This window comes from Flavobacterium ajazii (assembly GCF_010614725.1).
GTDB classification, from domain to species: Bacteria; Bacteroidota; Bacteroidia; order Flavobacteriales; family Flavobacteriaceae; genus Flavobacterium; species Flavobacterium ajazii.
In genome coordinates this window covers 634,383-692,053 of record NZ_JAAEHL010000001.1, presented here as the reverse complement: position 1 = coordinate 692,053, position 57,671 = coordinate 634,383, and the positions used below count along the sequence as shown (strand labels likewise).

The window sequence follows — 57,671 nt, the reverse complement described above, 5'->3', positions numbered from 1 at the left end:
TTCTAATTTAATCGAGTCTGGTTTACTATCTTATATGGGAAGGGTAACTTATGGTTATGATAATAAGTATTTGTTAACTGCATCCGGGCGTTATGATGGAGCATCGCAATTGGCAGATGGAAAAAAATGGGACTTCTTTCCAAGTGCTTCATTGGCGTGGAATATGAATCAGGAAAGTTTTTTAAGTGATGTTTCCTGGATAGATCAGTTGAAGCTTAGAATAGGTTTTGGTGTTACCGGTAATGCTGCCGTTGATCCTTATTCTACACAGCCGCCATTGGCTGGTGTTGTTTATCCTAACGGTTCCGGTATAGTAAATAATGCAACTTTAGGAAATCCAGATTTAGGATGGGAAAAAACGAAACAAATTAACTATGGTGTTGACTTTTCTTTTGTGAATAGCAGAATATCAGGAACCTTAGAGTACTATACTAGTGATACAACGGATTTACTGTTAAAAAGAAGTGTTCCTACACCTACAGGGTATAGAGATACTTATGAAAATGTTGGTGAAACTGAAGGAGAAGGTGTCGAGTTGACATTAAATACTATAAATGTAAAAGCCAAAGATTTTGAATGGAGTTCAAATTTAAGTGCTTCATATCAGCAAAGCAGAATTGTGACCTTAGCGAATGGTAAATTCGATGATATCAATAATAATTTATTTATAGGGCAACCACAAAATGTTATTTACGGATATGCGTCAAACGGAATCTGGAAACCGGAAGATGCAACAGAAATGGCTAAATTTAATGCTAATGGCGCCGGGTTTTCATTTGGTAATGCAAGACCAGTTGATCAAAATGGCGATTATAAAATTGACGCAAATAATGACCGTGTTATAATTGGTAGTGCTGATCCTAAATATATTGCAGGTTTGACCAATACATTTAGATATAAAAATGTAGAATTATCATTCTTTATTTATGGTCGCCTGGGGTATCTTTATAATACACTTGGTGAAAATGAAGGTGCAAAAGGCAGTCAGAGATCTATTGATTATTATACGGATAACAACATTAATGCTGAATATCAAAAACCAATTTATTCAGCAGGTACAGGGGATTCTTTTTTCCCAATTTTAGGTTATCGAGATGGGGCATTTTTAAAAATGCGAAATATATCTTTAGGGTATAATTTTACAAATGAAATGGCTGAAAAAGCTGGGGTTTCAAAGTTGAGACTTTATATTCAGGTTATGAACCCGGGGATGATTTATAATAAAGTAAAATGGATGGATTTGGATACGCAGACAACCGCTTCTAACAGAGGATTTACTTTAGGTTTGAATGTTGAACTTTAAAATTAAAATTTAATAATGAAAATTATGAAAAAATATAAAACATTATATATCAATTTGATGTTAATTGCAGCATTAGGCCTTGGAAGTTCCTGTAGTGATGACTTCCTGGACGAAAAGCTAACCACAGGGTATACTAAAGATTATTACAAAACCGAAGCAGGTATTCAGGCTTTAGCAGTAGGGACTTATTATCAGTCTTTTGCTTTAGAGTTTGCATTAGAAGTACCACTTACAGCTACTCAGTCTGGTACTGATGAGTTTCATGCAGGAGGAGATCCTTCAAATCATATTTGGAATTCATATGCATCAGGATTAAACTCTTTTGTAACAGTTTCTAATGCAAATACTGTTGCTGCCAATACCAATTGGGATAACTTGTACGTTGCCATAGGAAACGCAAATACCTTGATTGAATCGGCTACAGCAATTGTCTCAACTAATGCTGCGATTAAAAAAAGAGCTTTAGGCGAAGGTTATTTTTTAAGAGCTTTCAATTATCTAAAATTAGTAAGTCAGTATGGAGGTGTACCAATAAAATTAGATTTGAGTACTACTGTTGAAGTTGAGTTTTCAAGAGCTACTGCTGAACAAGTATTTACTCAAATTATAGATGATTTTACAAAAGCTTATGATTTACTTGACAATGCCGGAGGTTCAGCAAAAATAACAAAGGATGCAGTTGCGCATTATTTGGCAAAAGCTTATTTGTCTCGTGCGAGTGAAATAAACGATACTTGGAATTCAGCTACAAAAACAGCTGATTTACAAAAAGTAGTTACTCTTGCAGATGAAGTTATATCTCATCACCCTTTAGCACCTAACTATGTTGATTTATGGAATTTCACAGCTCCAGATGGCGCTAATGAAAAATTGTCAGAAATAATATTAGCAGGTCAATTTAATGCAAGTCAGTTAAATACTGGGTCGAATTGGCAACATTTATATTTCCTTTCAACTTATGATCAATTGCCTCAAATGAGGAGAAATCTGGCAGGAGGAAGACCATTTAGCCGTTTGGCTCCGACATATTATACTTATGATGTATATGATAAAATAAATGATTCCCGTTTTTGGAAAAGCTTTCAAACAAAGAGTATCGTTAATAATCAGTCCGGAACTACTTATGTAAATGGTGATTTAGGTATTGTTTACATAATGAATGCTTCAACGGATAATCGTTTTGCTAAAACTAAAAATACAGATTTTCTTATTCCGGGAGCTGCAAAAAAAGTGCCTAGTGTTTATGTACAATATGCAGCAGATAATGTAGGGCTTATGGCCGATGTAAGATTTCCGTCTTTAAGCAAATATATGGATGGATCAAGAATCGATTTAACAAGTCAAAGAGGATCTAGGGATATTATTTTAGCACGTTCTGCAGATACGTATTTAATAGCTGCTGAAGCAAAAGTACGTTTAGCTAAACAGGGTGCCGCTTCATTCGCTGACGCTTTGCCGTACATTAATGCAGTCAGAAATCGTGGAGCATATAAGGTTGGTGAAGACCGTTCAGCTTATGTAGATGGATCTGCTGCATGGACAGTTGCAGGTCAGGCTGGTATCCCAATTTCTTATACTCCTAAAAATTCGTATTATGAGTCTAATAATATTGTAGCTACAACGGCTGCAACCAGTCTGAATATTACCAGTACCAGTACTTTACCTGCTGAAGATGTTGCTGTAATTACAAAATTAGGATATACAAGTGATTATGACCGAATGCTATGTTTAGTGCTAAATGAACGTACAAGAGAACTTTGTGGAGAATTCCATCGTTGGCAGGATTTAAGCAGAACTAAAACTTTGGTTGCAAGAGCTAAAGCTTATAATATAGAAGCTGCACCAAACATTCAGGATTATCACAACTTGCGCCCTATTCCTCAAACTTTCCTTGATGGAATATATGCAAACGGTAAACCGCTAACTGCAGCAGAAAAAGATGCAATGCAGAATCCGGGTTATTAAAAATTAGTTTATTTGACTGTTTAGTTTTTAGAATACTGATTTAGTATTAAATAGAATTTTAAAATTGGATAGTTTAGTTTAAAAAGAAGGGACAGTAACTTAGTTATTGTCCCTTTTTTGTTTATACTGGATGCAGGGAAGCACAGGATGGCTATATCGTTTTAGTCGTTTATTTTTAGGTTTCTAAATAGTAAATTTTGAACCTATGAATTTCATAAGAAATCTGTTTTTATTTTTAATTTTTTTAAATGTATCATTTTCTTCAAAAGCGCAGGTCAAATTGCCGGCTTTGGTTAGTGATAATATGGTTTTACAGCAGAATGCAAAAGTTAATTTGTGGGGCTGGGCATCTCCTAACGAAAAGATAAACATTCAGTTAGGCTGGCAAAATAGTCCTGTAGAAGTCACTGCAAATGTAACGGGAGATTGGAAAGTAGCAGTAGATACCCCTCAGGGAAGTGAAAAAGCATACTCAATAGCCGTTAATGCTTCAAATAAAATTGTACTTAATAATGTTCTTATTGGCGAAGTCTGGATTTGTTCCGGTCAATCGAATATGTATTTTCCGGTTGGAAAAGAAGAAGGTACTTGGAAAACAGGGGTTAAAAACTATGAGCAGGAAATCGTAAATGCTAATTTTCCTGATATCAGACTATTTACGGTCTTAACGAATGCTTCTCCAAAACCACTTGATGATGTAACAGGAAGATGGGCAGCCTGTTCGCCGGAAACAATTAAAACGTTTTCTGCAGTAGCCTATTTTTACGGAAGGGATTTATATCAGAAACTGAAAATCCCTATTGGTCTGATTTCAACGTCATGGGGTGGCACAAAAGCAGAAGCCTGGACCTCTCAGAATGTCCTGGAAGAAAATCCGGATTTTTTAACTATTCTGGAAGAAGATGCTAAAAACGAAAAAGCATATCAGGAAAAACTGGAAACGTATTATCTGAATTTAAGAAATGAAAAGCAGGTTAATAATACATCTAAAACAGAAATTAAAAAGCCTAAAAAAGAAGCGAATAAAACATCTTATGTACTTTATAATGCTATGTTACACCCACTAATCAATTACACAATGAAAGGTGTCATCTGGTATCAGGGCGAAAGTAATTCGGGTAAGGCTAAATTATATCAAACTTTATTTCCTGCCATGGTAAAAAACTGGCGGGATGACTGGAAACAAGGTGATTTTCCTTTTTATTATGTGCAAATTACGCCTCATAAAGGACAAACCCCAGAAATCAGAGAAGCGCAGTTATTTTCATTAAAAAAAATAGGCAATAGTGGTATGGCAGTTACAACTGATGTTGGAGATACCAATAACATTCACCCGATAGACAAGCAAACTGTTGGACACAGACTGGCACTAATTTCTTTAGCTAAAACATATAAAGATGATAAACTGGTTTATTCGGGACCAATTTATAATCATTTGAAAATTAAAAAAGATAAAATTCAGTTATTTTTTGATTATGCTGATTCAGGATTCAGAAAAACAACTGAAAATTTAAAGGAATTTGAAATTGCCGGTGAGGATAAAATCTTTTATCCGGCAGTTGCTAAAATTGACGGAAAGACAATTGTAGTTTCTTCTGAAAAAGTTAAAAATCCGGTAGCAGTTCGTTTTGCATGGAAAGCAGTTCCGGAACCTAATTTATTTAATGTCGAAAATTTACCGGCATCTCCTTTTCGTACAGATAACTGGTAAGCGAAAAGTATAATCAGAGTTTAGTTTAGTTAGTTTATAATGTTCCCTGTTCATTTTTGAGTTTAAAATGAACAGGGATTTTTTTATGAATTAAATTATGCTATTTTTTTATTATTTGATTAAAAATTAAGAATTTAAAAAGTGAATATTGATTTTTATAACAAAATATATGTGTATTTTTTAACAGGGTGGTTAGGTTGTTTAATTTATTGATTTCTAGTAAATTAAAATTTTGTTTACACTGTTTTAAAGTGTAAAAAACTAATTTTCAGAAAATTAGCAGGGTAGGGCAGGACGGTATTAAATATTTATCCCGATAATTTTAATATCACTAACCTTTTAACCAACGATTTATGAAAAAACAAGTACTTTTTGAATTTAAACCAATTCATTTTAGGAAGCGATTCCTTGAAATTATTTTTGTTGCATTTTTTAGTTTTTTGAATGCTCATGACTCATTTGCACAAAACTGGAATATTTTAGGAAATGAATCTCAGGTCTCTGCTGTTGCATCAAGCTATACTTCTATTGCTGTTTTAAATGACGTTCCTTATGTAGTATTCAGAGAAGGAACCGGACCTGTTGTCAAAGTTAAAAAGAGAAACACTGCCACAGGAAATTGGGAACAAGTAGGTAATGATATTGGAGCGAATCTTAATTTTTCCAGAATCATTTTAGATAAAACCAACCGCTTTTATGTTACTTATGTGGATGCTGCAAATGGTAATAAACTGGCAGTGAAAATTTACAATACGGCTACAGATACATGGGAACCATTAAATAACGAGATTAATAACCTTTATGTTTCGACCGGTTCAGTTACCAGTAGTGTTTCGCAATATGGTTCAACACCACGTTGTTCATTGACTTTTGACTCGGATAACAATCCTTACATTGCTTTTGGAGAAGGTGCTTCACTAACTCCAACTGTAAAAAAATTTGATGGAACTTCGTGGGTAGCTGTTGGGGGTGCTTCAGTAAATGCTGCTTCAATAGCTATTGGAGTAAGTTTAGTATTGGATGAGGCAGATGTACCTTGGTTGGCATTTTGTAGTTTAGCCACTGCAACGACCACTACAGGTACAATGAAATTGTATAAATGCGCTGGAGGAATTTGGTCTGAAGCTTCTGTTTCTCCTGTTACTGGAGGCATTAGGCATACGAGTATGGTTCTTAATTCTGTAAACAATCTGGTAATTGTATATTTTGATGCGACTACTTCTCCAGCCGGTAATAATAGAGCAACAGTAATCGAATACAGTAAAAATGCTGCAACTCCTGCCTGGAGTGCTGTCACACGATTAGGTACAAGAGATTCTCCCAGCTTAAGTCTAATTAAGGATATTTCGGGTAATCTCTATTGTTCTTTTATTGATAATGTAACGAGTAGTAGCCCGCCATATGCAGCCCGTGTATTTAAACAAACTGCGGGGGCAACTGCATGGACAGAAATGAAAGATCCAACTGTAATCAGAGGTATTGATGAACCGGCTGGGAATTTAACAATTGCTGCCGGAAGTTCATACCCTTTTGTTGTTTATACAAAAGCAAATACAGGAGGTATTGTAACGCCAATTGTTAGAAATTATGTTCCTGCTCCACCACCGGCAGTTTTAACCACAAATGCCGTCACTAATATTACTTCTGTAACGGCAGAATCAGGAGGAGATATCACTTCAGATGGAGGAACAGCAATTACAGAAAGAGGTATTGTTTATAGCACCAGCATTAATCCAACGGTAGCTAATACTAAAATTGTAGCTGCTACTGCTGGCACAGGAAGTTTCTCAGTAAGCATTCCGGGACTTACACCTGTTACACTTTATTATGTAAGAGCCTATGCAATCAATGGCGGAGGTACGAGCACTACCTACGGCGATAACGTTAGGCTAAACACATTAGCATTGCCTGACGCAATAGTGAATACGCCAAAACAGGTAGAATTTTTAAACAGAGGTGTTGTTGCTTTACGTAAGTCAGCTAATGAGGTTTTCATTAGCTGGAGATTGTTAGGTAATGATCCTTCAACTATTGCTTTTAATGTTTACAGAGATAATGTAAAAATTAATTCGACCCCTATTACAACTTCGACAAACTATATCGATAATATTGCAACAAATGGAAGCTACACAATAAAAACAGTTGTTAGTGGTACAGAAGGTGCTGCATCGACTCCTGTTTCGGTTTGGGTAAATAATCAATTGTCGATTCCATTGCAAATTCCGCCGGGAGGTACAATTCCGGACGGAACAGCATACACCTATACCGCAAACGATGCCAGCGTAGGAGATGTTGATGGAGACGGCGAATATGAAATTTTCTTAAAATGGGATCCTACTTTATTAAATCATAATAGTGGAGGCTTTTCGGGAGAACAAATTTTCGATTGCTATAAAATGAACGGTACTTTGCTTTGGCGTATCAATTTAGGTAAAAACGTAAATGCCGGTCCGCACTTCAATCAGTTTATGGTGTATGATTTTGATGGAGACGGAAAAGCTGAAATAATTTTAAAAACAGCTGACGGAACTATTGATGGGACTGGAGTAGTGATTGGTAATGCTACTGTTGATCATCGAAATTCAGGGGGATGGGTACAGGCTGGACCTGAATTCCTGACTGTTTTTAATGGTTTGACAGGTGCTGCTATGTCAACAGTTGCTTATCAGCCGGCAAGAGCAAATACTGCAGACTGGGGTGATACTTACGGAAACCGTCAGGATCGTTTTGTATCAGCTGTGGCTTACTTAGATGGCGCTCGTCCAAGTTTGATCGTAGGCCGTGGATATTATGATAAATTAATGCGTGCTGCTTATGACTGGCGTGATGGACAGTTAACCCTTCGATGGATTTTTGACAGTAAAGATTCTAGTGATCCGGCTAATAATGCATTTTCAAGCCAGGGGAATCATCAGATGACTATTGGTGATGTAGATGGTGACGGAAAAGATGAAATCATCAATGGATCAAGTGCTATAAATGACGATGGAAAACGTCTTTGGACTTATGGTCAGGGACATGGAGATGCTCTTCATATGTCGGATATGGATCCCGATCGACCAGGTCAGGAAATATGGCAATGTCTTGAGTCTGAAGGGCAATATAGTCCATACGGAATCAGGCTTAATGATGCTAAAACAGGAAAAATGATCTTTGGAGCCATTACCACAGGTGATGTTGGCCGTGCTTTGGCAGCAGATATAGATCCAAATCACAGAGGGTATGAAATGTGGAGTTCTTCCGGTAATCTTTATAATGTACAGGATGGTCAGATCGGAACAAGTAAACCAACCAACGGAAGCCAGTCTGTAAATGCTGCTGTATGGTGGGATGGTGATTTAGGCCGTGAATTACTTGACGGAACAATTATGGATAAGTGGAATTATAATACACAATCATTAAATCGCTTATTTACGATATATCAGGCAGCTCCGGTTTCTTCAAATAACGATTCAAAAAAGAATCCGGCTCTTACAGGAGATATCTTGGGTGACTGGAGAGAGGAGATTATTCTACGTCGAACAGACAATACTGCTCTCATTCTTTTCACTACTAATATTGTTACAGATTACCGAATTCCTACTTTGATGCACGATCCTCAATACCGTACAGCAATTGCATGGCAAAATTCAGCTTACAATCAGCCTCCTCATCCAAGTTATTTTTTAGGGTATGATATGGCTCCGGTTCCGGCATCGAATATTGTTATAAAAGACATTTCGAATCTAGGAGTTAAAAAAACGGCTTCTGTAACCGCAGAAGTACAGGTGTATCCAAATCCTTCTTCGGGACAGTTTAATATTAGATTTAATGGTTATAAATCATCTAAGGCAACCGTTATAATTTCAGATATCACAGGTCAGGTTTTAGTGAAAAAAGATGTTGAACTTACCGGAAATGATCAAAGTGCTGCATTTAATATTCCTAATTGCAATCATGGTGTTTACCTTCTAAAAGTAATTAGCGAAGAAGGAACCAAAACACTTAAAATTCTGATTGAAAAATAATATTGTAAGTGCTAAGTGAAGAGTGATTAGTGAAGAGTGATTAGTGAAGATAGCTAAAAGAAAAGCTAATCATTAATGACTAAGTACTAATCACTCTTTTTATGCTTTAAAAAGGACAGTATAGCACAGGACAGTATTCGAACAATAAATAAATATATTTGAAATTATCACTTATTAGATTCCATGAAATTCTCCTTAATAAACTTTCAAAAAATATTTTTTTTATACTTCATATTTTGTCTTTCTGCTTTTGGTCAGGAAATAAAAAATGAAACTGCAGATAAACCTTTATATCGTGATCCTGTTTTTGACGGTGCAGCTGATCCGACTATTATCTGGAGCAAAAAAGATGAAAAATGGCTGATGTTTTATACCAATCGAAGAGCAAACATTGATGGAAATGGGGTGAGTTGGGTACATGGAACTCCCATTGGCATTGCTGAATCAGATGATGGGGCACACTGGAAATATAAAACCAACTGCAATATTGGCTATACGATTAAGGATGTTACGTACTGGGCTCCGGAAGTCATTAAACATAAAAATAAATACCATATGTACCTGACAATTGTTCCGGGTATTTTTGAAGATTGGAAACATCCTCGATATATTGTGCATTTGACCAGTAAAAATTTAATTGACTGGAAATTTGAATCACAACTAAAACTGGCTTCTGAACGTTGCATTGATGCTTCTGTTTTTCAACTACCCGATGGAAACTGGCGTATGTATTACAACAATGAAAATGATGGCAAATCCATTTATTATGCGGATAGCAAAGATTTGTACCATTGGACAGACAGTGGAAAAAAAGTAGTAAAAGACAGGGGAGAAGGTCCTAAAATTTTTAGCTGGAAAGGAAAAAACTGGATGATTACAGATCCATGGAAGGGTCTGGCTGTTTTTTCTTCTGATGATTTTATAAACTGGAAAAGACAGGAGAAAAACATTCTTCAAATTCCGGGAACGGGTGAAGATGACAAAGTAATTGGTGGACATGCTGATGTTATCGTAAATAATGATAAAGCGTATGTGTTTTATTTTACACACCCGGGAAGAATACCTGAAAATAAAGGAATTGATAATTTTGAAACAAGGAGAAGTTCGATACAGGTAGCTGAATTAGAATATAATAATGGAGAACTATTCTGTGATAGAGATAAACCAGTTAATATTAATTTAAAACATTAATTAAATTATTTTAAAATATTGAAAATTTGATTTTTACATAAAAATAAAATGAACAGAAGAAAATTCATAATTGGTAATTCGCTTGCTCTTATTGGGCTGTGTTTGCCGTTTCCACTCAGGAGTAATAATTTTCAATCTGATCCGATACTTTCTGATTTCGAGAAAAGACTTAAACCGGTAGGTCGTGCACTTGAATTTGAAGACTTCTATGTATGGTGTAACAGCCCTATTGAAGGACCTGATGGAAAAATTCATGTTTTTTTTTCCCGCTGGCCAAAAGCCAAATCAATGAGCGGCTGGATTAACGGTTCAGAAATAGCTCATGCCGTTGCCGATAAACCGGAAGGACCTTATACGTATGTAAGTACTGTTCTGGCTCCACGCGGTGAAGGATTTTGGGATGCAACAACTTGTCATAACCCAAGTATTCATTATGTTGATGGAAAATATGCGTTATTTTTTATGGGAAATTCAAATGGTAAAATGAATACCAAACGTATCGGATTGGCAATTTCAGATTCTCTTTATGGCCCGTGGAAAAGACCTGACAAACCTTTGTTGCTTCCTGGAAATGAAGGTTCATGGGATGATCTTTTGACTACAAATCCTTCTTTTTTAAAACATCCCAATGGAGAATACTGGCTGTACTATAAATCATTGGATACGGAAAATTATGAGCATCCAAAATTTCCAGTTAAAGGCAACAGAAAATATGGATTGGCTGTTGCTAAATCTTTGGAAGGACCTTACAAAAAATATGAAGGTAATCCCGTTGTTGATTTTTCAAAATTAGGAGATAATAAACAATGCGAAGATGCTTTTGTATGGTATGAAGATAAAAAGTTCAAAATGCTGGCTAGGGATTTAGGTGTTTTTGGACAGGATTACGGGCTTTATATGGATTCCGAAGATGGAATTCACTGGTCTGATCCTTTAATTTCCTATCAGCCGCTGAATAAATATATCAGTCAGCCCATAGCACTAAAACATCTTAATAGATATGGGCGTGCAGAACGCCCTCAGCTCTTATTTCAAAACGGAAAAGCGACTTATTTGTTTACTGCTTCACAAGGCGGAAAATTTGAAACAGCTTCTTCGTTTATTTTCAAAATAATATAAATATCTTTAGAGAAAACTCTTAAAAACTTAAAAATTATGGTAAGAAATGCTTTTAAAATGAAATTAAAACCGGGATTTGAGGCTGAATACAAAAAGCGACACGACGAAATCTGGCCAGAACTGTCAAACCTGCTTTCTGAAACGGGAATACAGGATTACAGTATTTTTTTGGATGAAGAAACTTTAATTCTTTTTGCAGTTCAAAAAATAAGTACTGATTTTGATTTTAATTTATTACCAAATCATCCGATTGTGAAAAAATGGTGGGCTTACATGGGCGATATTATGGAAACCAATCCTGATAATTCTCCTGTTGCTATTGGTCTGAAGGAAGTTTTCCATTTGGATTAATTATTTTGTGATTCACACAAAAACGGGATAGCTCAAATTTGTTTATTAATTATATTTTAAATTGTTTGCATCTAATTTTTGAGAGTAATGAAATAGAATTTAGTGTAATCATAAATTATTAGAAATATTTAAAAAAAGAACTAACAGGAATGAATAAATCTCTTTTTCATACGTTTTTGATATTTCTGGTTTTAATGAACACAGGGATTCAGTCTTTAGTTGCACAAAGCAAGACTGTCATTGATATTACTAAATACGGTGCCAAAGGAGATGGAAAAACACTTGATACAAAAGCAATTCAAAATGCGATTGACAAAGCGGCGAAATTAGGAAACGGAACCAAAGTTTTAGTTCCAAAGAATCGTCAATATTTAATTAGTACCCTTGTTTTAAAAAGCAATATAGAATTTCATTTAGAGGGCAACGCCCAGCTTTTAGTCAGTACAAAAAATGATGATTATGCAGTTGAGGGATCTATAATTGCTAATGATGCCGAGAATTTAAAAATATCAGGAACAGGGAACATTAATGGAAGAGCGTTGGAATTTATGACGCATTATGATACGATTAAGGAGATTTGGATGCCAATGAAATGGAGACCAAAATTATTTATCCTGACCAAATGTAAAAACTTAAAAATAATCGATATAACTATTGAAAAGGCACCGTCATGGAGTCTTCACATGCTAGGCTGTGAGAATGTGCTAATTGATGGTATTAAAATCAAAAACAACCTTGATGTACCTAATTGTGACGGAATAGATCCTGATCATTGCCGAAATGTAGAAATTCGTAATTGTAAAATAAGCTGCGGAGATGATGCAATAGTAATAAAAGTGACTCAGCAGGAAACCGATTATGGTCCGTCATCGAATATCTGGGTTCATGATTGTGAGCTGGAAACTCAGGACTCAGGTGTGAAAATCGGAACAGAAACAACTCAGGATATCTGCAATGTAGTTTTTGAACGCTGTGAAATTAAAACCAGCTGTCGTGGATTAACTATTCAGCTTCGGGATGAAGGTAATGTTCATGATATTCTTTTTAAAGACATTAATTTTATGTCACGATATCATTCGAATCCTTGGTGGGGAAGAGGTGAGGCAATTTCTCTAACAGCTATACCCAGAAATCCAGAAACTAAAATTGGAAAAATTTATAAGGTAAAAATTGAAAATGTAAAGGGATTAGCTGAAAACAGTATTCGTGTAAACGGTACAAAGGAAAGCCGGATTTCAGACATCCGATTTAAAAATGTAGCTGTTACATTAAACAGATGGACAAAATATCCGGGAAACGTATTTGATAACAAACCTACAAAAGCCTATGAATCAATTGAAAAACATGACACGCCTGGAATCTCAATTCGGTTTACAGACGACATAGTGCTGGAAAATTGCAGTATAAGGTGGGGAAATAATATTCCGGATTATTTTACGAATGCTGTCCAGGCAGTTGAATCTACGGGGATTGAATTGATTAATTTTAAAGGAGAATCTGCCAATCCATTAAAATATAAAGCTATTGATATTTCAAAGTTGTAGCAGAAAATGATTTTAACCAAAAGAATTGTCTTAAATGAAGCCTAACAAAAATAGAGTAGCAGTCTTAATTTTATTTTTCTTTTTGAGTTTTTATAGCTGGTCACAAGACACCAGAACTTTTAAAGTTTTTCAGTTTCCAGCCAATAAAATTCCAACCATAGACGGAAAAGCTGATGACTGGAAAATGGTTCCTGAAAGTTATATTGTCGGAATGGATCAGTTATGGGAAGACAGTGGAAAACATGCCAAAGCAAATCCTAAAAATTTAGATGTAAGTGTTAAGGTTGCCTGGGTTAAAGGGTTGAATCGTTTGTATTTTTTATATGAGGCTTATGATGATTATTGGGATTTTTCGTTGCCGGGTCTTCACAATGATACTTTTGAAGTTATTGTTGATGCAGATCAGTCCGGCGGGCCGTTTATAGACAGGTTTCATCCTAATCCTGCATTGACAAATACGATGGATGCCTATTTTTCTTATCATGGGGTTCATGCTCAGAATTATCATATTTTTACGCCTGCAGAAGGAAAAGACTGGACACTGGTTTGGGGAAGTCAGCCCTGGATTAAGGAACTTCCGTATGCTAATGCAGCTTCAAATTATAATTTTAAAGCAGGAGAATCAGGAAAACTGACTTTAGAATTCTGGATTACTCCTTTTGATTATGCAGGAAATGATCCGTCAAGAGCAGTAGAATCTGTTTTAGAAGAAAACAAAAACATAGGTCTCTGTTGGGCAATTATAGATTATGATGATGTAAATAACGACAAAAACAACGGTTTTTGGAATCTTTCAAAAGAACATAAAATGTATGGAAATGCATCTTACAGTCTTTCGTTTAAATTAATGCCTTTAGAAAAACAATTTCAAAAGGAAATCAGTGCAAAATGGACTTTCAATGTCATTGATAAAAATAACAGAACAGTAGCTTTTATCGACCAGTCTCTAGGCGAAATAGAATCATACAAATGGGATTTTGGTGATGGAAATACTTCTTTAGAAAAAAATCCGGTTCATGAATATAAGGATGCCGGAAAATATGTTGTAGTTTTAGACATTTCAGGGCCAAAAGGAAAATCTAGATTGTCAAAAATCTGGGATGTTGCGGTCAAATAAGTTAGTAAAATAAAAACAAGAATAATGAAATCGAAACTCAGTCTTTCAATAGCTTTATCGGCTATGATTTTTTTAAGTTGTAAAGCGCAAAAATCACAATCAGCTAAAATTGTTTTAACTAATAATTCGGATTTGGAATTGCCTCAAAAAGCAGTTTCAATAAAAAGAAGCACGTTAAAAGTAAAGGGAACCGAAAAATCTTTTCCGATAGTATTGCAAAATTCAGATACCATTCCGGCTCAGATAAACGATCTGAATGGTGACGGAAAATGGGATGAGTTGTTTTTTGTAGCTGATTTTTCTCCAAAAGAAAAGAAAATTATTGAACTGAAATGGTCCGATACAATTCCTAAATATATAGTAAAAACCAGTGCAAGATTCGGAAAGAGAGAAGCTGAAAATTTACCTGTGCAGCCGGCAACTGAAGAAGTTTTATTAGCGAATCAGGTGTATAAAAAATTAGGTTTTCAAAAATACCAGACTGACGGCCCAACCTGGGAAAATGATAAAGTGGGTTTCAGACATTATCTGGACGGAAGAAATTGTAAAGATGTTTTCGGAAAAAAGACTCCCGGAATTACACCTGAAAATGTTGGTATCAGTAGCACAGGAGCCGTAGAAGATAATTACCATCAGATGCACGACTGGGGAAGGGATATTTTTCCTGTAGGAACTTCAGCCGGATTAGGTGGTTACGGATTGCTTGTGGGGGATGAAATCAACAGACTTGGTATTCTAATCAATGATACTATAAATAACGTTGAAAAAACGACTTTCAAAATTGTAAGTGAAGGTCCGGTAAATTCTGTTTTGAGTTATAAATATCAAAATTGGCAGGCTTCAGGAAATAAATATCAGGTACAGGAAACCGCGTCAATCTGGCCGGGAATGTATGGCTATAAAAACACTGTTTCCTTAAACGGATTGAAAGGCAATGAAACGTTGGTTATTGCGCTCTCGAATATCAATAATCAAAATCCGCTGCAGGTAATTGATTCCGGAGATTATGTTTGTTTTATTCAGCATGATAAACTGACTTATGAGCGTCAATGGATTTTAGGAACAGCTGTTATTATTCCGAAGGCGAATTATAAAGGATATACTGAAGCTCCAAAGACAGGTAAATTGACCAATTCCTATTTGATAAAAGTGGATACAAAAAACAATCAGCCAATTAGTTATTACCCAATCGCAGGATGGGAACTGAGTGCTGATGAAAACTTTAAAGATTCCGTTTATTTCAGCAATTATGTAACCACTCTGGCAAAACAACTTTCTGCCAGAATAACCGTTGAAATAAAGAAATAATAAATTTTACTAACTAAAAAACATCTAACCATGAACTATAAACCAACTAAGATTATCACCTTATTAGTTTTTGGAGCCTGCAGTTTTGCAAATGCCCAGAAGAATGATGCTACGGCACCATTACATTTAATGCAACCGGATTATCCAACGCCTTATGTTATTCCGCAAAAAGAAGATATAAAAGTGGTTTTGGACAGAGTTTATAATTTTTTAGATAAAAATTCGGCTTCAAAAATTGTAAGTGCAGTAACAAAAGCAGAAATTACTGATTATAAAAAAAATAAAGAAGACATTATTTTCGAACCAGGAGCTTTTAGACTAACCAGTTACGAATGGGGCGTTACCTATGCAGGAATGCTTTTGGCTTCTAAGGCTACAGGAGAAAAATACTTTGCCGATTATTCAAATAAAAGAATACAATTAATCGCTGATGTTGCAGCAAATATTCAGGAAAAAAACATCAAGGATAAAGACATGCTCAAAACGCTTCATCCGGAAGCGCTGGATTTTGCAGGAGCGCTTTGTGCTGCCTTCATTAAAGCCAAAAAAGACGGTTTAAAAACCAACATCGATCCTTTGGTTAATAATTATATCCACTTCATCAGCAGTGAGCAGTTTAGGTTAAAAGACGGAACTTTAGCCAGAAACAGACCTCAGGACAATACACTCTGGCTTGATGATATGTTTATGAGTGTACCGGCTTTAGCGCAAATGGGAGCTTATACGGGTGATTCAAAATATTTTGATGATGCCGTAAAACAGGTAAATCAGTTTTCTAAAAGAATGTTTAATGAGCAGAAAGGAATTTACATGCACGGCTGGGTTGAGTCTATGGAAGTACATCCACAGTTTCACTGGGCAAGGGCAAATGGCTGGGCTGTAATGACTATGGTTGAATTACTTGAAGTTTTACCTAAAAGTCATCCGGGATATCCACAAGTGTTATCACAATTACAAAAGCACATTGCAGGATTAGTACAATATCAGCACGGAACCGGTTTTTGGCATCAGTTATTAGACAGAAACGATTCATATTTAGAAACTTCTGCCACTGCTATCTATACGTATTCAATCGCCAGAGCGATTAATCGTGGTTATGTTGATAAAATGACATATGGGCCAGCCGTTTTATTGGGTTGGAATGCAGTTGCCTCAAAAGTAAACGATAAGGGTCAGGTAGAAGGAACCTGTGTAGGAACAGGAATGGGTTTTGATCCTGCGTTTTACTATTATCGTCCGATAAATGTTTTTGCTGCTCATGGTTATGGCCCTGTTTTATTGGCAGGAGCCGAAGTGATTTTGTTGCTAAAAGATACTCAGTTTCAGATAAACGATAGCGCTATACAATTAAAAGTTGAAGGTAAAAACAATCTGCACAAATAGAGAGGTTAAGTCTTTAAATTTTTAGTCATAATTAAGATTAAAATATTTTTTCGAAAGTTAAAAACAAAAGCTTTGTTAAGATTGAATTGCCTCCAGCTAAGGCTGGAGGTTAAAAATTTTTATGAATTATCGGCTTTAGCCAAATTATAATACTTCAAATAAAAACTCTGTGTCTTTGCGCCTTTGCGAGATTAATTGAGGCAGTACTAAAAGAAATTTTTATACTGACCTGTCAATTCCTAAAATTGAAACCAAGATGAAATTAAAATCAGCAATACATATATTTTCCTTATTCGTTACCCTAACAGCTTTTAGCCAGATTGGTACCAGGTTTCCATCAGAAAAAAAGATAATTAAGGATCCTGTCACGGGTCAGGAACTGATTTTTTTAACTACAAAATCTGCCGGAGATTCTAAAACGTATCCTACGCATCCTCAGTGGACAGCAGATGGAGAATGGCTAATCTTCAGGACGAAAAGAGCAAATGGAGAAGTTGTTGCAGTCAACGAAAAATCAGGAGTAATGGTTCAGGTAACAGAGGGTGGTTATACAGGAACGCTTTGCATGGCTCAAAAATCGATGAAACTGTATTTTATGCGCCAGGGAGAAGGAGATAAAATGCAGATTATGGAAGTGAATCTGGAAGCTGTTTTTGAAGACAGTCAGGCCGGAAAAATGAAACCCGTTTCAGCTTACGAACGAATTTGCGGAATAACAAATCCCGAAATGGGTGCTTCGGGCGATATGGCTCTGGATGCTGATGAGGAACGAATTTATTTTAGAATCGGCAAAGAAGAAGCTGCCAGATATTTAGATCCGAATGTTAAAATTGAAAAAAGTATTGGTCCCAGAAATATGGGAGCAGGACCGGGCGGAATTGGCAGTCTGAATTTAAGAACGGGTGAATTTAAACATGTTGTTTCGGTGCCATTTCAGGTGGGACATATCCAGTCTAATATATGGAATCCCGGAGAGCTTGTTTTCTGTTGGGAAACAGGAGGGAAGTCACCTCAACGAACATGGACTGTTATGGCAGACGGAACAGGTTTGCGCCCATTGTATCCCGAATCTGATTATGAATGGGTAACGCATGAAGCCGTAATTTCTAAAGATGAAGTGGCGATGGCAATTATGGGGCATCGAAAAATTGATATTCAAAAAGAAATACCAGTTGAAACTGCGAAAAACGGAGAAATCAGAAATCCTGAAAACCCAGGGCAGGAAAGTAATTGGGGAAATACAGGAACCCGTGAAAAACCAACAGGTTTAGCAATTGTAAATCTGAGAACCCGTGAAATGATTATCGCCGGACAAACCAAAAGCGGCAGTGGATTATGGCATGTGCATGGCTCTGCTGATGGAAGATGGGCAGTTGGTGACGACTTTTCAAGAAGTTTGTATTTGATTGACCGAAAGACAAACGAAATGATAATGCTTACTACAGGACATAAACAAACAGCTGCTGATCATATTCATCCAACTTTTAACAGGGACGGAACAAAAATCCAAATTCAGTCAGCGATGCTCTCCGAGGATAATCGCACGATGAATATCTGTATTGTCAATGTTCCGAAAGAATGGCTGAAACGTAAATAAGTGATTTAAAAAGAAATGCAGTATAGAACAGGATACTGATGACTTATGGAAAAACTAAATTTGGTTTTACTGTAATTTTATATAAAAAAATGTTCAGAAATAATCGTTTTATTTTCAGTGGCTTAACCAGAGAAATCATTTGTGCTATTTTACTAATGAGCACTGTTATTTCATTAGGACAGCAATCTGGAAAAAGGGATGCGATTTATTCCGGAACCCCCTGGTTCGACCAAAACGGAAATGTTGTAAGTGCTCATGGTGCCAATATTATTAAAGAGAAAGATACATTTTATCTTTTTGGTGAAGCTCATACCGATGCGAGTAATGCTTTTACAGGATTTAATTGTTATTCTTCCAAAGATTTGTATAACTGGAAATTTGAAAGTATCGCACTTCCTCAGCAAAAATCGGGTAAACTGGGTACGAACCGAGTAGGTGAAAGACCAAAAGTGATGAAATGTCCTAAAACAGGAGAATTTATCATGTTCATGCATGCAGATACTTTAACGTACAAAGATCAGTTTGTAGGATATGCTGTTTCTAAAAAAATCAAAGGTCCGTATCAGTTTAAAGGTCCGCTTTTGTTTCAGGGCAAACCAATAAAAAAATGGGATATGGGGACTTTTCAGGATACTGATGGTTCCGGTTATATTTTGGTTCACGGAGGTGAAATTTATAAACTGAATGACGATTTTAAATCGGTTACGGAGAAAGTAAACGAAAATATCACCTCCGGATTTGAATCTCCGACTATGCTTAAAAAAGACGGGCTATATTATTTTATTGGTTCACATCTAACAAGCTGGGAGAAAAACGACAATTATTATTACACCTCAAACTCACTGAAAGGTCCGTGGCAATCACAGGGATTAATAGCTCCTGAAGGTACTCTGACATGGAATTCACAATCAACTTTTGTATTGCCAATTCAGGGTACAAAAGATACAACGTATATGTTTATGGGGGACAGATGGTCCTTTCCTAAGCAGGCTTCTTCGGCAACTTATGTATGGCAGCCACTTGTAATTTCGGGAACATCAATTTCGATTCCTGAGTATAAGGATTCCTGGGAAATCAATACAATTACAGGGCTTACATCTGTGGCTGATAATAATGATATAATTATTAAAAATACTGATACACAAATCCAATATAAAGGTAATTGGAAAGAAACGGCATCTGAAAGCAGATCTGATGAAAAAGATGCTTCGTTTACAGTTCGTTTTGCCGGTGAGCAAATTGCATTGTATAGTACAGTTGGTTCCGAAAATGGTTATGCAGAAGTGGTTTTAACCAATGAAAAAGGCAAGGTAATTGTATCGGCATTTGTTGATATGTACAGCAAATTTTCGACATTGACTCAAGTATTTAGATCTCCGCTGCTTAAAAAAGGCAATTATAATTTAACCGTTTCTGTTACCGGAGAAAGACCAAACTGGTCAGATAAAAGAAAGGCAAATTACGGAAGTACAGGATATTATATTTCTATCAACCAAATTAAAATAAAACCTCATAAAATTTAAAAACCAAAAAAGATAATGAAAAGATTATTGACACTTGCAATCTGCATTTTGGGAATTTCCCAGTCTGCATTTTCTCAAAACTATAAAAACGACACCTTTCCAGATGGAAGCACCATTACACCATGGTTTAAGGATTACACTAAACTTCAATTGAAAGATTTAGGAAAACAATATACTATTACAGATTTTGGAGTTACAAAAGATAGTACCAAAATCCAAACCATTGCGATTCAAAAGGTAATTGATAAAGCAGCCAAAAGCGGTGGAGGTGTAATTGTAATTCCAAAAGGAGTTTTCCTGAGCGGCGCTTTGTTTTTTAAACCTAAAACAAGTTTATATGTTGCTGAAGGAGGAACTCTAAAAGGTTCTGATGATATTGCCAATTATCCAATTATGCCTTCAAGGATGGAAGGTCAGAACCTGGATTATTTTCCGGCTTTGGTAAATGCATATGGAGTAGATAATTTTTCTATTTCAGGAAAAGGAACAATTAACGGAAACGGTTATAAATACTATGAAGCTTTTTGGGAGAGACGTAAAATCAATCCAAAATGTACAAATTTAGAGGTTTCAAGACCAAGACTGGTTTTTGTATGGAACTCTAATAATGTACAATTTCAGGATGTAAAACTGATCAATTCAGGGTTCTGGACGAATCATTTTTACAAATGCAACAATGTGAAATTGCTGGATGTGTATATTTTTTCTCCCCATTTAGAAGTAAAAGCCCCAAGTACAGATGCTATCGATGTTGATATCTGTACCAATGTTTTGATAAAAGGCTGTTATATGTCTGTAAATGATGATGCTGTAGCTTTAAAAGGCGGAAAAGGTCCTTATGCAGATCAGGATAAAAATAACGGAGGAAATGCGAATATCATAATCGAAGATTGTATATATGGATTTTGCCATTCGGCTTTAACCAACGGAAGTGAAGCCATTCACAACAGAAACGTTATCATGCGTAATTGTACAATTGAAGGTGCAACCAGAATGTTATGGCTAAAAATGAGACCAGATACTCCTCAAAGATATGAGTATATCAGGGTTGAAGACATTAAAGGAACAGCAAAAAACTGTTTGGTTGTTTTGGCTTGGAAACAATTTTTTGACTTAAAAGGACGTCCTGATATTCCATTGTCTTATGGTGATCACGTAACTTTGAAAAATATCGAAATGAAATCGGATACGTTTTTTAATGTAGAAAAAGATCCAAATGTTCGTATATCTAATTTTACATTTGAAAACCTGAATATCGAAGCAACAAAACCGGCTATTGATAAAAGTATTGTAGACGGAATTACTTTAAAAAATGTGCGTATAAACAAGCAGTTAGTTGAGTAATTTTTTCTAATAATATAAAGGAACAGGAGTTCAAAGTTGTGACGTAATGGGTTGTAAACTTTGAACTTTTGTTTTTTATAGCAAAATAAATTTTAATATGAATAAAAAGATATTTGCAGGGTTTCTGTTGTTCCTTAATTTTTTAAGTGTCAACATCTACAGCCAGGATAAAAATTTAGTCGATTTTTTAATAGCAGATTCAAATCAGTCAGTTTCAATTTGTATTGATAAAAACACGGATCCACTGGTTTTATGGGCTGTAAATGAATTAGCTGATGATGTAAAAGAGATAACCGGAAAAAGACCCGAAATTGTTTCAACGCAAACTATTTCGAAAAAAGGAATTTATATAGGACAGGTTTCTTCCGGTCTGTTTAATTCTAAATCAAATCAGAAGGAATTATCAAATCAATGGGAGAAATTTTCCATAAAAAAAGAGAAGGACAATCTTTGGGTAGTTGGAAGTGATGTAAGAGGAACGGTCTATGCCATTTTCGAAATTACAGAACGTCTGGGGATTTCTCCATGGAAATGGTGGGCAGATGTCAATCCGATAAAAAAAGAAAAACTAGCGTTAAAGCTTCCTCAAAAAGGGATTATTTCATCGCCATCAGTTCAATACAGAGGGATTTTTCTAAATGATGAAGACTGGGGATTAGAACCCTGGGCAGAAAAAACATTCGAACCGGAAGTTGGAAACATTGGACCCAAAACCTACGAAAAGATATTTCAGTTGTTACTACGCTTAAAAGCCAATACGATCTGGCCGGCGATGCATCCGTCTACAAAAGGTTTTTTTACCCTTTCGGGGAATAAAGAAATGGCACAGAAATACCACATGATTATTGGTTCTTCACATGCTGAACCGATGCTTCGGAATAATGTTGATGAATGGAAAACCAAAATTCACGGAGATTATAATTATTTCACCAATAAAACTCAGGTTGACAAATATTGGCAGGATCGATTGGATGAATTAAAATCGGCACAAAATGAAACCATTATGACCTTGGGCATGCGTGGTGTTCACGATAGCAAAATGGAAGGTGCCAAAGATTTGAAAGAATCTATCGGTATGGTCGAAAAAATCATTCTGAATCAGCGTGAAATGCTTTCGAATACTTTTGAAAAACCGTTAAAAGAGATTCCGCAGGCATTTGTTCCGTACAAAGAGGTATTAGAATTATACGATAATGGATTAAAAGTTCCGGACGATATTACCCTTGTCTGGCCTGATGATAATTACGGTTATATTCGTCGTCTTAGCAATGAAGAAGAGCAAAAAAGAGTAGGAGGAAGCGGTGTTTATTATCACATCAGTTATTGGGGAAGACCACACGATTATCTTTGGCTGAGTACAACGCAACCGGGGTTGATTTGGTACGAAATGACCAAAGCCTATGAAAACGGTGCTAAAAAAATGTGGATTGTAAATGTGGGTGACATAAAACCAGCAGAATATGATACAGAACTTTTTCTTGATTTAGCTTGGAATATTGGCAGTATAAAACACGATGGAATCAATCAATATTTAAAAGATTGGCTTACCAGAGAGTTTTCTCCTCTAATTGCAGAATATTTAGGTCCTGTATTTGAAGAGTATTACCGATTGGCATTTCTTAGAAAGCCGGAATATATGGGATGGAGTCAGACTGAACCAACTACACCAATAAAGCTTTCTGACTTTACGGAAGAAGAATGTCTGGAAAGAATAAAAGCCTACGATAATTTAATCAACGAAGTAGATATATGGGGTTCTGCTGTTGGTGTAGATACCGGTCCAGCGGTTCCTGACGGAAGAGAAGATGCTTATTTTCAATTGGTAGCTTATCCCATTCAGGCAGCAGCCTATATGAACCATAAATTTTTATACTGGAATCTCGCTGCTATGACAACCGATTTAAAACAAAAAGAAAGTTATATGAATTTATCAGCGAATGCTTATGAAAGAATCAAAGAACTTACAGCCTATTACAATAACAAAATAAGTAAAGGAAAATGGAACCAAATGATGTCAATGCATCCTAGAAATTTACCGGTTTTTGATTCGATAAAAGTGCCTGCTATTTCACAAGAGGTTGCTGAAAAAACAGATTCACAGTTAGTTATTAGAATCAATGCAAATAATTTTGTCACAAATAAAACGGCAAAAAACTACAAATGGGAAACAATAAACGGTTTAGGATACAGCAATAATTCGGTTACCTTGTTTCCGTTTAAACATTCTTATTTTGACGATAAACCTTCAGTTTCCTATGAATTTGAAGTTGATAAAGCCGGAGATTACGAAATAGAAATTCATTTGCTTCCAACGCATGCAAACAATTTTGATCATCAAATTGAAGTTCAGATTGACGGAAATAAGTCTCAGTTATTTTCAATTAACACAAAAGACAGAGACAAAACCTGGAAAGAAAATGTGCTACGTAACAGTGCTATTGTAAAACTGCCTGCTTCAATTGCAAATAAAGGAAAACATACTATTACGATTGCTGTAAATCAGACGGGAATAGTACTGGATTATATCGATGTGAAATGATTGTAATTGTTTGTGTAATCTAAATAAGTGTCTGGCTGAGCGGAATAGAAGCTCTTTTTAATATCTAAGATTATTTTTTAAATGATAAAAATATATGAATACAAAAAATCAACTTTTAATACTGCTATCGTTTTGTTTTTCATTTTCGTATAGTCAGAAGAATCAAAAGAATTCAATAGTAAAACCGAATATTATTTTGATCATTGCTGATGATGCGGGCTGGAATGATGTTGGGTATCACGGTTCGGAAATAAAAACGCCAAACATTGATTTTCTGGCCAAAAACGGAGTAGAAATGAATCGGTTTTATGTCAATCCAACCTGTTCACCGTCAAGGGCCAGTTTGTTTACCGGAAAACCGGCGAGCCGTATGGGAATTGTAGCTCCAATCAGTGATAAAAGCCAGTTGAAACTTCCGGATTCAATTCCGACATTGCCGAAACTATTACATAAAAATAACTATCAAACAGCACTTATTGGTAAATGGCATCTTGGTTTACAGCCAAGCAGCGGACCAAAAGCGTACGGATTTGACTATTCGTATGGTTTTCTGCACGGGCAATTAGATCAGTACACCCATTTGTATAAGAATGGAGATAAGAGCTGGTATCGAAATGGTGAATTTATAGAAGAAGAAGGACATGTAACAGACCTGCTTACCAATGAAGCTGTCAAATGGATTTCTGAAAAAAGAGACCCGAAGAAAAACTTCTTTTTAGAGGTGGCTTATAGCGCTCCGCATTTTCCTTTGCAGGAAGAACAAAAATGGAAAGACCCTTATATGAATTCGATAAAAGACAGTTCACGCAGGGACTATGCAGCCGCCATGAGTCATATGGACAACAGTATCGGAATATTACTTGAGAAGTTAAAACAGGAAAAGCTGGATAAAAACACTCTGGTAATCTTTATGAGCGATAATGGAGCGATGGAAGATTGGGATTCTAAAAACGAATATAACGGAATTCATCCATCGAATACCGTTTTGGGTGACAATACACCGCTGAGAGACTGGAAAACTTCAAATTATGAAGGAGCTATCAGGGTTCCGTGTATATTTTACTGGAAAGATCATTTAAAAAAGTATAAAAATGATAATTACATTTCAGTGATAGATTTATTGCCAAGTATCTTATCATTGGCAGGAGATAACAATATGCCGCAAAGTATTGAAGGAAAAAATGTCTGGTCAACGGTTTCTGAAAACAAAACTATTGCTAACAAGGAAATTTATGTAAGAGGTCATTTGCAGGAGTCATTAATTAATAAGCCTTGGAAAATAATCAGAACAAGACATGCTAATACTCCGGCAGATTATGAATTATATAATATTGAAAAAGACCCTCAGGAAAAGAATAATCTTGTAGCAGAAAACAAATCTGTAGCTGAAGAAATGAAAACTGCTCTTGAAAATCAGTTTAAAAAAGATGCTAAAAAGGTTAATTATGATAAAATTAAATAGATTTTAGACGCAAAATACCGCGTAAAAGCGATATAAGACTAAAAAATGAGGTTTTTAAGTGAAAAATAATTTTAGTGTTGTTTTTGTAACCAATTGATTATGAATGTATGTTTAATTCTTTTGAAAAAAAAATAACAGTAAAGAGAAAAATAGGGATAATTTTAACACTAAACTTACGTTAACTATGAAGCAAACTTATATTTTTGCTCCCTTAATTTAATACAGAATTATCATGAAAGATTTATTAGTAAAAATCAACGCCGAAATCGAAACATTTAAAGCAGAAGCTGAATCACTATCTGAGAAAGGTATTAAAGCAGCTGGAGCAAGAGCACGTAAATCATCTTTAGAGATTGAAAAACTTTTGAAAGAGTTCAGAAAAGTTTCTATCGAAGAATCAAAAAAATAATACTAAAAACCTCGTTTAATTTAAACGAGGTTTTTTTATAAAATTTCTCAAGGAATGTATAAGTCTAATATTTGGATTCAAAACAGCCCAAATCGGGTGCTTTTCCTTTAAACGGAAATCCAATATCTACTCCTGCGTCAATAATTGGGCAGGAAGAATTTAATCTCATAAAATTATTTTCAGGAAGATTGCCATCGACTTGTCTCGGAGAAGTCAGAAATGATTCATCGAGGCTTAAAAAGTCAGAATCCTTAATCATTACACTCAGGTCAAAATAATTGTTTTTTAACGTACAGGCTGATTTTTTTATATTGACCAATTCCGCACCTCTGGCTCCGTAGCCTAAATTATTACTTAATACATGATTCCAGCCCGGAACATCTTCGAGATAATCAATCGGTTTTAGGTCTTTTCTGTTTAACATATCATAGTTAGCTCTATTTCGATACGCTGTATTGTTGTACCAGTTGTTACCGTTTAAATGGTGATTAGAGTAGAAACCACCTTGTTTATTTCCTACTGCCAGACAAAACTGAATTGTATTTCGGGGTATCGGATTTGGTAATTGGTTTAGCGGCGTACTGGCATAGCCACCACACTTAAATCCGTTGCCGTCAGCACGTTTTTTAAAGTCGAAAGTATAACCATTATAAAATGCCCAGCAATGATCAATTAATACAGGTTCTGCAGAATTGATTAAGTCAAAACCGTCATCACTGTTAAACCACGCACGACATCCTCTAAATACATTATTCTTATTGCCTTGTGGAGCGTGGCAGCCGAAGCCGTCAGTGTTACCACCAGCTCCGTTTTCAGATACAGAATCCCAGTTTCTGTAGGCGTCACAATTTAAAATCAGATTGTTGGAACCTCTTGTGATATAAACCCCAATAGCCATATTGTCGTACATCTTTAGTTGCTCCAGCGTGTTGTTGTTTCCCTGAATAGCGAAACATTCAGACTGAGTATGCGTTTTTATGGTTACCTGAACTCCGGTTACTTCAATTCCTTTAATTTTAATATTGTTTCCGCTAATCAAAAATGCAATTACCCGACGGTTTTCGGGTTTTATATTGCTGTAATTAAAAACAGGAGCTTCATTAGGATAAGCTAAATAATTAATACCATCTTTATCCAGTTTGGTTACAAAAGCCCAAATTTTATAATATTGAGCAATTTGCTCTTCTTTCATCATATAAAGCCCGCCTCTGATGTAGATCGTATCTCCTGAATTGGCTAATGTCTGGGCTTTTTTTATTGTTTCAACAGGACTGTCTTTGGTTCCGGTATTAGAATCCTTTCCATTAGGTGCTACATAATATTCTTTAGCAAAAGAATAAAAGCAGTTTAAAAAGATTGTAATGAATAAAATTTTGCACTTCACTTTTTTAGTGGTTTTAATTGTACTTGTTTTTCCATATTTTCTTCCAGGTCTCAAGCCACTCCTGTTGTTTTTCTTTTTTGACAAAAGGCTGATCTTTTGCCGGATATATGATTCCGCTATCAGAAAAGGAAGCTTTTATGAATCCAATTTTTTCACGAAAGTGCGACTGACTGTCATTACCAAAATAACTTGACCACCAATCGCCATTTTTATCCTTAAAGAAACCAGTTCCACCACCACAAGGAATCGATTCGTGGCGTTTTACATAAGGGCCATAAATATTGTCTGATATAGCAATACAAGTTGAGTATCTGCCTTCGTAATCGTCAGCGGCACCCAAATAGTATTTTCCGTTTCGTTTGAAAAGTACTGCGCCTTCATGTCCAAGATCGTTCATACCTCTTCGACTGCATTTTTCAGCGTGATGAGTTTTGTTATGATCTGGTTCTGCAAAATCTATTTTTTTGAAAGGCGCTGCAAATCCGCTAAAATCGTCTTTTAGTAATGCGATTTCTTTTCCGGCTCCGTATGTGAAATATACTTTTCCGTCAGTGTCTTCAAATAACGTGGGATCAATTCCTGATACAATCGAACCTTTTTCGGTAAAAGCATTAATATAAGGGCCTTCCGGTTTTCCGGTTGTACTTTTCAGAATTCCTATACCATCAGGACACATACTGAAACAGATATAATAATTTTTTTTGATGTAATGAATTTCAGGAGCCCATACAGCTCTGACCGCCTGCTTAGGATGTTTTCGCCATTCTTTTACCCAATCTTCCGCTTCTTTATCAATATCCCAAACCAGTCCAACGTATGTCCATTTTTTAAGATCAGGAGATTTCCAGAGTTCAACACCTTTTGTAAATCCCCAGATATTATCTCCAGAAGAGCCCGTTAAGTAATAATTGCCATCATGACCGAGTGTTACTACACCGTCGCGTAAATGCAGTTCTATAGCAGGAAGAATAGGAGGTACCAGACCTTTTTCTACAGCAGTTCCTTTCGCTTTGCCTGTAAAAGTCAGGATATATTCTGGTCTGGGTTGTGGACCTTCATAATAAACACCATCAGTTCCGCTTCGCCATCCGCCAAGTCCGTCACCATTCACGGGAATGCCTGGACCGCTGATTGCCTGATATTTTAATGCCCAATCTTTTTCAGATTGTGGTGCAACATATTTTTCCTGAGCGAAACCATTTGCTGAAAGAATAAGTCCTGACAACGCAAGTAAAATGGTTTTTGAATTTAAAAAAGTGTGTTTGGTAAAGTAACTCATATAACACTGTTTATGTTGGTTAGTTAATTTGATAATGTTATAATAAAAAAATCATGATTTACATTCAAATTGTGATGCAAATCATGATTTCAAAAATGTCAAAATCTGTATTTCATAATGAAAATTTACTTTGAAGGAATTTCAATATATTCCCTCAATCCGCAGTCTTTTATTTTTTTTAGACTTTCAGCTACTGTCAACGCATTAAAAGCGGCACCTTCAGCTCCTGTGTGCGTATGATCTTTCGGGAAAAACGGTTTTACTTTTTCCTTGCCTAAATTTTCGTATTTTTGAGCTACAATTTCGTTCAGATCAATATAAAATGCTTTTTCTCTTTCGGCAGCGATTTTCGACCAGTTTCCATAAGTATCAGTTCTGCGTTCTACTTTGTTGTTTGGCCATTCGTTTCTTGGTGTCTGACTTAAAACAATTGGAATAGCGCCTTTTTCTTTAGCTTCCCTGATGAATTTCTGCATGTACCAACCAAAAGTATGTACGGTTTCGGTTAAGCTGTCGCGAACTACTTGTTGTGTTTCATCACCATTTCCTTTTAATGAACCTCTGAATTTTTCTTTATCAATCGCTCCGGCATCATTATGACCAAACTGAATCATTACATAATCGCCTGCTTTAAGTTGGTTTTTTACCTCAGTCCACAAACCTTCCTTTTCAAATGTTCGGGTGCTTCTGCCTCCACGGGCTTTATTGATTATTTCAATTCTCGTAGTGTCACAATACTGTGGAAAAGCAACTCCCCAGCCAACAGCATTCTCATTCTTATTATTGGCCATCGTTGAATCGCCAATTAGAAAGACTTTTTTCTTCGCCGGAAGTACAATTTTCGGATTTTTTAAAATGTAATTCTTTAAAGAAATTTTACTTGTTTTAAGTTCATTTGTGATTAATGAAGCTGCTAATACAGCCCCTTTTGCAGATGGATGTGTATGGTCTTTTTTGTAGAAATAAGTGCCGGTTACTTTTTGTTCACCAAGCTTTTCCATTTCAACAGCCATTTTTTCATTCAGATTGATAAAAGTTACCTTTTCTTTTTCTGCAATTTGTCTGGCCCATAATCCGTATGATTTGTCATTGCGGGGTACTTTCCCTTCCTTCCAGTCGTTTCGTGGAATAGGAGAACAAATAATTGGAATAGCACCTTTTGATTTGGCTTCCTGAACCACTTTCTGAATGTACCAGCCGTACGAGTGAACCGTTTCATGTTTTTTGGTAAGGAGGTTGTCTATTTCTTTGGTTTCGTCTCCAATTCCTTTGATTGTTCCTCTGGCACGCAGCGTATCGTTTAATGGTCCGTCATCGTTATGTCCAAACTGAATAAGGACGTAATCGCCTTTTTTTAGTTTATTCAAAACGGCTGTCCATAAACCTTTATCCTGAAAAGTCCTGCTGCTTGTTCCGCCCAAAGCATGATTTTCGATTCTGACTTTTGTAGTATCCAAAAACTGACCGATATAATCTCCCCAACCCCAAAGTCCGCCTGATCCGTCACCGCGGCCATTTTTTACGGTGGAGTCTCCTACAGTATAAACAGTAGGTTTAGTATTGTCTTTTTGTTTTGAAGTAAAATTGAAAAATAGTACTGTCAGGCATAAGACAGAAAGTATTTTAATTGATTTCATTTTTTTTGTTGTTAGTTGATAGTTAATAGTTGACGGTTTAGAGTTTTGACTTTAATCTTTTACTTTTAAAGCCAACAACAATCAACCATCAACCAAAAACCAAATATTAGTTTCTAAAATCAAACCATAAATTCATTTTGATACCATCATCACCGCTTTTGATACGAATGTTGGTTGGCTGACTTTCAGGTCCCTGATGTTCTAAAGGTTTGAAATCTCTCATGGCCGGAATTTCATACATAAATGAAATATCTCCTTGCGGGAAATCAGGCTGAGGATAACTTCCCGGGAAATTATTTTTAGGTAAATCCGGTGTAAATAATCTTAAAAACAAATTATCAGATTCACTGAAAACCTTGAAAGATGATGTTCCCGCTTTTAGATTTGCACCTAATAAATTGGCATGATAACCTTTAAACTCAGGATAAACCAGATTTTCAAAACTTTCACCTGTTATAGTTGTGTTGTAATCTTTCTCCCAGATACCATAAGTAGTTCCTTTGATTCTGTTTTTCCATACATGATAAGGCCCTCTTCCAAACCATTTGATTCCGGTAACCTCTTTTTCAGGAAAACTGAAAGTAATTCCGAATGCACTGATTTTATCTTCAAAAGCTGCACCGTCAAAGCCTCCATTATTTTCTGAATTTTTCAGTGCAATCAATTCCATTTTAAATCTGCCATCCGGCTCCATAATCCATTTTATGGAAGATAAACCACCTGCATAAACTACTTTGCATATCGCTTTGTCTCCTTCTTGTGACAGCTGAACTTCTTTTAGTTTGGTTTTCATTCCAATCGGGCGTGGGCCATTTGTTAACGGAATAGTTGAAGTTCCGTTTTTAACAGAAGTAATTTCACCTGTCAAAGCATCAAAAGTTACCGTAACAGCACCTCCTTTTAATGTGATTTCGTTGCCTGTTTTTACACCTGAAGCCTTTTCTTTTGTATTTTGAACCGCTAAAAATTTAGCTGCATAATATTTTGCTTTATGAATTGGCCATGTCCAGGTATAAATTTCGTTATTAAACTGATCATGAGCCGTAATGGATAAAATGTCTCCTTCTGCAAAATTTGAAGGAACAGCAAATTTAACTTTACGTGTTTCGCCCGGATCAATGCTTGGAATTTCAATTTTACCGGAGCTGATCGTTGCAGAAGTTCCATTCGTATAAAGAACATCATTATCAGATTTTAAAACTTTAAATTGCATTTTGCAGGAATTCAGATTGCTGAAAAGATAGTCGTTCGTAATTAAGAAAGAACCATCAAAATCTGCATTTACCTGTTTTGGCTGAAACTGAATAGGTGCCCAGACTTCTTTCACAGTATAATAACTTCCTTCTTTTTCACGGTGTGGCCCTAAAATTCCATCCGCTGCCAAAGAGCCTTTTGAGTCGAATTTCGTATCGCCTTTCCAGTCAGAACGAAATACTGCTTCGTCCAGCATTGCCCACATAAATCCTCCTGCAAACAATGGACTTTGTTTGTAACGTGTCCAGAAATCTTCAAGGGCGGCTCCATGACCGTTATCGTAAGTTCCGTGCATGAATTCAGTTGGGAAAAATACATTTTCACCATTATTAAAACGATGCATTCCGGTTAAATAAGTCGGGTAGTGGTGTGTGTCACAGCCATTGAAATCGGCCCATGGATGCACTACGATTCTTTTTTGAGGATCATGATCTTCAAAAACTTTATCTACGTTATAATTCCATCCGCCTTCATTACCATTATCCCAAATAATTACAGAAGGGTGATTGACATCGCGTACCACCATTTCTGTAACCAGTTTGGTTCCGGTTTCGGTATCGTAAGAGTTTTGCCAGCCTGCTAATTCATTCAGTACAAAAAGTCCTAAAGAGTCACAAACTTCCAGAAAGTGTTCATCAGGCGGATAGTGCCCACGAACGGCATTCATATTCATGTCTTTTAATAATTTACCATCTAATTCGCTGATGCGTTTGCTGGTACTTCTTCCTCCTTCAGGCCAGAACGAATGGCGGTTGATGCCTTTCATCACGATCTTGGTACCATTTACATAAATTCCGTCCTGTTTTTTGAATTCTAAAGTTCTGAAACCAATTCGCTTATCGTATTTATGAACGATACTTCCGTTTTGTTTTAAAACAAGCTCCAGATCATATAAATTAGGACTTTCCGGATTCCATGGTTTGATGTTTTTCCATTGAGCTGCAATTGATGCAGTAGTACTTTTTGCTTTTACAGGAAAAGTAAAAGTTTCGAATTTCTCTCCTTTTAAACCTTTCAGAGTAGCCTCTAAAACCGCATTTTTAGAAACATTTTTTAGATCTAAATCTACTGTTATCGAACCGTCCATTTTTGGATTTACAGCAATATGCTGGATATGGGTTTTAGGAGAAACTTCAAGCCACACCGGACGATAGATTCCGCCAAAAAGCCACCAGTCAGCTCTTCTTTCTGCAGCATTCACTGATTTATTTGCAGAATGTTTCCATACATGAACTTCCAAAGTATTTTTAGAACCGAATTTTAATAAGGATGAAATATCATATTTAAACTCATAAAAACCACCCTGATGAATTGCTCCGGCCAGTTTTCCGTTGACTTTTACCTCGGTATCCGTCATGGCTCCTCCAAAAACGATCTGAACTACTTTGTCTTTATAATCAGCGGGAACTTCAAATTCAAATTTATACAAACCTTCTTCCTTACTTGGTTCTTTTTGATTCAGTTCTTTATACCATCTTCCATACGTATATTCGCCAAAGCCTTCTAATTCCCATTGAGAAGGCACATTTATTTTAGACCAGGTTTTACTGTTGTTGCCTCCGGTACAGTAAAAATCCCATTTTACAGGATGTTCAAAATCTTTTCCGGAAAGATAGACTTTATCAGTTTGCTGTGCTGCGCTATTTTGATATGAAAATAAAGCAACAGCAGCAATTGTAAAGTTTTGAATGGTGTTTTTTAGTAACATAAATGAGGGTTTGTATAATGGTTAGTTGCCATCTGGTTTAGTAACTTCAAATCGGTCACTCATCGGAAGTGTCCAGTTTGAAATATAATTTGGTTTCTTTGGATTGTAATTAGGAACTGCTTTTTGAATTTGCTTTTTTAAAGGAATATCAAGTTCACGAATTCCTTTAAGAACACAAAGTGCAATTTCGTTTGCTCCAAAACTATTAAAATGAGTGTTGTCTTCCAAAACTTTTACCTGTCCCGGGAAAGTGTTTGCAGGATATTGTACAAAAGCCTTTCTGGAAGTTTCGTCGCCCCAGGTTTCATACAACTCGGTTGTCATTTTAGTAACGTCAATAAGAGCAATATTGTTTTTTTGAGCAACGGTTCGCATAGCCGCAGGAAAATCACCATGAGTTTCTTTTAAAGTTCCATTTTCGTTAAAAGCACGTCGTTGTGTCGGAGTTACCAAAACCGGGATAGCACCTTTGTCTTTGGCAGACTGGACAAATTCGGCTAAAAGAGTAGAGTAAGAACCCCAGGCACCATTTCCTTCACCTTTTATCTTTTCGTCATTATGCCCGAATTCCACAAATAAATAATCACCTTTTTTAATTAAAGAAAGAATCTTTTTTAAACGATTTCCACCTTTAAAAGAACTCAGTGCCGAACCTGAAACCGCATAATTAGCTACCACTACAGTGTTGTCAAAATAATTAGTTATAAACTGTCCCCACGAAGCCCAAGGTTCAACATCCTGATCGGTAACCGTTGAATCTCCGGCAAGATAAACTACTGTTAAATTGTCTTTTGGAGTAATTTTTATACTTTGAATTGAAACATCTCCTAAAAATTCCAGTGTGAGTTTGTCGTCCCAGTTCAAAATGTCTTTTTCCCTGTCTTTTAATGAGACATTTTGAGTGTCATCAATTTTTGGAGTTCTGACATTTACATTAAAAATTTTGGTTATCGGTTTGCCTTTTTTAATTGAAAGCTGATCCAGCATCAATCTTCGTGATTCTGCTTTTATAGTAATGTTTGTCTGTTTATCAGAACTTCCCATTACAACCTCAATTTGATAATTTCCTTCCTCAAGTTTTACGGAAAAATAAGTTGGTTTAACTGCAGAAAATGTATTTGGATTGATTGTAGCATTGGAAGCTGAATTAATATCAAAACCATAACCCGTTGCTGTATTATAGGCCAATGCAGTGTTTATGGATATTCCTTTTTTATTTTTTGAGGCATTTCCAAAATTAAATAATTTACTTTCAGTAGTTTTTTGTGGTCTTATCTTATCCGAAGAATTATTGTTCAAGGCAAACAGATTGAGCTGTAAGACAAAACAAAAAATAGCACAGAGAGAAGTTTTAATATTTATCAAAGTTTTTCTATTTAAATTATTGTATTTTCAAAACTAACAGTTACATTTTTATATAGTATCCTGTACTATGATGTTAAAAAAATGAAAGAATATAAATTATGATATTATAAAAATCAGGTAGGTACAGGATGCTATACCGTAAAAAAACAGAGAAATTGCGTTTAAATTATCAAAATCATTAGGTATTTGATAATGATTATGTGCCTCTGAATTATTAAATTTTATGAAAACCAAAAACAATACCATCCCGACTCTTATTGGCTTATTATTGCTTTGCCCTGTACTGGTTATCGGACAGGAAAAACAAGTTGTGCGTAAAATGCATTATGTCCCGGAAGGGAACAGTTTTGTTTTAAAAAATGGTACCCGAAAATTCAACAGGGCACTTTATGGTTCAAATACAGGTTTTAGAGTTGAAACTGGAGATTTGCCTGAATTTGCGATGTACATGCCGGGAATGGGAGGGAATTTTAAACTGGGTCTGATTAATGGTAAAGACAGTAAGTGGATTACTGAAGCTTCAAAAATTAATACCAAATATGTGTTGGGAACAATGCAATACGAAATTCAGGATCCCATTTTAGGCAATGGAAAACTAATTGTAAAAGTTGTTGCTCTAAAAGAAAAAGAAGGCTTTATTGTAAAAGTTTCTAGCGAAAATGTATCCAAACAGATAAATTTAGTCTGGGCTTATGGAGGTGCAACCGGTAAAAAGTTCAGTCGCGACGGCGATATTGGTGCCGATCCTGAGTCGGTGTTTTATTTACAGCCGGAATATTGTACCAATAATAGGTTTACTATTAAAAAACAGTCTTTTTTACTGGAATACGGTTCTGAAAGCAATAAAGATAAAACAGGTAACAACAAAAGTCTTGTGGGGTATTTTCCGGGTTCTGATATCAAGTTAGCCAATCCGAAACTGCAAAAAACACCATTGGAATTATATAGTTCCAATCCTGAAAGTCTGTTGCTCATTACAGGAAAAAATGTAGCTTCAAAAAATGAACTGTATTGGCTGTTTTCAAGCGAAGAGCTAAAATCTGATGTTTCTCAAAAAGGATTATCACAATTGTATGATAAATCGGTTCAGGAAACACATCTTTTGGCAAATAGGGTAAAAGTTACAACTCCGGATCCTTATATTAATACTTTAGGCTCGGCACTTTCAATAGCAGCTGACGGAATTTGGGAAAGTCCTGCTTACCTTCATGGTGCGATCGCATGGCGTATGTATCTGAATGCGTGGCGTGGTGCCTATACAGCCGACCCTTTGGGCTGGCATGATCGTGCGAAAACACATCTTACAAGTTACAGTAAATCACAGGTAACAGCTCCTGAAAATGGTCCTATTGTTTTGGATACGATTCGCAATTTTGCCCGCCAGAAAGAAGTAATGGGAACTTCGATGTTCAGTAGCGGTTACATCAGCCGTAATCCGAATAAAAATACGGTAGCGCATCACTATGATATGAATCTGGTTTTTTTCGATCAGATGCTGAGACATTTTAAATGGACGGGAGATACTTCGTTTATGAAAGAAATGTGGCCCACAATCCAAAGACATTTAAACTGGGAAAAAAGAAACTTTGACCCGGATAATGACGGACTGTATGATGCTTACGCTACAATCTGGGCAAGCGATGCGTTGCAATACAGCGGAGGCGGTGTAATTCATTCTTCTGCGTATAATTTTTATGCGAATAAAACGGTTGCCGAAGTTGCCAAAAAGATTCAGCAGGACGAAAATCCTTTCGTTAAAGAAGCAAATAAAATCCTAAAAGCTTCTAAAGACCAGCTTTGGATTCCGAAGAAAGGAATTTTTGCAGAATATAAAGATGCTATGGGAAAAAGGTTATTACATGATGTTCCCGGAGTTTGGAGTATTTATCACACAATTGATTCCGAGTTATCTAATCCATTTGAAAGTTATCAAATGCTGAGTTATGTTGACAAGCAGATTCCGCATATTCCGATTTCGGCAGAAGGACTTGATAAAACTGATCTTTACACGATAAGCACCACCAACTGGCAACCTTACACGTGGTCTATTAATAATGTGGCGCTGGCAGAACAACTACATACGTCGCTGGCTTTCTGGCAGGGGGGACAATCTGAAAAAGCATTTAAAATGTGGGAAAGCGTGTTGATCGAAAGTATGTATCTGGGCGCTTCTCCGGGTGGTTTTGAACAGCTTTTATATCAGGATGCAATAAGAGGTGAATTGTATCGTGATTTTGCTGATCCAATTGGAATGGCTTCCAGAACATTAGTAGAAGGGCTTTTCGGAATCCAGCCTGATGCTTTGGCGGAAGTTTTAACGATTCAGCCTGGATTTCCTTCAAAATGGAATCATGCAGCTTTAAATATTCCAGATGTTTCAATTGATTTTAAAAGAGAAAATAAAACAGATTCATATCTTATAAAAAATCAGTTTGCAGCCAAAATGAACCTGAAATTGATTGTAAATGTACCTTTTGACGGAATTGATAATATAACGATTAACGGAAAATCAGTTAACTGGAAAAATATTTCGGAAAGTATCGGTACTCCAAAAATTGCTGTAGAAGTACCTTATGAGGCTTCTTATGATGTGAAAATTAACTGGAAAGGCGAAACTTTGGAAGAAATACAATCTGTAGAATCTTTGACAGCAGGTGAATCTTTTGGCATAACAACGGCTAAGGCAGATATTGTTTCGGTTTATGATCCACAGTCTGTTTTGAGCGAAGTTTCAAAAAACAATAAATCGTATCAGGCAATTGTATATGGCAATAAGGCTAAAACATTTTTTATTCAGTTAAAACAAGGAGATTTAATCTGGTGGCAGCCTGTTGAAGTGGATTTAAAACCTAAAATTGAATCTGAAATTGTTCAGTTAAAAAATAATACTATAGAGATTGCCCTGAAAAATAATTCGGAAAACAAAATTGAAGGAAATGTAGTTTTTGATGCTTCCGCAAAAGACAGTCAGCAAAAGATTTCTTTAGGGGTAAATCAGAAGGAAACTCTTGTTATTCCATTTACGAAGTTGGTCCCGGGAACTAATAAATTCTCAGTTGACTCAGGTTCAAATACGATAAAAGAAGTAACTTTTACAAACTGGGATATTCCTTTGAATAACTCAAAAAAACAGGAAACAGTTTCTCTTTCTTCTTTTTTTAATTCGAAAGTAACCGATGTTTTCAATCAGGAATATTTATCGCCGAGACCGCAGACAGTAACTTTACAGCTTCCAAAAAACGGAATAGGGAATTGGTGTTATCCAAATGTTTCCGTAAAACTGGACGATACAGGATTGCGTAAAAAAGCAAAAGCAAATGGAGAAATTAGTACTCCTGAAGGTATTGCATTTAAAACACCTTCTGATGCAAATTTGAAAAATATCATTTTTACATCACAATGGGATAATTTTCCAAAAAGTATTAGTGTTCCGCTAACCGGAAAAGCTTCGCACATTTATTTTATGGTAGCCGGAACTACAAATCCGATGCAAAGCCGTATTGTAAATGGAGAAATAGAGGTAAACTACACAGACGGAACTTCGGAAGTTTTACAATTAAAAAACCCTGAAAACTGGTGGCCAATTGAGCAGGATTATTTTGTTGACGGACTTGCGTTTACCACAGATGCTCCAAAACCGCCAAGAGTGTATTTGAAATCAGGTGAAATTTCGAGAACCTTTAAAGATTTTACAACTATAAAAGGATATTCCAGTTTTGGAATTGATGGTGGAGCAGGAACGATTCTGGATTTACCTTTAAATAAAAATAAAATCTTAAAAAGTCTTACTCTGAAAGCCATTGCCAATGATGTGGTGATTGGACTGATGAGTGCTACATTAATTAGATAATTTGACAATTAGATAATTAGTCAATTTCCTAAACTTGATAACTGAACGATCAAAATTAAAAACTAAATATTCAAATGAAAAAATATCAATTAATTATTGCATTTGTATTTTCGATTTCGCTATCAGCGCAACAAAAAATAGACAGGAAAGCATTGGTAACAAGGCATAATGTTCAAATTACCGCAATAGATACTTTAGCTTCTTTAACTGTTGGTAACGGTACTTTTGCTTTTACTGTAGACGCAACGGGATTACAAAGTTTTCCTGAAAAATATCAAAACGGAATTCTGCTTGGAACGCAATCTGAATGGGGTTGGGACAGTTATAAAAATACAGAGAATTATAAGTTTTCTGAGACTTTAAAAGACGTAGATCAGTATGGTCGTAAGATTTCGTATTCAACACAAATTAAAGAGCCTGCAAGAAAAAAAGAAGCGGTCGAATGGTTTCGTCAGAACCCTCATTTATTGCAATTGGGAAATATAGGTTTTGAAATCACCAAAAAAGACGGCAGTTTGGTAAAGCCGGAAGATATTAAAGCCATTAATCAAAAGCTGGATTTATGGACAGGAAAAATTGAAAGCTATTTTGAGGTGGAAGGCACTTCCGTGAAAGTGATAACGGCATGTGATCAAACCAAAGATGCTTTAGGTTTTAAAGTAGAATCGGATTTAATTCAGCAAGGGCGTTTGAAAATTCGTGTTCGAATCCCTTTTCCAACAGGACTTTGGGGTGATATGGGGACGAAATGGGAAGAAAAACAGGATGTTGCTATTTCGCAGGTTGCTATTGCGGGGACTGAAATGGGAAAAAAATGGGGAGGAAAACAAGATTATCAAAGCAATCTGAAAATCAAAAATAAATCAGAAGCTACCATTACACACATAATGGACAGTATTTCGTATGATATTAATCTGAAATGGAAAGGCACTGCATCGATTAAAGAAAAAGCAAAGCATTATTTTATTGTAGAACCTTCAAAAAGCAATACAATCGAATTAAGCTGTTCGTTCGTTCTAACAGATAAAAACAAATCTGTAATTTCTTCATTTGCAGACATTGAAAACAGCAGTATAAAAGAATGGAAACGTTTTTGGGAAAGCGGAGCAGCAGTTGATTTTTCAGGCAGTACAGACAAGCGTGCGCATGAATTGGAGCGACGTGTGATTCTTTCGCAATACCTGACCAAATTGCAGTGTACAGGGAAAGTTCCGCCACAGGAAACTGGTTTGACTTACAACAGCTGGTTCGGAAAACCACATTTGGAAATGCATTGGTGGCACGGAGTCCATTTTGCACTTTGGGACAGATCTGAATTATTAGAGAAAAGTCTTTCGTGGTATCAGAAAGTTTTTGAAAAGGCTAAAAATATCGCTAAAAGACAAGGATTTGAAGGTGCAAGATGGCAAAAAATGACAGATTATGATGGAAATGAAAGTCCGTCTTCGGTAGGGGCATTTCTTATTTGGCAGCAGCCACATTTTATTACCTATGCAGACTTGATTTATCAGGCAAAACCAACTACCACAACATTAAATTTATACAGTGAACGTGTTTTTGCAACGGCAGATTTTATGGCTTCATTCGCTAACTATGACAGCAAAAATGATCGTTACGTTTTAGGACCGGGCGTGATTCCGGCTCAGGAAAGATTCAAAGCCATAGAAACTTTTAACCCAACTTATGAATTAGCATACTGGAACTGGGCTTTGAAAACGGCTATCAGCTGGAAGAAAAAATTAAACCAAAAAGTACCTGAAAAGTGGGAAACGGTTTTAGCAAAATTATCACCTTTGCCAATTGCAAGTCAGGTTTATTTAGCAACAGAAAGCGCTACAGATTCCTATACCAATCCTGAATTCAAAACAGATCATCCATCTGTGTTAGGAACTTTCGGAATGCTTCCGGAGACTTCTCTTCTGGATAAAAAAATCATGAAAAACACTTTTGATTTGGTTTGGGATACCTGGTCATGGGATAAAACCTGGGGATGGGATTTCCCAATGACAGCGATGTCTGCAGCTCGTTTGCAAATGCCTGAAAAAGCGATTGATGCCCTTTTTATGAATGTGGTAACAAACACGTATCTGAAAAACGGTCACAATTATCAATCGCCAAGGTTAACTCTTTATCTCCCTGGTAATGGAGGTTTATTATCAGCTGTTGCGATGATGTGTGCCGGCTGGGAAGGAAATACAATCGAGAATCCAGGCTTTCCTAAAGACGGAACATGGAAAGTTAAGAGTGAAGGATTTAAGAAGATGTTTTAATTATTTTATTCAGATTTAAAATTTTTATTCTTGGCAAAGTCGGAGACGTTTGTCATAACTTTTCATTAGGAACAATTCGCAGAGGGTGATCTTAATTTGTTTTCAAAAATAGTAATATATTTCTTCTGAATAATTTGTAAGTATTGTTGGTTATGTATATATTTGTTTTGAAGGAAAAAAACTATATTTATTTTGATGAAGAAATAGTTTTTTTGCAAAAGCATAATTTATTGACTCATAATAGAATCTTAATAAGTTGTATAATTAAATCGTAATCCTTAAACACATGCATATGAAACTAAATCAACTTCTTATGGCCTTAATGGCACTATTTATTTGTTTTTCGTGTAGTTCTGATGATTCAGAATCTTCAAATACGCAGGTAACTTTCAGCGACATTGAAAAACAATTGGATATGAAAGGGAATTTTTCTGAACTATCAAGAAAAAATATCTTAAGACATTATCACACTACAGATAATTTTCTTACACAGGCATTAAAAAGAAAAGAAGAACTTTCAAGTAAAAAAAATACAAAAAAATCTATATCACAAAAAATGATGTCAGCATATATCATAGATGCAATAGATCCGCTACTTGGTCTCGGTTCCGTTTCATTTATGTGTTGGGATGACGAATATATAATCGATGCTTACGAAGATGAAGGTTATGGACATTTCACTTGTGATCGTCTCGGTATGTCTACAGGATGTCTAGCAAGACTTGTTCATGGAAAAGTAGATCAATCAGACCAATCCTTCTTAAATGATGATGAAATGGAGTATGGCTGGGTCTTGATATGTAGAGCTTATCCAAAACTAAATTGTGGTTTTTTGTTTAGACAGGAAGCAAATTTCGAGCCTCTTTAAATTATCGAATGTTCAGTATGAATTATATTTTACTTTTAATCTTATGTTTTACTGTATCTTTCTCACAAGAAAATAGGAAAACTTCATTACCCACTTCTACTCCTTACATGGATAGTCTCATGAGAATAAACTATTTTACAAAAAAATACACTTATTTAGACCAAAATTTAAAGGTCAATATGAACTCTCAGAAATTTGAAGCGTTTAAGAAGAAATACAATTTTTCTCGAACAGATACAGCAAGAGACTCTTTGAGTGTAGCATTGATGGCTGAATTTAATAATTGGGACCAGGCTAGAATCGCAGAATTAAGAATATCCTATACTTGGGTCAGACTAGGATATCATCTATTATTAAATGAATTTGAAACAAAAAAAATAGGAAAAGAATTTAATATTAAATATCCTTATCTTTTAAAAGAAATGATATCCCGCAATAATACGCAAAAAGTCAAAAATATTATATCAAATCTTAAAAAACGTATAGAAAAACTAGATTCCATAACTGACCTTTCTAAGATGAATGCCGATCAATTGATGCGTAAGGCTCTTGAAATAAATCCTGTCCGCAAAAAAAAATATAAAGAGGGAAGCAGACATAAACATTGAACATAAAAAAAGATAACTAAATATATGCCAAAACATAAGGTTGCACTTAAATGTAATCTTATGTTTTTTTAATTCATATGGCTTTTTTCCAAGAATTCCTTTGTAATCTTGGATCATGTAGGCGATTTCATATTGATAATCTGCTTAACCGCTCTCTGATTTACCATTACAGCACAGAACCAGAAAATATTCTTGCAAAAAAACATCTTATCTCATGGAAGCAAATTGATTTTCTAAATAGAGAAGTTTTTACATACTTATTTATTGTTTTGATTCTTTAACGCAACGGTCTACAATCACTCTTTTCTTTTTCCGGATCATTGAAAAGTATTGATAGTTTCCGAGGGCATTTGTGTCGCGCATTGAGTTTATTTTAACTAGCAAAATAGATAGTTAACCTCTGATTTCCTTTGAATAAATTTTATCTTTTTTAAATTAATCCAAAGTAAAGCTAAAGTCTTTGAATCATAAGGTTTTATTGTGTATTTTTCTTTGTAATTCTGCGAATTTGCGAGATTGTTTTTTTTTGAAGTAAACCATTCCTGCAAAAAACAGTCTAAGCATTCATGAAACTTTACCAACCATAACCAAATTATGAAAAATAAAATTTTATTCATGTTATTCTTTTTGTCAGGTTCAATATTATTTGCTCAAAGACAAATGGAAAGCTTAGATCGTGGTGTAATCGCCATAAAAGACAAAGGTCAGTTTTTTATCAGCTGGCGGGTGTTAGGAACAGATGCCGATGATCTGGCGTTTAATCTATATCGAAAAAGCGGTTCAAAGAAAGCAGTAAAATTAAACGAGAATCCGATCACCGGAGCTACAAATTTTGTTGACACAAAAGCCAATCCGAAGGAACAAAATACCTGGTTTGTAAAAACGGTTTTAAAGGAAAAAGAAACAGAAGCCAAAGGAAGTTTTACGATTCCGGCTTCAAGTCCGGACAAAGATTATTTGTCAATTGCGATAAAACCGGTAGAAGGATATATCTCAAACGATCTTTCGACAGGGGATTTAGACGGAGACGGAAGATATGATTTGGTGGTACACATGACCGGAAAAGGGCATGATAATTCGCATACCGGTATTACTGATCCACCAATTTTTCAGGCATATACTTTAGACGGAAAGTTTTTATGGCAGATTACTTTAGGCAAAAACATTCGCGAAGGAGCGCATTATACACAGTTTATGGTCTATGATCTGGATGGTGACGGAATTGCAGAACTGGTTTGCAAAACAGCCGACGGAACAACGGACAGCCAGGGGAATGTTGTGGGTGACGCTTCAAAAGACTGGGTAGACAGAGATTCTAATTCGGGAACTTATGGTAAGATTTTAAAAGGCCCTGAATATCTTTCGGTTTTTGACGGCAAAACCGGTAAACTGGTTACTACTACAGATTATATTCCGGAGAGAGGGGATTTAGCAGGCTGGGGCGGACATGGAGGCAGCGGAGGAAATGATACCAAAGGAAACAGAATCGACCGTTTTACCGCTTGTGTTGCTTACTTGGACGGCATTCATCCAAGCGTGGTAATGTGTCGTGGATACTATGGCAGAACAGTTTTGGCAGCCTTCGATTTTAAAAATAAAAAGCTGACTTCAAGATGGGTTTTTGACAGTAAAGATGCTGAAAATCCGTATTCCGGAATGGGAAATCACGGATTAACAGTAGCTGATGTTGATAATGACGGAAAAGACGAAATCATTTACGGATCGATGTGCGTAGATGATGATGGCAAAGGATTGTACACAACAGGTTTCAGGCACGGAGATGCGCTGCATGTTTCAGATCTGGATTTGGATGTTCCCGGTCTGGAAGCTTTTGGAATTCATGAAATTGAAAATAAAACAACAGGTCCGGGTGTAGCCGTGTTTTCAGCAGCAGACGGAAAAGTTTTATTTACCGATTCACTAAATGAAGATGTTGGCAGAGGAGTCGCAGACAATATTGATCCTAGCCGAAAAGGAGCACAATGCTGGTGGTCCGGTTCTCCGTTTTTATATGATATGAAAGGAAATAAAATAGGGAATGCTCCAAAATCAATCAATTTCCTTATTTATTGGGATGGAGATACTTCAAGAGAAATTCTGAATTCAAATTATATTGACAAATATGGCAAGGGCAGATTGTTTACGGCAACAGGAGCAGTTTCGAATAACGGAACAAAATCGACTCCGGCACTTTCTGCAGATATTTTGGGAGACTGGAGAGAAGAACTGATTTTAAGAAGCGAAGACAATAAAGAGTTACGAATTTATTCGACAACAATTCCAACCGATGTTAAACAATATACTTTGATGCACGATCCTCAGTACCGTTTGAGTATTGCCTGGCAAAATGTGGGTTACAACCAGCCGCCTCATACTGGTTTTTATTTTGGAAGCGGGATGCAGCCGGCTCCAAAACCTAATATTGTTTTGGTTCCTTTGAAGGAGTAGATTTTATTTAGATTAGCCGTAGATGTCAGGCTGAGCCACTTCGGCTTCGCTCAGGATAAACTCAGTCGAAGCTCTTTCGGTAAAAAAGTCCTTCGACTAAATTCCGTATGATATCATTCTTAAAAAGGCACATAAAAAAGTCCGTTTCAAATACATGAAACGGACTTTTTAGATTTGTGATTTATTGGGGCAAAAACAAACCTGTTTATATTAAAAGCAACTATTTGATAATAATTTTAGTTGTTGAAGTCTGGCTGTTTTTAGTCAGTTTTAAAATATACAAACCTGTTTTTAAATTTAAATGAAGTGAATTATCATTTGTTTGACCTGCCGCTTGTTTTTTACCTAATAAATCAAACACTTCGTATTGTATAGTTTCATTATCAGTATTATTGATGAAGAAATTTCCATCTGAAGGATTTGGATATACCGCCACAGCTTCTAACTTATCCTGGTCTTTTACAGAAAGAGTAGGAGGTGTGTAAGAGAAAAGTTCCTGTCCGTCGGCAACTGTTCCTGCAAAAAATAGTTTGTTACCTACTTTGGTTAACTCTAAAATGTTTGTTGGTCCTGCAATAGCAACTGTTCCTAAAGCAGTACCGTCAGTTTGCCATAATTCTCTTGAACCATCAGAATTGCTATCCGCCGCAAAATAAATTTTTCCGTTTAATTCAACATAATTAGTAGAGACTGTACCTGTCAATGCATTAAAATCGTATAATTTTGTTAAAAGATCATTTTCGTATTTGTATAAATCATAATTGGTTCCGTTATCAGCCGCAAAAAAATAAATCACATCATTAATAGATACAATTTGGTCAGGATTGGAAGAACCATCAGCAGCTGTATTAATATTCGCAACTTCAACAGTTCCAGCTTCTGTGCCATCTGTTCTCCATAATTCTTGACCGTTTGGTCCATTTGCTTTAAAATAAGTTAGATTTCCAGAATTTGCAAATCGTACAGGTGCTGAAGCAGTTGTGCCAGGGTTGATATCTTTTACTAATACTGTTCCGGCTTCTGTTCCGTCCGTTTTCCATAATTCACTTCCATTTGCACTAGTATTCCCTGGGAAATAAACGGTGTTTCCATTTCTAAAAGACGACGTTCCAACACCATTAGGAGTTCCAGAATATATATCTTTGATTCTAGAGTTTACCGAATTACCATCAGAACTGTATAATTCTCTTCCTTGTCCCGTTGTTATCTGACCATATATAGCAATACCGTTTAGGTTTTCCATCCAGGTTATAGTATTACCAGTTCCGGAATCAAAAACAGTTGAAGTTCCAGCTTCTGTACCATTAGTTTTCCATAATTGTGTGCCTTTTAGGCCATCTGTCGCCGAAAACAGTAAAGTTGTTGGATTAATTATGGTAAAAAGTTGTGGATTTGAATTTGAAACTGCAGTAGTAGATGTTTTATTTATATCAATAACCATATTTGTTCCCTCTGGAGTTCCATCAGTTTTCCAAAGTTCTGTACTATTTACAGTTGTTCCATTTGAAGCCGAAAAATACAATTGATTGTTAAAAATTGTAAAATTTGAGGGATTTGAAGCGGATGCCAGAGTGCTTGTATTATTAATATTCTTAACTAAAACAGTTCCGGCATCAGTTCCGTCAGATTTCCATAATTCTACACCATCTGTACCATTATTTGCTCTAAAATATAATATTCCATTGTAATCAAAGAAAGTGGAAGGACTTGATGAATTTGCGACAGAATTAGTACTTCCTGGATATATATCTTTTACCTGAACTATTTGCCCAAACGATAAGGCAGAAATTAATAATAAAAAAAGGTATTTATTTTTCATATTTTACTGGTATTAAATTAATGTATTTATAAAGAATTGAATTTTTTTAGTGAAATTATAAAAGGATCAGGCTTCTGTTTTTTTGATCTTAAGTGCAATTAATGCGGGTATTGAGACTATAAAAGGAAATGTAATTACAAAAAAGGCTAAGATATAAGGCTGTTTAAACCTGTGTTTGTTTTTTACAATGTAGAATATTGTAATTGGCGTTAATATGAGATGCAATAAAAGGCAGATTTGATATATGAATAGCCCTGTAGAGAATTGGTTAATTAATTGATTCATATTGGTTTATTTTTTTAAAATTTCACTAAAAATTATTTTGGAAGATCCGGAGCCATAATCCTTCTTGTCGGTGTACTTAAAGTTTCGATAAAAGCCAATAAGTCACTCATTTCTTCTTTGCTCAAGCTTAACTTTTTGAGCATTGGATCTACTTTCGGAATTAAAGAATCACGCGACGTTCCCAGATATTTTTTTTGAACAGGGGATGGATTTCCTAAATTGTACAATTCAACAACATCCAGTAAAGTTGGAAAATGCCCATGATGCATCCATGGTTTTGTATTGACCACTTCACGTAGTGTAGGCGTTCTGAATTTGCCAATATCCTTAACATCTTTTGTAACATTGTAACGCCCAAAGTCTTCATTTTTGGTCCCGAATAAGACCTGTCCGTCATTATGAAACTGATTGTCACTAAAATAAGGCGTGTTGTGACAGTTAATGCATTGTGCTTTGGTTCTGAACAAATGCAATCCTTTTACCTGTTGGTCGGTATAAGCTTCTGATTTCCCGCTAACGAAATTGTCAAATTTGCTTTTCGGGCTGTTAATCGATCTTTCGAATGTCGCAATAGCATATTGAATTCGTTCAAGAGTCACTTTTTTGTCTCCAAAAGCAGCTTCAAAAAGCGGATTATATCCTTTTATTTTTCCAATTTTACTTACTGCAATCGTCAGTTTTTCGTTCATTTCTAAAGGATCCTGAACAGGAAATTGTGCCTGATCTTCTAAACTCTTCGCTCGACCATCCCAAAATAGAGATGTAGCGTAGGCCGAATTTAAAATAGTCATCGAATTTCGTTTTCCGGTCTGACGGTCATGACCAAAAGAACGGGTCAGGTTATCGGTCCATCCTAATTCAGGATTGTGACAGGAAGCACAGGCAATCTGTCCGCTCAAAGACAATCTCGGATCAAAAAACAATACTTTACCAAGACTTTCTTTTTCTTTAGAATATGGATTGTAGGCAGGGTAAGGAACAGCAGGAAGTACCCCGATATCCTGAAATTTAGATTTGTCTATACTTTCATGCAATTCTGCAGCAGGCCATTTTGAAGAGTCTCCGCTTGAATATAGCTTTCGTAATTCGGGAATATCAATATAATCAGGTTCTTCGATACTTTTGTATGCTGTTAAACTCAACAGTAATATGACAGGTACTATTAATTTTTTTGCGTTCATAATCTATAGGTCAATTGCAGTTCTACAAGGCTCATCTAATGGTGTTACTGTTGGAAAGCCGTTTTTATTATAAATTTTATATTTACCTGTAACAGTACCTCCAAATAATTTTTCATTGGTAAGTTTTAATTCAAAAGAAATTTCAAATAAACCAGAGCTTATTTCTTTATAAGTTCCTTCGCCTTCAATTGCAATATTGTATTTATTTCCGTTAGTCCCTGCAATTGTAATAAATTGCGGAATTACAAGTACAGTTCCATTGGTTTTACTGGTTCCGTTTTCAGGGAAAAATTCCAGAGCTGGATTTATATTAAAGCCCGGAGAATTTGCAGCAGAACTGCTTGGATTGGTAAACCATCTTTTTAAATTAAAAGAATTTACAGTATTCGTTCCGGTAGCTACACGAAAACCTATTTTGAAAGCATCATGGTACACATCGTCATCCGGATTTGTTGTTCCCTTATCACTGTATAAAATTGCATTTGGATCATCTTTTGTAACTACAACAGGGAAAGTCAATGCATTAAAAGCCTGCCATACACAGGTACCACTTCTGTCAAACCAGTTTACACCGTAAGTCAAATAATTTGAATTGCTTAAATCATAAAATTTTGAGGCCGGGTTTGCATTAACATCTCTTGTTGATTTTACCGGTTTTGTAATTGTTAAAATGGTATTTCCGTTGGCAGTATAATTTGAAGTTGTGTTTAATGTAATATTAGTCTGGTATCGCACATCGTCTTTTTGAAGATCCTCTAAAAGAGTCAGATGATAGGTAATTGAGTTTCTGTTGTCTCCAAAATCATCATGTGTCAATGAGTAATCAAATCCGTTTAAGAAACTAAAAATTTCTAAGTTTTCAATTTCTGAAGGAATAAAGCCATTTGGAAAATTTACTTTAAAATCTACTTTTTCGCCAACTTCACCTTTGATTGTAAAATCTTTTACCGGGAAATTGTAGGTTGTGGCTACTTCGCCTAAATTGATGGTAAAAATATTATTAGTAGCTTCGGTATTTAAGTTTCCAATATGAACGAGAGGATCAGAAGCGTTTTCTAATTTTAAGGTAATGGTCTGTTTATCTTGCCATCTTTTATCGAAAGAAACAAAAATGGTATCGGTTAGTTTATTTCCTTCAAACAGTAACTCGTTTTTAGGTGTCATACTATAACTATTCTGGTCTCCTGATGTTGTAGAACTGAAATTAACTATAACTGGAGATTTTAATGTTGCAGAGGTTAAGGCAACCGGAATTTTTAAGGTTTTAACAGATTTATTTTCATAAGTGTTTACCGGAATAAGACCTGTATTCTTAGTAGGATATTCTAAGGGTACACCTGCCGAAGTCGTTAAAAAATTAAAACGTACAAATGGATCTACGCTTCTAGAGTCTAATTTATAGTCATCTTTAGAACAAGAACCAAAAAATACAATAACAGCGCTTAATATGGATAAAATTTTAATACGATTCATTTTGTTTCAGGTTTGTGTTAAGGTTAATGTTATTGCGAGGTATTGGCAATACAAATTTGAGAGAAGGATATGTAAGGCTACAATTAAGAGAAATACATCCGTTATTTCTGGAGACATCCTTATGATTTCTTGTTATATCAAAAAACAGATGACCTTCAAAACAAAGTTCTTTTCGTCGCTCTAAAAATATAGCATCTTCTAAATTTTCTGAATCTGTAAGTAAGCTTGCGTTTGCTCTTTCTCTTATTGTATTGATATCAGTTTTGGCCTGGTTTGAATTATTCAGTTTTAAGGCAGCTTCAGCACGAATCAAATATTGTTCGCTTAGTCTAAAAGCAACATATCCTGGATTTCCCTGAAATTTTTTGGTAAAATAATAATCCCTGTTTACAGATTGTAACTCTACATATGTTATTAAAGGCTGTTTTAGGAATAATTGTTTTCGAATGTCTGTTGTTTCATATAGATTTACCAAATCTTCTGATGCAACATAATCAGCATAAACTGTTGGAGAAGTATATCCAAAATAAGCAGATAATGAGCTGGAGGCAGTTCCTTCAGCAGTTCTTGATATTGAAAATTCGAGTAAAATTTCAGAAACTGGTAAATCTGGTTGTTCCCATTGCGAAATATAATTTCCTGAACTCATTAAGGTCACTCCTGAATTTGAAATAATATCATTTGCCGTTTCATAAGCGTTCTTCCAATCATTTTTTGATAGATAAACCCGGGATAGTAAAGCCTTTGCATTTATTTTACTGAAATATGAATAAGCAGGACCATTTAAAAGTACATCGCCTGAATACAAATCTATTGCTGTTTTAATATCATTTATAATATACGAATAGGTATTTGCAGCTGTTTCTCTTGATGGATACTGCAATCCATTTTTTATGGATTTAGTATTATACACAATCCCTAAATGGGAGGCATCATTTGTATAAGTGTAGTTTTGACTATAAATTTCGCTTAATAAAAAGTGCATGTAGGCCCTCGCTGTCAAAGCTTGAGCTTTAATTTCATTTTTTTCAGATTGTGTTGCATCTGACAATTGATCTGTAAATTCTAATATCAAATTTGCTTCATTTATAACTTCGTATGCGTAACCATAAAAAGCAGAAAAATTTGAACTGTCAGCTGAATCTTCAAAAGAGTAAAAATTTGTAATATATTCTGAAATTCTAAATTGCCCTTTTGGATTAGTAGTTGCTGTTGGTGTTAATTTGATGTTTCCACCTTGAATATCTGCATAAATTAAAAAAACCTGGCCACTTACAACATCCCTGATATCCCCATAAACTCCGTTTAAAGCCTGTATAACCCCCTTTTTAGTTGACAGTTGTTCATCTATTGAAGTTTGAGTGCCTGGTTCCTGCTCCAGAAAATCACTGCAACTTTGCAATAAAAACAGTATTAGTAAGAGAATTGTAAGTATAAATTGTTTAATGTTTTTAGAATTGTTCATCTTTTAAAATTTAGTATTAATTCCTAAAGAAATAGTTCTGGCCTGCGGATAAGTATAATTAAGCTCCCGAATGCCATTCATTCCTGACTGGCCTTTTTCTTTGTACCAATAAAGTACATTTGAAACATCTCCAAAAAGAGTTAGAGTGTCAAGAAAAGTGTTTTTTACAGGTACATTGTAGCTCAGGTTGATATTATTTATTTTAATGTAAGTTGCATCGTAAACGTACTTACTCATGTTAGGGATTATTGGGTTGTTACCAGGTGAAGGCTGAGAAACATTATCTCCGGGATTTCTCCAATAATCATAAGCATTTACAGTCATATTTCGGTTTGAAGTTGTTCTGTATTTTGCAATAATATCGTCAGAGACTAATTTATCTCCACCCCATTGAAAAGCGCCGGTTATAGATAAAGTAATATTGTCGTTTAATGAAAATCTGTTGTTAAATCCTCCAAAAGCTTTAGGTTGTGTATCACCAATAGGTTCCCAATCTGCATTAGTAAACAAACTGGAATAAGTTGCTGAGTCATATACCTGACCATTTTTTCGAATAAGATCTCTACCGGTTGCCGGATCAATACCAATCCAGTTTACCCCCCAAATAGTAGTTGTGCTGTATCCGATTTTTTGTGCCAATGCTATATTTGACTCAGAATAGTCACTGCCTAAGCCAATTAAATCAGTTACTTTGTTTTCAATTGTTGAGATATTAAAGGATGTTGTCCATTTAAGTTTGCTTTTTTGCATCCATTTAATTCTCGTTGTAAATTCAAAACCTTTATTGTACATGCTGGCTGCATTTAGTTCTAAAGCATTGTAGCCATTTTCTGTCGGGATTTCTCTGCTAACAATTAAATCAGACAAATCATCATAATAATATTCCAGAGATAATTCAACTGTGTTAAATATATTAAAATCGACACCAGTATTAAATTTGACATTTTTCTCCCATTTTAACTTACCGTTTGGCGCATCAGCCACAGTTGCATAATTTTCACCATTATATCCATTTTGTGAAATATCATACAAACCTTTTGAGCGATAAGAACCAATTCTTGAATTACCTGTTGAACCGTAACTAACTTTAAATTTTAATAAATCAATCCATGAATTTGATTTTAAAAAATGCTCATTGCTCGTTATCCAGGCCAATCCCGCACCACTATTTAAAGCAACATTACTATCATTACCAAAAACAGAGCTTTCATCACGTCTAAAATTTCCTAAGAAATAGTATTTCTTTTTATAGTTATAATTAATTTGTGAAAACAAGGAAACTCTTGAACTATAACTAATTTCATTTCTATAGGTTTGTTTTGCTTTTCTTTCGTCTGCAAGAGTCAAAAGATTATCATCTTGTAGTGCATTTGTAACAGCGTTGACAATATTTGGATTTACAAACCCGGTAGCTGCAGAATAATTAAAGCTTCCGTTTTCTTCAGAAAGCTCAAATCCTAAAACGCCATCAATTCCATGGTTTTTGTTAATTTCTTTATTAAATAACATTTGCCCCTGCCAGTTCCATTTAGTTGAATTTCGCTTATTAATGACGCGTCTTCCCCAATTAGGGTAAGTAATGCCATCCAGAACAAAAGTTCCGTTGTTTTGTCCGCTTTCGTTTTCTCCGGAATAATATCGATCTTGGTTTTTGTCTTTATAATCAATTCCAAAGAGTGTAGAGAATTTTAAAGTTTTGTTAAATTGATATCCCAAATTAATGCTTCCTAATAATCCGTATGTATCTGTTTCATTTTTGTTTTGATCAATACCAGCTAAAGGATTGCCTCCATTTTGCCCAGTGACACCTGTTAAGGCATAAGAACCATCTTCGTTATATGGTTTTTGCGTTGGGATATATGCAAATGAATAATAAACATTTGGGGCATTTTTTTTGATATAACTAGGATTTAAGGATAGATTAAAATCCCATTTCGATTCTCTGTAACCTAAATTTATTCCTGCATTAAATTGTTTCGTAGTGTTACCTAACTGTGGTTCCTCTATATTTGAATATGCTAAATTTGTTCGGTATGAAAACTTTGAGTTCGCACCAGAAACATTAAAATTATACTTATTATATATTCCAGAATTATTCAATAAATCAAACCAATCTGTGTTAACACCATTATAAGCTACGGGTATATATCCTGAAGTCGTATTCTTTAAATATTCGTTTCTCATTTCTGTATATTGTTCACCATTTAAATATTTTATCTGATTAATGGCTGTAGAAACTCCCAACTGATTTGAAAAACCAAATTTAGCTTTACCTATTTTTCCTTTTTTTGTTGTAATTAAAATTACGCCATTCGCGCCATCAGCGCCATATATACCTACTGCTGCTGCATCTTTAAGGACAGTAAATGTTTCAATATTATCAGGAGAAATCTGGGCCAAGGGATTTGATAAAACTTCAGAATTTGCAGTTTGCCCATTAAAAAATGAACTGTCGATAAAGGATTCTTCAGCCATAATTACACCATCAACAATAATAAGCGGCTGTGTTGAAGTCCCCGTAACAGTAATTCCAAGGGGTTTTATAGTTCCTTGTCCACGAATATTGATTTTTACAGGTCCGCCAATCCCCGACGTATTTTCAATCAAAACCCCAGCAATCTGTCCTTCCAGCATTTTGTCAATACTTTCAGATGCTTGTTGTACAGGAATATCTTTAGCCGTTATGGTAGAAATACTTCCTACGATTTCCTCTTTTAGTTTTTTTGTCCCGTAAGAAGATGTGATAATAACCGGATTCAGCTCATCTACTGCTTCTTCCATGTAAAAAGTAAAATTATTTTTATTGCCAACTTCCTGTTCCTGGTTTATCATTCCCAAAAGCACAACCTGAAGCACAACATTGTCAATATCTTTTTCTCTTAACTGATAAATGAATCTTCCGTCAAAATCGGTTATGGCGCCTCTTCCGGTTCCTTTCACCATTACTGTGGCCCCTGGAAGAGGAGATTTGTCTTTAGCATTCAGTACAATTCCCTTGATTGTTCTTTCTGTTTCTTCTGAACTATCGGTTGAAGCAGGAGCAGAGCTCGTTAGTAAAATCTGCTTTTTCTGAATGTAGTATGAAATGTTTTTTCCTTTAAATAATTGCTTTAAAGCTTTTTCTAATGATGCATTATTAACATTTATGCTTGTCTTTTGATCAATATCAATTTTTTTTGTGTTGTATATGATTCTAAAATCGCTTTGTTCTTCAATAGATTTAAGAATAATGCTTATTGACTCATTATTATAGTGTAATGTAATCGATTTGTTTTGGGAAAAACCTTTAAAACCAAATAAAAGAATGGCTAAGAAAAATATAATTTTTCTTGAAAAATTTGTAGTAAATATCATGTTTTTAGTGGTTTATGGAATATTGGTTATGGTAATTTTATTTTGTTCAATCGTATAATCAAACGGAGTGTCACGTTTCAGGAGTTCTAAAATATTTTCGACACTCGATTCACTAATTTTAATAGATCCGGTAAAACTTTGCTTAGCTAAATCCGAATTTTTATTAATAATTTCAACATCGTAGGTGCGTTGAATTATTTTAATGATTGTTGAAAAAGGAGTATCTTTAAAGGTAAGCTCTCCTTTTGTCCAGGCCGAATAAAAAGAAGGATCAACTGACTTTGTTGTAATTTTTTTTGAATTATTTAGCCATGTAGCCATTTGATTTGGTTTCAGCAATACCGAATTTGATGTATTTTGAGTTTCATACATTTGAATACTTCCTTCAACCAAAACACTATTAACCGATGGGTTTTCAGGATAAGCACTTACATTAAACTTCGTTCCCAAAACTTCAATTTCTGCCTCATTGACATTTACTATAAAAGGATGTTCTTTGTCTTTGGCAACTTCAAAAAAGGCTTCTCCGGTCAGATAAACAGTTCTTTTTCCGTTAATTCCAAACTGTTCAGGATAACGTAAAGTGGTTCCGGAATTCAGATTTATGATTGTTCCATCTGAAAGTATAAGTTTAAATGTCTTACCATAAGGAACTTTAAGTGAGTTGTATATTAACTCATTATCTTTAGCTTTTCCAAAATACACAATTTGACCTGGAAGTTTTTTAGCGATCAGTTCGCCTTTATCATTCACTAATTTTTTTTGGTTTTTATTGGTAATGTATTGCGTTTGTCCATTACCTAATTCAAGAACGATTTCTTTTGAATTTTTCGGAAGCTGATTGCTCGTATAAGTTAAAGCTATTTTGCCTAAACCAAGGAGTACAAATACAACTGCAGCGTATTTTAAATAAACAGAATATTTTTTCTTTGCCTTAATCTGGATTACCGGAATTGTTTCTGCTGAAATGTCCTCTGATAATGAAGAAATTACCCAGGCTTTTTTTATAGCTATAAAATGCCTTTTATTTTCTTCAGAAGCATCAATCCATTCAAATAGTGTTTGAACTTCATGTTCTGAAGCTTCATTATTCAGGTACTTGTAAATTATTTCTGATGTCATTTTTGAGTTTTAAGTGTCTCGTTATAGTTAGTACACTTCAGAAATAAAAAACCCTATGTTTAATTTTTAATTATTACAAATAAAGATAGGATACGAGGTATGTATAGTCCGATAATTTTACTTTTAAAATCTTCAAAGCCTTTGTCATATGGGCTTCAACGGCTTTTAGAGTAACATTCATTTCGTCGGCTATTTCTGCATTTTTTTTGTTTTCAAAACGTTTTTTGATAAAAACTTCTCTGGTTTTTGGAGGTAAATCGTTAATGGCTTCCTGAATTAGTCGTTCTAATTCAGTTAATTCTAACGTGTCAAACTGGATTGAATTTAAAACTTCAATATCAAGTTCTCTTTCTTTTTGGTTGAGTAAGTCGCTTTTAAATTTGTCTTTTACTTTGTTATGACGAATTAAATTTAGGCACTTAGATTTAGCATAAGTATATAAAAACGATTGTATTCCGTTTATGGAATCAATGTTTTCCCTGTTTTGCCATAAATTTATGAAGGCTTCTTGTGCAAGGTTTTCCGCTTCATCAGTATCATAAATAAACTGAACGCTGAAAGAAGTAATCCTGCGGAAAAATTTATCATAGAAATAAGTAAACGCAGCTTCTTCTCCCTTTTTAAAAGATTCAAAAGTTTCGGATTCTAAGCAGGTATTAATATTCATCTATTTTTGAACTCTGGTTAAGGATTAATTATCCTAAGTGGTATTAGGCCAGAAGCTGGTGACAAAGATAAAATATTATTTATATTAATTCTAAATAAAAGAAATAAGTTTGAAAAATTAACATTTAAGAGCTGTTTTGTAACGAATACAAATCAAAAATAATCATAAAGTCTTACAATAATTAAATAGAGTTTCTGTCTATAAAATTAAAAGGGACTTTAATTTCTCCTTTTTCTTTGTTTAAAATCATTCTTGCAGCGATTTCTCCCATTTCATTAAAATCGGTAGACATAACTGTTATGCCTAATAAATCTTTTAATGGAGTATCGTTGTAGGATATAATGCCGATGTCGCTTCCTAATACGTATTCTTCGTCCCTGATTTGTTTGACTAAATTAACCAGATCAGATTCTTCTATAGTGATAAATAAGTCTCCTTTTTTAAGGATCATATCATCGTAAACCTCGCTTAAAATTTCAAAATTAATCTCGTGTTCTACACAAAACTTTCTGAAACCATGCAAAATTCTTCTTGGATAAGGATAAACGGCTTTCTCAGGGTATATTAAAATCAGTCTTTTGTATTTGTTTATTTTCGTAAGTCCTTCTTTTAAGGCATTATAAATATCATTTTCAAAATCCTGATATATTTTGATGACCTCGCTTCCTAAACCAATTTTTATGTTATCCATAATTACCAGCTTGTCCTGTGGTATTCTCTGGATAGCTTTTGCAACTTCATCAGTAAAACTCAAATGTTTTAATTCGTCTGTTTTAAAGTGTGTCGTAATAACATAATAATCGTATGCTCCTTCAAATTTATCCAGCAGATTTAAAAATAAGGTTTCATCACAATGATATATGTGCAAATCTACATGTGCATTTGCTCCTAATGTATTAATAAAAGAGCTGTACGTTTTCATTTTATATGCGCTCAGTTTATTAAACAGGAACAAAATATTCACTTTAGATTCTAATTTCGTTCGGGTAATATAATATCCTTTTCCTCTTATAGAAGAAATAATTTTACGCTCTTTTAAAATATTATAAGCTTTCTCAACAGTATCCCTCGACATATAAAACTCTTCACTGAAGTTGTTTATGGAAGGAATCTTTTGATTTATTTTCAGGTTACCATTGGCAATGTTTTGTAGTATAGAATCTACAATCTGCTTGTACTTGGGTACCCTTGAATCTTCATCTATTTTAATTAATTTAATCATGGTGTAGTATAGTAAAGGCTCTCTTAATTGAAAGAGAAGGTATTATAATTGCATTATCTGTAATAATTTTCTTTAAAAAGCACTAAAAGATATTGATTACGCAAGCGTTCGCTAAAATATGAATTTTAAATTTAAAAAATCACAATAAATTGATTCTTCTTGCAATAATTTATGATTTAAAATAAATATAAATTAAGGAAAGGACAGTACAGGATAGTTTTCTTTTTTACATTCTCTTATTTTACCAAACCAATAACTACTACTATCAACTTAAACCACAAAAAAAATTAAATGGAATCATTACTCGGAATTATTTTTCACTCCATCGGAGGATTTTCGTCAGGCAGTTTTTATATGCCTTTTAAAAAAGTTAAAGATTGGGCTTGGGAAAGCTACTGGTTAATAGGAGGTTTTTTCTCCTGGTTGATCGTTCCGCCAATCGCTGCTTACTTAACAATTCCGAATTTTACAGATATAATTGCTAATGCAGCTCCAAACATAAAAGTATTAGCTTATACTATGGGGTTGATCTGGGGAAT

At 35.1% G+C, this 57,671-nt stretch carries 36 protein-coding genes (2 of these 36 cut by a window edge); 23 read left to right on the top strand and 13 right to left on the bottom strand.

The genetic code is table 11. The features are described 5' to 3' along the window. From GWR14_RS02565 to GWR14_RS02485, 17 genes are all read left to right on the top strand, one after another. Window positions 1-1,303, top strand: partial view of a SusC/RagA family TonB-linked outer membrane protein gene (locus GWR14_RS02565; protein WP_163407424.1) — the 3' portion only. 1,820 nt of this gene lie to the left of the window's left edge; the window shows 1,303 of its 3,123 coding nt (coding positions 1,821-3,123); its start codon lies off the left edge, out of view; the stop codon is at window positions 1,301-1,303. Between the two features lie 24 nt (window positions 1,304-1,327). Then, window positions 1,328-3,268, top strand: coding sequence for a RagB/SusD family nutrient uptake outer membrane protein (locus tag GWR14_RS02560; protein WP_163407423.1), 1,941 nt, complete (start codon window positions 1,328-1,330; stop codon window positions 3,266-3,268). A 205-nt stretch (window positions 3,269-3,473) separates the two neighbouring features. Next, the gene (locus GWR14_RS02555) at window positions 3,474-4,979 is read left to right on the top strand and encodes a sialate O-acetylesterase (RefSeq protein WP_163407421.1); all 1,506 of its coding nucleotides are present in this window, start codon (window positions 3,474-3,476) and stop codon (window positions 4,977-4,979) included. 353 nt (window positions 4,980-5,332) lie between these two features. Continuing rightward, the gene (locus GWR14_RS02550) at window positions 5,333-8,986 is read left to right on the top strand and encodes a rhamnogalacturonan lyase family protein (RefSeq protein WP_163407419.1); all 3,654 of its coding nucleotides are present in this window, start codon (window positions 5,333-5,335) and stop codon (window positions 8,984-8,986) included. 183 nt (window positions 8,987-9,169) lie between these two features. Continuing rightward, complete coding sequence (locus GWR14_RS02545) at window positions 9,170-10,177, top strand: family 43 glycosylhydrolase (RefSeq protein ID WP_246236265.1); 1,008 nt, start codon at window positions 9,170-9,172, stop codon at window positions 10,175-10,177. Window positions 10,178-10,225: 48 nt separating this feature from the next. After that, window positions 10,226-11,296, top strand: coding sequence for a glycoside hydrolase family protein (locus GWR14_RS02540; RefSeq protein WP_163407417.1), 1,071 nt, complete (start codon window positions 10,226-10,228; stop codon window positions 11,294-11,296). A 36-nt stretch (window positions 11,297-11,332) separates the two neighbouring features. Beyond that, on the top strand, window positions 11,333-11,647 hold the full coding sequence (gene rhaM, locus GWR14_RS02535) for an L-rhamnose mutarotase (RefSeq protein WP_163407415.1): 315 nt from the start codon (window positions 11,333-11,335) through the stop codon (window positions 11,645-11,647). Window positions 11,648-11,796: 149 nt separating this feature from the next. Next, window positions 11,797-13,191, top strand: a complete 1,395-nt coding sequence (locus GWR14_RS02530; protein WP_223150949.1) for a glycoside hydrolase family 28 protein — start codon at window positions 11,797-11,799, stop codon at window positions 13,189-13,191. Window positions 13,192-13,225: 34 nt separating this feature from the next. Beyond that, entirely contained in the window at window positions 13,226-14,308 is a 1,083-nt protein-coding gene (locus GWR14_RS02525) for a PKD domain-containing protein (protein ID WP_163407413.1), read from the top strand. Between the two features lie 24 nt (window positions 14,309-14,332). Continuing rightward, a complete protein-coding gene (locus tag GWR14_RS02520) occupies window positions 14,333-15,616 on the top strand; it encodes a DUF4861 family protein (protein WP_163407411.1) in 1,284 nt (427 codons plus the stop codon). A gap of 30 nt (window positions 15,617-15,646) precedes the next feature. After that, on the top strand, window positions 15,647-16,999 hold the full coding sequence (locus GWR14_RS02515) for a glycoside hydrolase family 88/105 protein (protein WP_163407409.1): 1,353 nt from the start codon (window positions 15,647-15,649) through the stop codon (window positions 16,997-16,999). A gap of 256 nt (window positions 17,000-17,255) precedes the next feature. Continuing rightward, window positions 17,256-18,596 carry a TolB-like translocation protein gene (locus tag GWR14_RS02510; protein WP_163407407.1) on the top strand — a complete coding sequence of 447 codons (1,341 nt, stop codon included), beginning with the start codon at window positions 17,256-17,258 and terminating at the stop codon, window positions 18,594-18,596. Window positions 18,597-18,685: 89 nt separating this feature from the next. After that, the gene (locus GWR14_RS02505; protein WP_163407406.1) at window positions 18,686-20,119 is read left to right on the top strand and encodes a family 43 glycosylhydrolase; all 1,434 of its coding nucleotides are present in this window, start codon (window positions 18,686-18,688) and stop codon (window positions 20,117-20,119) included. 15 nt (window positions 20,120-20,134) lie between these two features. Beyond that, on the top strand, window positions 20,135-21,463 hold the full coding sequence (locus GWR14_RS02500; RefSeq protein WP_163407404.1) for a rhamnogalacturonidase: 1,329 nt from the start codon (window positions 20,135-20,137) through the stop codon (window positions 21,461-21,463). A 97-nt stretch (window positions 21,464-21,560) separates the two neighbouring features. Further along, a complete protein-coding gene (locus GWR14_RS02495; RefSeq protein WP_163407403.1) occupies window positions 21,561-24,002 on the top strand; it encodes a glycosyl hydrolase 115 family protein in 2,442 nt (813 codons plus the stop codon). Between the two features lie 94 nt (window positions 24,003-24,096). Continuing rightward, window positions 24,097-25,464, top strand: coding sequence for a sulfatase family protein (locus GWR14_RS02490; protein ID WP_163407401.1), 1,368 nt, complete (start codon window positions 24,097-24,099; stop codon window positions 25,462-25,464). A 232-nt stretch (window positions 25,465-25,696) separates the two neighbouring features. Continuing rightward, entirely contained in the window at window positions 25,697-25,873 is a 177-nt protein-coding gene (locus tag GWR14_RS02485) for a histone H1 (RefSeq protein ID WP_163407400.1), read from the top strand. 64 nt (window positions 25,874-25,937) lie between these two features. Here the strand turns inward: GWR14_RS02485 and GWR14_RS02480 are convergent, their stop codons facing one another. The 5 genes from GWR14_RS02480 to GWR14_RS02460 form a co-directional block, all read right to left on the bottom strand. Then, window positions 25,938-27,341: a right-handed parallel beta-helix repeat-containing protein gene (locus GWR14_RS02480; protein WP_246236264.1), complete on the bottom strand. Its 1,404-nt coding sequence runs from the start codon at window positions 27,339-27,341 to the stop codon at window positions 25,938-25,940. Next, a complete protein-coding gene (locus GWR14_RS02475) occupies window positions 27,271-28,536 on the bottom strand; it encodes a family 43 glycosylhydrolase (protein WP_163407398.1) in 1,266 nt (421 codons plus the stop codon). The genes GWR14_RS02480 and GWR14_RS02475 overlap by 71 nt, the downstream gene beginning before the upstream one ends. A gap of 125 nt (window positions 28,537-28,661) precedes the next feature. After that, window positions 28,662-30,173, bottom strand: a complete 1,512-nt coding sequence (locus GWR14_RS02470) for a rhamnogalacturonan acetylesterase (RefSeq protein ID WP_163407396.1) — start codon at window positions 30,171-30,173, stop codon at window positions 28,662-28,664. A gap of 106 nt (window positions 30,174-30,279) precedes the next feature. Beyond that, on the bottom strand, window positions 30,280-33,135 hold the full coding sequence (locus tag GWR14_RS02465) for a glycoside hydrolase family 2 protein (RefSeq protein ID WP_163407394.1): 2,856 nt from the start codon (window positions 33,133-33,135) through the stop codon (window positions 30,280-30,282). A 21-nt stretch (window positions 33,136-33,156) separates the two neighbouring features. Continuing rightward, window positions 33,157-34,434: a rhamnogalacturonan acetylesterase gene (locus tag GWR14_RS02460; RefSeq protein WP_246236263.1), complete on the bottom strand. Its 1,278-nt coding sequence runs from the start codon at window positions 34,432-34,434 to the stop codon at window positions 33,157-33,159. A 289-nt stretch (window positions 34,435-34,723) separates the two neighbouring features. Here GWR14_RS02460 and GWR14_RS02455 point away from each other — a divergent pair, with 289 nt between their 5' ends. From GWR14_RS02455 to GWR14_RS02435, 5 genes are all read left to right on the top strand, one after another. After that, window positions 34,724-38,350, top strand: coding sequence for a DUF4450 domain-containing protein (locus tag GWR14_RS02455; protein WP_163407391.1), 3,627 nt, complete (start codon window positions 34,724-34,726; stop codon window positions 38,348-38,350). Between the two features lie 74 nt (window positions 38,351-38,424). Beyond that, on the top strand, window positions 38,425-40,620 hold the full coding sequence (locus GWR14_RS02450; RefSeq protein ID WP_163407389.1) for a hypothetical protein: 2,196 nt from the start codon (window positions 38,425-38,427) through the stop codon (window positions 40,618-40,620). Window positions 40,621-40,912: 292 nt separating this feature from the next. Further along, window positions 40,913-41,488 (top strand): 2Fe-2S iron-sulfur cluster-binding protein, encoded by a 576-nt coding sequence (locus tag GWR14_RS24055; protein ID WP_317165153.1) that lies wholly within the window; start codon window positions 40,913-40,915, stop codon window positions 41,486-41,488. A gap of 119 nt (window positions 41,489-41,607) precedes the next feature. Beyond that, window positions 41,608-42,096 (top strand): hypothetical protein, encoded by a 489-nt coding sequence (locus tag GWR14_RS02440; protein ID WP_163407387.1) that lies wholly within the window; start codon window positions 41,608-41,610, stop codon window positions 42,094-42,096. Between the two features lie 594 nt (window positions 42,097-42,690). Then, window positions 42,691-44,544: a rhamnogalacturonan lyase gene (locus tag GWR14_RS02435; protein WP_163407385.1), complete on the top strand. Its 1,854-nt coding sequence runs from the start codon at window positions 42,691-42,693 to the stop codon at window positions 44,542-44,544. Between the two features lie 220 nt (window positions 44,545-44,764). Here GWR14_RS02435 and GWR14_RS02430 read toward each other — a convergent pair whose 3' ends face one another. The 8 genes from GWR14_RS02430 to GWR14_RS02395 form a co-directional block, all read right to left on the bottom strand. Further along, on the bottom strand, window positions 44,765-46,363 hold the full coding sequence (locus GWR14_RS02430; protein ID WP_163407384.1) for an ELWxxDGT repeat protein: 1,599 nt from the start codon (window positions 46,361-46,363) through the stop codon (window positions 44,765-44,767). A gap of 317 nt (window positions 46,364-46,680) precedes the next feature. After that, complete coding sequence (locus tag GWR14_RS02425; protein WP_163407382.1) at window positions 46,681-47,829, bottom strand: cytochrome-c peroxidase; 1,149 nt, start codon at window positions 47,827-47,829, stop codon at window positions 46,681-46,683. 3 nt (window positions 47,830-47,832) lie between these two features. Beyond that, window positions 47,833-49,302, bottom strand: a complete 1,470-nt coding sequence (locus GWR14_RS02420; RefSeq protein WP_163407381.1) for a hypothetical protein — start codon at window positions 49,300-49,302, stop codon at window positions 47,833-47,835. Beyond that, window positions 49,289-50,767: a RagB/SusD family nutrient uptake outer membrane protein gene (locus tag GWR14_RS02415; RefSeq protein ID WP_163407379.1), complete on the bottom strand. Its 1,479-nt coding sequence runs from the start codon at window positions 50,765-50,767 to the stop codon at window positions 49,289-49,291. Before GWR14_RS02415 ends, GWR14_RS02420 begins: the two co-directional genes overlap by 14 nt. A gap of 3 nt (window positions 50,768-50,770) precedes the next feature. After that, the gene (locus GWR14_RS02410; RefSeq protein WP_163407378.1) at window positions 50,771-54,121 is read right to left on the bottom strand and encodes a SusC/RagA family TonB-linked outer membrane protein; all 3,351 of its coding nucleotides are present in this window, start codon (window positions 54,119-54,121) and stop codon (window positions 50,771-50,773) included. Window positions 54,122-54,133: 12 nt separating this feature from the next. Continuing rightward, on the bottom strand, window positions 54,134-55,243 hold the full coding sequence (locus tag GWR14_RS02405) for a FecR family protein (protein WP_163407376.1): 1,110 nt from the start codon (window positions 55,241-55,243) through the stop codon (window positions 54,134-54,136). A gap of 73 nt (window positions 55,244-55,316) precedes the next feature. Then, complete coding sequence (locus tag GWR14_RS02400; RefSeq protein WP_163407374.1) at window positions 55,317-55,910, bottom strand: RNA polymerase sigma-70 factor; 594 nt, start codon at window positions 55,908-55,910, stop codon at window positions 55,317-55,319. 181 nt (window positions 55,911-56,091) lie between these two features. Continuing rightward, window positions 56,092-57,132, bottom strand: coding sequence for a GntR family transcriptional regulator (locus GWR14_RS02395; RefSeq protein WP_163407372.1), 1,041 nt, complete (start codon window positions 57,130-57,132; stop codon window positions 56,092-56,094). A gap of 291 nt (window positions 57,133-57,423) precedes the next feature. Between GWR14_RS02395 and rhaT the strand changes: the two genes are divergently transcribed. Continuing rightward, window positions 57,424-57,671: the start of an L-rhamnose/proton symporter RhaT gene (gene rhaT, locus GWR14_RS02390; RefSeq protein ID WP_163407371.1), read on the top strand. 823 nt of this gene lie beyond the right edge of the window; the window shows 248 of its 1,071 coding nt (coding positions 1-248); it begins with the start codon at window positions 57,424-57,426; its stop codon lies beyond the right edge, outside the window.

Excerpts from the sequence above, each read along its gene's own strand:
- GWR14_RS02410 (WP_163407378.1), bottom strand. The coding sequence starts at position 54,121 with ATGATATTTACTACAAATTTTTCAAGAAAAATTATATTTTTCTTAGCC.
- GWR14_RS02405 (WP_163407376.1), bottom strand. The coding sequence starts at position 55,243 with ATGACATCAGAAATAATTTACAAGTACCTGAATAATGAAGCTTCAGAA.
- GWR14_RS02520 (WP_163407411.1), top strand. The coding sequence starts at position 14,333 with ATGAAATCGAAACTCAGTCTTTCAATAGCTTTATCGGCTATGATTTTT.
- GWR14_RS02450 (WP_163407389.1), top strand. The coding sequence starts at position 38,425 with ATGAAAAAATATCAATTAATTATTGCATTTGTATTTTCGATTTCGCTA.
- GWR14_RS02560 (WP_163407423.1), top strand. The coding sequence starts at position 1,328 with ATGAAAAAATATAAAACATTATATATCAATTTGATGTTAATTGCAGCA.
- GWR14_RS02400 (WP_163407374.1), bottom strand. The coding sequence starts at position 55,910 with ATGAATATTAATACCTGCTTAGAATCCGAAACTTTTGAATCTTTTAAA.
- GWR14_RS02515 (WP_163407409.1), top strand. The coding sequence starts at position 15,647 with ATGAACTATAAACCAACTAAGATTATCACCTTATTAGTTTTTGGAGCC.
- GWR14_RS02505 (WP_163407406.1), top strand. The coding sequence starts at position 18,686 with ATGTTCAGAAATAATCGTTTTATTTTCAGTGGCTTAACCAGAGAAATC.
- GWR14_RS02510 (WP_163407407.1), top strand. The coding sequence starts at position 17,256 with ATGAAATTAAAATCAGCAATACATATATTTTCCTTATTCGTTACCCTA.
- GWR14_RS02415 (WP_163407379.1), bottom strand. The coding sequence starts at position 50,767 with ATGAACAATTCTAAAAACATTAAACAATTTATACTTACAATTCTCTTA.
- GWR14_RS02455 (WP_163407391.1), top strand. The coding sequence starts at position 34,724 with ATGAAAACCAAAAACAATACCATCCCGACTCTTATTGGCTTATTATTG.
- GWR14_RS02550 (WP_163407419.1), top strand. The coding sequence starts at position 5,333 with ATGAAAAAACAAGTACTTTTTGAATTTAAACCAATTCATTTTAGGAAG.
- GWR14_RS02435 (WP_163407385.1), top strand. The coding sequence starts at position 42,691 with ATGAAAAATAAAATTTTATTCATGTTATTCTTTTTGTCAGGTTCAATA.
- GWR14_RS02555 (WP_163407421.1), top strand. The coding sequence starts at position 3,474 with ATGAATTTCATAAGAAATCTGTTTTTATTTTTAATTTTTTTAAATGTA.
- GWR14_RS02425 (WP_163407382.1), bottom strand. The coding sequence starts at position 47,829 with ATGAACGCAAAAAAATTAATAGTACCTGTCATATTACTGTTGAGTTTA.
- GWR14_RS02525 (WP_163407413.1), top strand. The coding sequence starts at position 13,226 with ATGAAGCCTAACAAAAATAGAGTAGCAGTCTTAATTTTATTTTTCTTT.
- GWR14_RS02470 (WP_163407396.1), bottom strand. The coding sequence starts at position 30,173 with ATGAAATCAATTAAAATACTTTCTGTCTTATGCCTGACAGTACTATTT.
- GWR14_RS02495 (WP_163407403.1), top strand. The coding sequence starts at position 21,561 with ATGAATAAAAAGATATTTGCAGGGTTTCTGTTGTTCCTTAATTTTTTA.
- GWR14_RS02440 (WP_163407387.1), top strand. The coding sequence starts at position 41,608 with ATGAGAATAAACTATTTTACAAAAAAATACACTTATTTAGACCAAAAT.
- GWR14_RS02395 (WP_163407372.1), bottom strand. The coding sequence starts at position 57,132 with ATGATTAAATTAATTAAAATAGATGAAGATTCAAGGGTACCCAAGTAC.
- GWR14_RS02545 (WP_246236265.1), top strand. The coding sequence starts at position 9,170 with ATGAAATTCTCCTTAATAAACTTTCAAAAAATATTTTTTTTATACTTC.
- rhaM (WP_163407415.1), top strand. The coding sequence starts at position 11,333 with ATGGTAAGAAATGCTTTTAAAATGAAATTAAAACCGGGATTTGAGGCT.
- GWR14_RS02465 (WP_163407394.1), bottom strand. The coding sequence starts at position 33,135 with ATGTTACTAAAAAACACCATTCAAAACTTTACAATTGCTGCTGTTGCT.
- GWR14_RS02475 (WP_163407398.1), bottom strand. The coding sequence starts at position 28,536 with ATGAGTTACTTTACCAAACACACTTTTTTAAATTCAAAAACCATTTTA.
- GWR14_RS02540 (WP_163407417.1), top strand. The coding sequence starts at position 10,226 with ATGAACAGAAGAAAATTCATAATTGGTAATTCGCTTGCTCTTATTGGG.
- GWR14_RS02500 (WP_163407404.1), top strand. The coding sequence starts at position 20,135 with ATGAAAAGATTATTGACACTTGCAATCTGCATTTTGGGAATTTCCCAG.
- GWR14_RS02430 (WP_163407384.1), bottom strand. The coding sequence starts at position 46,363 with ATGAAAAATAAATACCTTTTTTTATTATTAATTTCTGCCTTATCGTTT.
- GWR14_RS02420 (WP_163407381.1), bottom strand. The coding sequence starts at position 49,302 with ATGAATCGTATTAAAATTTTATCCATATTAAGCGCTGTTATTGTATTT.
- GWR14_RS02485 (WP_163407400.1), top strand. The coding sequence starts at position 25,697 with ATGAAAGATTTATTAGTAAAAATCAACGCCGAAATCGAAACATTTAAA.
- GWR14_RS24055 (WP_317165153.1), top strand. The coding sequence starts at position 40,913 with ATGAAACTAAATCAACTTCTTATGGCCTTAATGGCACTATTTATTTGT.
- GWR14_RS02530 (WP_223150949.1), top strand. The coding sequence starts at position 11,797 with ATGAATAAATCTCTTTTTCATACGTTTTTGATATTTCTGGTTTTAATG.
- GWR14_RS02490 (WP_163407401.1), top strand. The coding sequence starts at position 24,097 with ATGAATACAAAAAATCAACTTTTAATACTGCTATCGTTTTGTTTTTCA.